The organism is Lonsdalea britannica (assembly GCF_002111595.1).
Lineage (GTDB): Bacteria > Pseudomonadota > Gammaproteobacteria > Enterobacterales > Enterobacteriaceae > Lonsdalea > Lonsdalea britannica.
Map to the genome: position 1 here is coordinate 1 of NZ_LUTN01000016.1, position 57,671 is coordinate 57,671.

The window sequence follows — 57,671 nt, forward strand, 5'->3', positions numbered from 1 at the left end:
TTAAAATTTTGGTGCGCTGATATGGCTCAGTTGGTAGAGCGCACCCTTGGTAAGGGTGAGGTCCCCAGTTCGACTCTGGTATCAGCACCACCTCTTAATTAAAGTAATAAAGTAGAGTTCGGCAAAGATTTTAAAGAATTTGCCTGGCGGCGATAGCGCGGTGGTCCCACCTGACCCCATGCCGAACTCAGCAGTGAAACGCCGTAGCGCCGATGGTAGTGTGGGGTCTCCCCATGTGAGAGTAGGGAACTGCCAGGCATCAAATCAACGGAAAGCCTCTGGTTAACGCCAGAGGCTTTTTCGTATCTGAATACCTCAAGCTACCCATAAATTTAACTTATTTGACCACCGTAATTAACGATAAATCATTAAGTGTATACATTATTCTTTGCCTGCAAACGTGATCCTGTTTTACTGTAGATATGTTGGATAGTTGTGTCCTACGAACAGGAGAGAAAAAACCGTATGACGGGAAATATAAATTCAAAAACATTAACGCCCGGTGAAAATGACTCTCGACAGAGGATCAAGGCAATTGTGGGAGCATCATCAGGGAACTTGGTAGAGTGGTTTGATTTCTACGTATATTCATTTTGTTCTTTATATTTTGCTCACATCTTTTTCCCCTCAGAAAATCCGACTACGCAGCTTCTGCATACCGCGGGTGTGTTCGCCGCTGGTTTCCTGATGCGTCCGATTGGGGGATGGTTGTTTGGATACATTGCTGACAAGTATGGACGCAAGGCGTCGATGCTTATCTCCGTATGTATGATGTGCCTGGGGTCGTTAGTCATCGCCTGCCTACCTGGTTACGAGACCATCGGCACCTGGGCACCGTTGTTGTTGTTGTGTGCTCGTCTCTTTCAGGGGCTGTCCGTTGGTGGGGAATATGGAACCAGCGCTACCTACATGAGCGAAGTTGCAATTGAGGGAAGGAAAGGGTTCTTTGCTTCTTTCCAATATGTCACGTTGATCGGTGGTCAGCTGCTGGCCCTGTTAGTTGTGGTGATATTGCAACACACTATGCCCTCCGAAAGTTTGTATGCCTGGGGATGGCGTATTCCATTTTTTATTGGCGCTATTCTGGCTGTCGTTGCCTTATTCTTGCGTCGTTCGCTGAATGAAACCTCTGATAAAGCTTCTCGCTCACACAAAGACGCGGGCTCTTTGCGTGGATTATGGAATAACCGCAAAGCATTCTTGATGGTCTTGGGCTTCACCGCCGGTGGGTCGCTCGGTTTCTATACCTATACCACTTACATGCAAAAATATCTCGTCAACACCTCGGGGATGGCGCCTGAAGTGGCGAGTGGCCTGATGACGTTGGCCCTGTTCGTTTTCATGCTTTTGCAGCCGCTGTTTGGACATTTATCCGACAAGATTGGACGCCGCAATTCGATGCTATGCTTCGGCGGATTAATGGCGTTGTTAACGGTGCCGATTCTGACGCTTCTTCAAAGCGTTACCAACCCGGTTATCGCTTTTCTACTAGTCCTGCTGTCTTTGATTATTGTGAGTTTTTACACGGCAATCAGCGGGATTTTGAAGGCGGAAATGTTTCCCCCCGAAGTTAGAGCGATGGGCGTTGGCTTGTCATATGCGGTAGCGAACGCATTGTTTGGCGGCTCGGCTGAATACGTTGCGCTCTCACTGAAGTCTCTGGGGTCGGAGAATGCCTTTTTCTGGTACGTATCGGCCATGGGCGCGATCTCATTCCTGGTCTCTTTGGGACTACACCGTAAAGGACAAGGTAAGACCCTTTAACTCAGCATGAGTCAAAGGCTCCACAAGGCCGATTTACGTCATCGGTAGGTCATCGTTTCCCGCGTCACCTCGGCGCGGGAATTAACAAACCTTCTATTCTCAAAGAGAATAAAACCTGTAAACATAACCCACTAATTTTATCTGGCAGATATACCTATGCCTTCCAGGTTAAATTTGAATACTTCATTGTTGAGTGGTTATCAGCCTTAAAATAATACTGTGCGTATTTTTACGGCGTCAGGATGAATTAACCGTTCGCGTTGGGAAGGACTGTCTGAATGACTCGAGACATTATATTACTCAGCGAATCAATTCTTACGAAGATCGGGGGGATGTCGTTAAGTTGATGGGAGAAAATAAAGGAGAACGACCGTTAACCGGCCGTCATCTGTGCTTTCATCGATATATTACAAAATACGACTAATGAGCTTATCGATTCTCACGCGTCGAACACGGCGAATAAGTTTGCGCACTTTAACCGGGTATTGCGCAATGCTTTCCAGCTGCTGATAGCTGCTCAATATATGCGTATTCTCACGGATGCAGGCTAGCTCTTTAATTCGCTGTTCCAGCAACTGTTTTTGAGGATCGTGGATCAAAATAGCATTCTCAAGATCCAGTCTCCAGGCGCGCGGATTGAGATTGTTGCCGGTTAGCATCTGCCATTTATTATCTACCCACAGTCCTTTTAAGTGGAAGCTGTTATCACCGTCTTTCCATAGACGCACCACCAACTGACCATTATCGATATATTTTTGTAATCGACTAAGAAAACGTCGGAGGTTGATTTCATAAAGATAAGGCAATGCGCCTATAATCTTGAAGGGCTCACTCTCAGGAATATAAAAATCATTAGCCGTTTTGTCACCAATGATAATTTCGATCTTTTTACCGCTGCGAAGCAGGTTAATGACGTTTCTGACTAACGGCGCAGGTAAATTAAAATAAGGAGTACACATCACCAAATGTTGTTCAGTACAGCACATCAAATGATGAATGGTTTTATTTAATGGACTCTGTTTACCCAACCCAACCAATGGCGTAATGGCCAGCTGGTTATTATTGTTTGGGAGATTCGGTAAGCGGTAATGAAGGGTGCGTAGCATCTGGCGGAATCGACGGATCGAATTTTTGATTTCAGCGGTCTTCGGTCTATCTTTCATATCCAGTCGCTGTATCGCAGATGACGCCAGTAGCCTCTGTACGTAACCTGCCATCGTATCCGCCAGCGGCTTATTATCGATCATCTGATATCGGTCGTAGCGGTATTTTTCATGCTGCTGCAAGTAGACATCATTCAGACTGGCACCACTGTACAGCACAGTATCATCAATAATGAAACCTTTCAGGTGGAGCACGCCCAAGGCTTCCCGCGTATTAACCGGGACTCCGTAAACAGGAAACTCGATTCCGCCGCTCTGTTCCTTCATCGCCTGATACCAGTCTGCATTGGTATTCGCCGCCGCTGCGCCAATACGGCCGCGCTGCGCGCGATGCCAGTCCACCAATACGCGAACATCCAGCTCAGGACGCTGGCGTTTCGCTTGGTAAAGGGCGGATAAAATTGTCTCGCCGCCGTCATCGTGCTCCAGATATAAAGATACGATGTAGATGCGTTGTTCTGCCTGAAGAATCCGCTCCACAAGCGTGCGACGGAATTCCTCCGGGCGATGGAGGGTTTGCACGGCGTCGGCTGACTGAGGAATTTTGGGCAGTTGTGCAAGGTGTTGTTGGTATTTAGTTCGCTTTAGTTTTGACAACATCACAGTGCGATTCTTCTCTTATCATGGTCTGACCGGGCTGGTCATTGAACGTTAAATATGGCCGAATCGGGCAATAATAACATCACTTTCCCGCTGTTGTGAGCAGGTTTTGTCTTTTAGTACGGACTCTTTACGTTGGCGATGGCTCGATTCGGTATGGTACTCAAAAGGTTATCAAGCACATCCGCCATGTCCGTTCAGCCGAGTCATTTAAGGTATATTGGTTTGTGAGTCACTGTTTTTAAGTCACCCCAGGAGTGAATGTAGGGTGGTGTCCTTATTCCTTGAATACGTTGAAAATCGGTCTATTCTGATCGATAGAACTCATGATGTGTATATTCATAGTGGCTCGGCCATGAGAGTCTGAACGCGTACGTTATCTTCAGTCTTCAGTCTTCAGTCTTCAGTATGGTGAGGTTTTCCCGCCAGATAGCTTTTCCTGAAGTGGTCAAAGTGGTTATTCAGGGTTTGTGCCGCTGAGTGATCCCCGGCTTGTTCTAAAAGCGCCACGGCAATTTCGGCGGTACACTGCTGGCCCGCCAGACTTGCTTCACGCAATTTATAACGAGACAGGGCTTCTATACTGAGCGACAGAATAGGCAAATTATCCAGATATGGGCTTTTACGGAACATTTTGCGGGCTTCTGGCCAAGTGCCATCCAACATAATAAAGAGTGGGGCTTTGCCGGTTTCGGGCAACTGATGAAATACGTCACGTGCCTTATTTTCTTCTTCGGCCAGAAAGACCAGATAAGGTTGATAGTGCGGTGACTGAATTGCCGCGAGTAGCGCCGGGTTGGGAATTGTGCGCGACCATTGAAAGGCCAACGTATTCGGCAGAATATCCGCTATGAGCCGCCCCGTATTACTGGGTTTCATGGGTTCAGTATCAAACATGATTAAGCAGAAGCGGCTTCGTGCTTGCTGTGGCACGATGGTGTGACACAGACAACGGATTGCGGGAAGCAGGCATCGCTGACACCGAACAACGCGGCTGCCGCGGGCGTTAAAAGGACGAGTGGCGAGCGCTAAACGCTTTTCGCGTAGTTGAAGGACTGCGTTTTCAGTCATGGGGCCCCGCAAAAAGACGCCATTCTAATCGAGCTATCGCGGGACCAGAAGCCCCGCAGAATGAAATCGCCTAGCAGCCACGTTAGAGTGATTCTTCCAACCAGCTTTCGAATGGCGCTTTTGGCATCGCGCCGTTCAACATATCTACCATCTGCCCATTCTTGAAAATCATAATCGTAGGAATGGTGCGAATACGGAAACGTTCGCTTAACTCGGGTTCAGCTTCGGTGTTCACTTTCAAAAAGCGGATTTTGCCGCCGTTTTCTTCTGCTACGCTGCTATACACGGGGGCGAAATTAACACACGGCCCGCACCATGGCGCCCAGAAATCAATGACGACGGGAAGATCGTCTTTAAGTAACTTATCAAGCGTTTTGGCCGTGGCATTGATCACTTCTCCTTTGAATAGCGTCTCCCCGCAACGTCCGCAGGTGGCGTTATCTTCAATGCGCGTTTCCGCCAGGCGGTTAGTAGTGTGGCACGATGCACAAACCGTATTCATAACAAGGCCTCAATAATCAAAGGACTAACATGAGTCAGCGAGCTGTTAAACGTTACCGCCGCGTGCGTATAAAAAGGCTAGCTGGCGGCGATGTTGAGTGTGGCTTCAGTATCGTGACCGGAACCTGATGGAACAACGTGGTTTACTCAATGGCTACAATAGTTCCTGACTTTTATGTGTCGTTCGGTAGCTAAGCGATGGGACATAAGGTACTCTTCGCGGCGAGCGCGTAGGTGGAGAAAAAGATGAGCGATTCATTTAGTGGGAAAGGCGGCAAGGTCCGCGTGATGTACGTCCGCAGCAGCGATGAGGACGATAAAAAGGATAAGAATTCACGTTCGTCGGATACGCGACGTCCGAGCGGCGACAGTCGGGATAAAAAACCGCGCGACAAACGTGCGCCCGGATCGCGCGATGGCGGCGGTCGTGACGAAGGTTCGAAATGGCGCGGAGAGAAGCGTCAGGAAGAACGCCCAGCTCGTCGAGAATCGACAGGGGAGTACGATTCTCCCTGGAAAACTGTTTCACGTAGTCCCGATGCTGCGCCTGACCACGGTGGTATTGTAGGTAAAAGTCAGTTAGATCCTGCGCAGTTGCGCCGCCAGCGGGCAGAAGAAACTCGCGTCTATGGTGAAAATGCCTGTCAGGCGCTGTTTAAAAGCCGGCCTGAGTCAATCGTTCGAGCCTGGTTTTTGCAAGAAGTTACTCCGCGTTTTCGCGATGCGCTGCGTTGGATGGCGGCAAACCGTAAGGCGTATCATGTTGTTGATGACGAAGAGCTGACCAAAGCCTCCGGCACCGATCATCATGGCGGCGTTTGTTTCCTGATCAAGAAGCGTCGTGGCACTGAGGTGAAAGATTACCTGAGTAAAGCTGGCGAGAAAGACTGTGTTTTGGCGCTGGAAGAAGTGGGTAATCCGCATAACCTGGGGGGGATTATTCGTAGCTGTGCGCATTTCGGCGTGCGTGGCGTTTTAGTCCGTGATGCAGCGATACTGGAATCCGGTGCGGCAGTGCGTACGGCAGAAGGTGGTGCTGAACATGTGAAAGCCATCAGTACCGAAGGGTTGATAGATGCGTTGGAGGAATTCCGACGTGCCGGGTACACCATCGTCACCACGTCCAGTCACAAAGGCACACCTTTATCGGGGGCCACATTACCTGCCAAAACGGTGATCGTTTTGGGTGAAGAGGGTGATGGTTTGACAGACGGAGCTTGGGAACAAGGCGGCGTGAAGGTGTCTATCGACGGAACCGGTAAGGTCGAGAGCCTGAATATTTCTGTTGCGACCGGTATCCTGCTGGCGGAATGGTGGCGTCAGAATCAAGGCTGAACGGTGACATCCTGTTTTTAAGCGTGATATAGTGAAGGCCAGTCAGTGTCACCTGACTGGCCTTCTTTTTTGGCACCCTCGCCGGGCATGGCTAGGTGCCGGTCAACATTGAAGTGCTGAGTATGGCCCACATGAGTGGGTCATTCTTTACAGCGTTTTCACATCCAGTTCCGGCGGAATGTAGCCGTAATCCAGTTCTTCAACCACGAAGCTACGAGAGCCGATGAATTTGATCTTCACGGTCGGTGCTTCAGTCCCACCAATACGATATTCCATACCGGTCGTTTCCACATCGGTAGGCACGCTGTCGATGAAGGACGTTACCAGGCCGTTAGGCATGACATAGTGTGAATAAGTCTGGTAAGGCTGGCTGGAAGGGTTACCCAGAACCAGACCAGAACCGTTCATCGGCTCATACTGGCCAAACAGCTCGTCGCTCAGGAAGCCGTAAACACCATCCGGACCGGTCAGGCCGTCAGCATAGGTATACGTGTGGCTGATGGTCATCAGGTAGTACTGGTCGTCCTGGAATACGAAGTGAGGACGTTCGGTCTGATCGTTGACGCCAACAGCGGTAACCAGCGGCGGTAACAGTTCCCATTGGTCGCCATCTTCATCCAGCGCAACAGCAATACCGATACAACCCGTCTGGTAGCGTGAGCCACCCACTTCTTCGTAACCCGGCGGTACATCACCCAGTTCGTCATCACCGACGACATGAGAACCACGAACACCAGCAACGTTACCTTCGAACAGCATGTACAGCTTGCCGCTTTTCGGGTCACGGAACGGCCATGGATCGCGGAAGGCCCAGTACTGGTTTTGTTCTTCAGTCTGGTAAATCGCGCCATCGGCGTCGAACAGGCTGAATACTTTGTTGAAGCCGACCATTTCCACGCCGGTGGACGTCGTTACAACACGACCACGTACTTTGGATACGGTTGAACCAGGAGTCACCGCGGTGTAGTAGAATGCGATGTCGCCTTTTTCATTCAGCAGAATGGGAGAACCAGCCCATTCGCGAGTGGTAGGAGAAACGCCTTCAGCCATCATGCGGCCACCGAAGGTCCAATCTTTACTGTTACGTGAGAACCAGTAGCAGATCTTTGCGCGACCGTGGCGGTCGTTCCAGTCAAGAGAGATGTTGTAGTTGCCGTTTTCATCCAGGTAAGCAGGGTTGTCTTCTTGACGATCCGCGGTCAGGGTGAAAATGACTGACCAGCCATCGACTGACACAGTGTGACCGTTAATATCACGCAGCGGCATGGTATCCCAGATGAATACGTCGTCGCTCATGGTTTTAAAGTCGGCACTGACCAAAGGCTGAGTGGTCGTCGGATCGTCGAAGGTGACTTTCAACGCATCGGCACGAGTCCAGATTGTCGGTTTGTAAGCGGGGGTGGCTTTCAGTTCTTTACGAATGGCCATGGTGTATCTCCTGTAAAAGTGAGTGATTTGTTTTACTGTATGTCTGTACAGTGCTGATACTATATACAGTATGTTTCTGGCGTTCAATGCTAATTTGATAATTTTAACTGATTTGGGCTTATTGTTTTAAAATGACGTTTTTGTGGTTTTTTGTTTTTCTTTTTGGCGATTTAATGAGTTCTTTTTGGGGTTTTATTCTGAGGTGGTTTCGTTTTTGCTCATTTTGAGATTGGAGATAACGAAATGCGTCGAGCTGCTATAGATGGGAAGGATGTAGTTGGCCAAGGCGGTTTAGAGGATGAAGTGACGGTAAAATAGAAGGTTAAACGGTGTGGCTAACGCCGGATTGCGAATCGAGTAACGTCTCTCTTAGTCAAAGACAAAAATGCCGTCCCCAAAGAGGACGGCACGGTAATCAGACGCTGCAATTGGCTTAGTGCGCGCCGCCACCCCCTCCGGCACTGCCAAAGGGGGGACGAGCGAACCATACCAACACAATCAGCACGATAAATATTGCCGCTGCGGCCCAAAAGATCTCGTTTGCAGCAATGATTAGGCCTTGCCCGGTAATCTGTTGAGCAAGATAAGAAGAGACCTGCTGCTGTGTAAGCCCTAAAGCCTCCATTTGCTGATAGACCTGCTGTGCAATCGGATTATAAGGCGACACGGATTCCGTCAACTGAGCGTGATGTAGCGCTTCTCGCCGCTCCCAAAGCGTGGTTGTCAGCGATGTTCCGATGGAGCCCGCGAGGGTACGCGAGAAGTTGAACAAACTGGATGCTGCCGCCAATCGCTCTGGCCCGAGCCCTGACAAGGTAATCGTCGTCAAAGGCATAAAGAAGCACGCCACCGCAAATCCCTGTACGAACTGAGGCCAGGCCGAAGCCGCGAAGTCCATGCCCGGTTCAAAGGTATAGGTACGCCAATAGAAGCAGACGGCGTACATCACAAAGCTGAAGCTGACCAGATAGCGCATATCCAGACGCGGCGCGAAGCGACCGATGAGCGGCGACAATAGCACTGGCATCAGCCGACGGGGGCCGATGCCAATCCTGCCCAGGTAGCGGTATAGCCATAAACTTCCTGCAATAGCTGCGGCATAAGAACGATGGCACCGAAATAGAACATAAATGCCAGGCTGGTGCACAGGCAGCCAATGGTGAAGTTACGGGATTTAAAGAGGGAGAGGTCGACGACCGGATTATCATCCGTTAGCTCCCATACTACGAGGAACACCAGAGCTATAACCGCGACGACGCATAGCGTGATGATCTCAGTAGAGTTAAACCAGTCCAGCTCCTTTCCACGATCAAGCATCATTTGCAGGCAGCCCACGCCCAACACCAGCAGCACCAGACCGATAGAGTCTATCGGCCTGATCGTGACCGCTGTCTCACGTCCGCGCAGCAGCTGCAACGTCAGCACCACCACCAGCACGCCCAGCGGAATATTGATAAAGAAAATCCATCCCCAATGGTAGTTGTCGCTGATCCAACCGCCGAGGATCGGACCGAAAATCGGCGCGACGACGACGGTCATCGACCACAGCGCCAGTGCGATACTGCGTTTCGCCGGAGGATAGTTGTTCAATAGCAGGCTTTGCGACAATGGGATGATCGGGCCTGCAACCAGTCCTTGCAGGACACGGAAGAAGATCAACATTTCCAGGCTGTTGGAGATACCGCACAGCCAGGACATCAGCGCAAACAGTCCCGTGGCCCAGACGAAAAGGCGAACTTCGCCAAAGCGTTTCGCCAGCCAACCGGTAATCGGAATAGAAATGGCGTTCGCCACCCCGAAGGAGGTGATCACCCAGGTGCCCTGAGAGTTGGATGACCCCAGATTGCCGGCAATCGTCGGGATCGCTACGTTGGCGATGGTCGAATCCAGTACCTGCATGAAGGTGGCCAACGCGAGCGCGATGGTCAACAAGGCCAGCTGTATTCCCTCTAGCGGTTTCTTCTGCACGTGTTTATCCCTCATGCTCAGCCTGCGTTAGCACGGATAATCTCGTCGATAGTCTGATTGACCGGCGCCATATTCAGCTCCAGCGCATCGCTCTGGTAGGCGGGTTCGCTACGCGGTACGTCAGATAAGACTTTACCGTCCGCATTGGCGGTATCGACATTGACCAGCATCGACAGACCGATGCGCAGAGGGTGATCCGCCAGCTCTTGCGGATCGAGCTCAACCCGGACGGGAAGACGCTGGACGACTTTAATCCAGTTGCCGGTGGCATTCTGCGCTGGCAGAAGAGAAAAGGCGCTGCCGGTGCCCATATCCAGGCCAACAACCTTGCCTTTATAAACCACATCGTCGCCATAAAGATCGCTGACGAGGGTGGCGGGCTGGCCGATACGCATATTGGCTAACTGGGTTTCCTTGAAGTTGGCGTCCACCCACAGGCCTTTGGCGGGAACCACCACCATCAGAGCCGATGTTGAAGCAATCCGGGCGCCGACCTGTACACTGCGGCGTGAAACATAGCCATCTACCGGGCTCACAATGTGCGTCCGCTGCAACGCCAGCCAGGCGTCACGCAAGTCGGCGGCGCTCTGCTGTATCGCCGGCTGCTTTTCCAACGGCGTATTAAGAATCAGCGCCTGATTGGCGGCGAATTGCTGTTTGGCGACATCCAGCGACGCCTGTGCGCTGGCGACGGCATCGCGCGCATGCTGCACATCTTCGCGTCCGATGGCGTTGACTTTACCCAGCGTTTCTCGGCGATTCAAATCGCTGACCGCTTGGTTGAGCGCGGTCTGCCGGAGCGCGATATTCGCCTGATACTGACGATTATTGATAATTAACTGATGAACCTGACGCACGCTATTGGCCAGCGCGGTTTGCGCACGCTCGTATGCCTGTTGGGCGTCGGTTGGGTCGAGTTCGACCAACACATCGCCTTTTCTGACGAAGTCCGTGCTGTCGACGTTGACGCTGGTCACGCTACCGGCGACCTGCGACATAATCTGGATCTGGTTACCCGCGACATACGCATCATCGGTTTCCTGATGATGACGTAAAACCAGGAACCAATAAGCGAGCCACAGGCAGCCCAGGAATAAAAATATAAGTGTTAATAACGTTAAGATGCGTTTCCGACGGGGTTTGTTCTTTTTGACAGGTTGCGGTGCAGATGTTTCCACAGTGGAGCTCATGGTTTCCCCTAATGTACTTCTCATTCTTTAATGGGTAATTGCCATACGGCGATGTGAGGGTGATGTCGCTAACGCTCAGGCTGCGATAAATAGACAGCCCGTGCCGGGACCACACTGAGAACGTCTCGTGATTCCTTGCGCTCAAGGATGTGCACGTCACGAGAATGTCCGCCTGGTGTCGGTAAATGTCAGTGTGGGGCGGCATGGCGCTGACTTATGATGATGGTGAAATACTAAATCGGCATACCTTTTTCGATTTCGTCAAGGCGTCCCAGTAGTTTACGCATCAAGGTTTCCAACTCGAGCTGCTCTTCGTCATCCAAGACAGAGCATAGCTGATGCAGACTAAAGTGTTGCGGCGGGAGTAACTCATTCAAGAAAGCCTTCCCTTTTTCCGTCATGAACAAGTGCAGGCAACGTCGGTCGCTTTCACTCTCCCGGCGCTCAATCCAACCGCGTTTTTCCAGTTCATCCGCAATACGTGTGGCGTTGGTGCGTGATGAACCGAGCGCGGCGCTGAGCTCGGAAGGCTGAATGCTATAAGACTCTTGAGATTCAAGCGTAAGCAATGCCATGAACAGCGTCTCATTGATGTTCTGTTCCTTCAGCATTCGATTACGGTGTTCAAGTATTTTTGTCTGCAAATGTAGAAACAGACGAAGCATCGTAACTTCCTTGTACGGGAAGTCGGGATGGCGAGTGGCGCGCATGCGCAGCATACTTTCTATTGGTGCAAACGAACTTTCCATTTATGTCAACCTCATTAATCACTTTCTGTATAGTAACGCAGGTTATTACTTGGGTAAATGACGGAAAGTACCAAAAGTGGTAAAAAAAGCGGGGGGATGAAAGCACTTAAATAAATATTGTGTTGATTTTTATGTGTTTTATTCCAATTTGTCGCAATTTATTTTTTGATAAAAAAAAGAAAAAATTTCCTAAAGACGGGCATTCGTGGAAATCCCCTACCGGATTAAAAGATCCGATAGGGCTGTCACATTTAAGAAACGTCGTTTCTATTATACCACCAGACCAAGAGGGCGATAAGGCTGGTTAGGAAACCCGCAATGGAAACGCCCAGCCAGCCGAAGTACTGAAACATCGTAGCGGATAACATCGAGCCTAATGCCCCGCCGATGAAATAGGCGGTCATATAACCTGAGGTAATTCGATTACGGGCTTCAGGCATGTCGCGGTAGATGATGCTCTGATTGGTGACATGCACGCCCTGAACCGTCAGATCCAACGCCAAAATCCCGATCAGCAACAGCAGGATGGAGTGAACGCCTGCGGCGATGGGCAGCCACGACAGCGCCAGCACGACAAGGCCGACGGTCGTGACCGTTTTGGCATGGCCGCGGTCTGCCAGACGTCCGGCTCGCGTGGCAGCCAGCGCTCCTGCCGCGCCGACCAATCCAAACAGGCCAATTACGGCCTCGGAGTAACGATACGGCGGCGCGGACAGCAGAAACGCCATCGAGGTCCATAGAATGCTGAAGTTCGCGAACGTCAGGCCGCCTAAAATGGAACGAATGCGCAGCGGCTTGTACGTGATCATGAGATGAAAAATCGAAGACAGCAGCTGCGGATAATTCAGCTGATTGTCTTGTTTATAACGAGGCAAAGCCCGCCACAACAGCAAAGACAGGGCGATCATCAGAACGCTCGCGACCCAGTAAACCAGTCGCCATCCGCCCAGAGACGCCAGCGCGCCCGCCAACGTTCGGGCTAGCAATATCCCGAGCAGCAGGCCGCTCATCACGGTACCGACCACTTTACCTCGGGTTTCCGGCGAGGCCAGCGTCGCGGCTAGCGGCACCAGAAGCTGCGCGGCGACGGAGAACATCCCGGTCAGTGCCGTGCCGAGTATCATGACCCACAGTGATGACGACGATGCGGTAACCAGCATACCGGCGGCGGACAGCAGGCTCATACCGACAATCAGTCCCCGGCGCTCCAGCATATCGCCCAGCGGCACCAACAGCAGCAGGCCCACGGCATAGCCCAATTGGGCTGCGGTGACGATAAAACCCGCCTGATTGGGAGAAAGCATGAACGCGTTGGCGATAGCATCCAATAGCGGTTGTGCGTAGTAATTGCTCGCTACCATCAGCCGGTTGCGGCGGACATCAAGAGGGTTAGCGCAGGGCTTAACGTTTGGGTTCGTGGTATGGCGGTGTTCATGAAATGGTTAACTATTTGTTAAGGCTAAAGGTTGGTAGTATCGGACAGATCCCCCATTGATACCACCCTTTGAGTCAATTTCATGCGTAATCATTCCAGCGTGAGTCATCGCTATCACGATGGCGTATGTGGAAATGATGAGGTCGGCAAGAGGCTGGAAACGGATTGAAAGGGGGGGGGCTAAAAAGCCAGTAGGAACCGTGGGAAAGAAGAGCGCCTGACGGGGCAGGCGCTCCTAAAAACGATTTACTTCGCAGCGGCGCGTGCGGAGTCGACCCATGCGTCAAACTGTTTCTGGTGGGCTTTGATCCAGCCGTTAACGTGACGCTCGATCGCCTCTTCAGACGACTCACCGGCGTGCATACGCTGGTTCTGCGCATTCACATCGGCAACCGGCAACCACATGCTGGAGAACAATTTGGCCGCAGCAGGGTTTTTCTCGGCCCATACCTTGTTGGCGGCGATACGAACGTTGTTAACCGGGAAACCGTAGTCGGCGCCGTTAGGCAGCTTGGTGCTGACGCCTTTCATATCTCCCGGCTGGGAGGAGAAAGGCACCTGCAGCCAGACGACGTCGCGTCCCGGCACCAGCACATTGCTGACCCAGTATGGCGTCCAGGTGTAGTACAGGATCGGTTTACCTTCGTGGAAACGGGTAATGGTGTCGGCGATCATCGCCGCATAGTTACCCTGGTTGTGTTCCACCGTCGGCGTCAGGCCGTAGGCCTTCACGTGATTGTTAATGGCCGCTTCACAGCCCCAGCCCGGATTACAACCGGTCAAATCAGCTTTGCCGTCATCGTTGGTATCGAACAACTTGGCGATTTTAGGATCTTTTAGCTGAGCGATGTTGGTGATCTTGTACTGCTCCGCCGTTTTCTTATCGATCAGATAACCCTGCGCAGCACCGGAAATATAGATGCCCTGACGGAAGAATTTGGCGTCGCCGCCTGCGGATTTATACTGGTCGTTCTGCAGCGGATCCCAGTTGACCGCCATGAAAGTCGCGTCGCCGTTTGCGATAGAGGTGTAAGCGACGTTGTAGTCCACTTCACGCGTCGGCTGGACGTCGTAGCCCAGTTTTTCCAACGCTTTGTTCACCAGCTCAGTCTGGAAGGTTTCTTCCGTCAGCGTGCTCTGAATCGGCTGTACGGTAACGCCTTTTCCCGGAAGTTCGGCGGCCGCGAGAGAGGTACTAAGTACGGCGGTCAGGGCAAACGACATTATGCCTGTTTTACGCATAAGAATTCCTCTTGTTGGTGTCGGGGACACGTGGCGTCCCCTGTCATTATGATTATTTATCTTGATGTGACCGACCGGAGCCGGTCACGAGAGTCAGAGCATCAGGACTTGATGAAAGGACGGGCCAGCAGACCGATAGGACCGCTGTTGAACCAGCGCTGATTGTTGCGGCTGCGTTTGTCACGGCCCAGAGACTGGGTCAGACGGTCAAGGATGATGGCCAGAATGACGATCCCAACGCCGCCGATGGCAGCCTGACCCATATCGAGTCGGCCGATACCGCGCAGTACCATCTGTCCCAGACCGCCGACGGCGATCATGGAGGCGATAACCACCATCGACAGCGCCAGCATTAGCGTTTGGTTGACACCGGCCATAATGGTCGGCATCGCCAGCGGCAGCTGAACTTTAAACAGCATCTGACGCGGGCTGGCGCCGAACGACTCAGCGGCTTCCAGCAGGTCAGCGGGAACCTGTCGAATTCCGAGAATGGTCAGACGGACTATTGGCGGCAGCGCAAAGATAATGGTCACGACCACGCCCGGTACGTTTCCGATCCCGAACAACATGACGATCGGCACCAGATAGACGAACGCAGGCGTTGTCTGCATCGCATCCAGCAGAGGTCGGATAATCTTCGCGGCCCGTTCGCTGCGCGCCAGCCAAATCCCCATGGGAAGGCCGATCAGGACGCAGAAGAACAGGGCGGTCAACACCAGAGACAGCGTCACCATCGCCTGAGACCAAGCGCCGATAGCGCCGATCAAGATTAGGGAAATAAACGCCGCCATCCCCATGCCGAAGCTAGAGACCTGCCAGGCCAGCAGAGAGAACACGATGATGGCGACCGGAGCAGGCATCCCCATCAGCAGCTGCTGGAAAGCGTTGAGGATAATATCGACCGGCACGCGCACGCCCTGAAACACCGGGCGGAAGTGCACCACCAGCCAGTCGATGCCGCGCGTCACCCAGCTATCCAGCGGGATCAGGGTATGCTTGAACGGATCGAGCAGGCTAAAGTGCTCAGGTTCCGGCGCCGGCGCGCTGCTTAGCCAGTCGGTGCTCCCGGCGGGAACGTCGGTGCCACCAGCGGGTGGAGCGGCGTTGCCCCAGGCGTCAGCGCCGCCGCCATCAGTCGGGGCGGGGGCTGCGCCCCAAGGATCGGCCTGCGGCGCAGCGGCCGGTTGCTGCGCGGCTTGTTCAGCGGTTGTGGTGGTTTCCCACGGATTAGTCGCATCAGTCATTCAGAGAGCCCTCTTTATCCAGTGCCTGCAGCAGCATCCCTTTGGAGATGATGCCCATGTACTCATTGTTTTCACCGACGACCGGTATGGCGCAGGGAGCCTGCGCCACGAGGGAAATCAGCTCGTTGAGCGGCATGTCGGCGGGAACCGGAGACGGTTCGGACAGTAACGCCTGGTCAAGCGGCAGTTGCTTCTTGTGGGCCTCTTTCAGCGATTCGATAGAGACGATACCGATGAATTTTTGGCCTCGTTCCAGCACATAGCCGAACTCCCGATCCTCTTCCTGCAAAATGGCCAGCGCAGAACGCGGCCCCACGCCGGGAGATTTACGGATGATGGCGACCGGACGGCGGCGCGCGATATCTTTGGCGCTGAACACCTGACTGATGTCGACGCCGCGGAAGAAGGTGCGCACGTAGTCGTTGGCCGGATTGTTCAGAATTTCATCCGGCGTGCCGACCTGAATCACTTCACCATTGCGCATGATGGCGATACGGTCGCCGATACGCATGGCCTCGTCGAGGTCATGGGAAATGAACACGATGGTGCGCTGTTGGCGAGACTGCAGCTTGACCAGTTCATCCTGCATTTCGGTACGAATCAGGGGGTCGAGTGCCGAGAACGCTTCATCCATTAGCAGGATGTCCGGGTCGTTAGCCAGTGCGCGAGCCAAGCCCACACGTTGACGCATCCCGCCGGACAGCTCGTCAGGGTAGGAGGCCGCATAGGCTTCCAGTCCGACCTGTTGCAGGGCGTCTTGCGCTTTCTGCTCCCGTTCTGCTTTGGGGATACCCGCCAGATCCATACCGAACGCGGTATTGTCGAGGATGTTCAGATGGGGCATCAGCGCGAACGACTGAAACACCATACTGATCTTTTTGCGGCGAACTTCACGCAGGGCGCTGTCCGAGATTCGGGCGATATCTTCGCCGTCGATCAGCACCTGACCGCGCGTGGGTTCTATCAGACGATTGAGAAGGCGTACTAGCGTGGATTTTCCTGACCCGGATAATCCCATGATGACAAATATCTCGCCTTCTTCAATGGCCAGATTGGCGTTTTCGACACCGACCGTGAGTCCGGTCTTTTCAAACACCTGATCTTTATTCAAGCCCTTGTCCATCAGCTTGAATGCACGGTCAGGATGTTCGCCAAATATTTTGTAGAGATTTTTTACTTCAAGTTTAATTGCCATGAAATTGGTTAGTTCCTATAGTGACGATATTGCTTTGATGTTATGCGCTATAGATCTGCCCTGGTAACGATAAAACAGCCGTATACCCTACCATAATAATAATTTGAGACAACCCCTGAGGTCGGATTGAGTAATTTCTCCTCCTTGTTATTTTCGGTTTTTTAGCTGTTTTTATACCGGAAAATATCGTCATTAAATATCTGAAATTCAAAATCATTAACAATATTAAACAAATAAAAATACTATTAAAATCATGGTGTTGAATGGATTCAGTAAAAATTATTGATGATGATTTTAAATATATTTTCTCTTCCTGAATTTTGGTGGTTTCCAATATTTATCCCTGTGCAAATAAATAGGGCGTTGGCGCATGATTTTCGATGAAAAAAAGGGCTGTAAGCTGAAGGCGTTAGTCCTGGTTTTGCTAAAATAACCAGGGGGTATAGGGAGGGGGTCCGCACGGAATGTTGCCTTGCTCCGGCGGACGGTAAATGAGGGGATCTTTCTGGGGTGGATAATATTCCTCAAAAGAAACGGATATATTTCGCATTTTTTCCCGAGATACAAGGCATTATTTTGCCCACGATCCCCTTCCACCGCGATGTATTTTGAGTCCCTGACTGTTGCGCGAAAACCCCGTCTTACGTCAGGGTTTTCATCCCATCACGGCCCCCATGAAAGGCGCATTCAGCGTCAGGAAAAAGACGCCATATTGCCCCCGTTAGCGCGATGCGTGATGACGTTTCGAGACTCCCGGCATGTTCATGACGACAGTTTCAGCGACGATGGTCCTTTGGACATCGCTCTTAACAGCCGTGATTCTCCGCATGCTGTAGGTGGGCTTCTCTTTACTCCGCCTGTGGCGCTTGCATTGTGTCTCTCATCTCTCATCTCTCATCTCTCATATCTCATCTCTCATCTTCCGTTCTCCTCCGTGCCGATCATGGGACCGAATCCTCCCGTTGCGCCACCCCTATGCGGTCTTTGTACGACGTCTTCGATAACCGGGTTTTAACGGGGAGAAACGTTAACGTTCCGGCCGATATATCCAGACGCACGAGAATAATGAGCGGAGTAAAAATGTATAAACAGGTAATAGCAAAATGAATGATGCTAAATAATATTCTTTTTCGATGAATGAAATAGCTCATGAAAAATACTAAATAAGTCATTTTAAATTGAATGCAAATTGAAACAGTAAAATAGAAATTAATATATGAGTATCTATTGAAAAATAAAGTGATGTATACATATTTTCATGATGCTAATCTCTGCACCGCTTTTAATTTAAGAGCGCAAGTATAAGCAATATTTATTGCAGTAACACGTCGGAGAATCAAGGAGAAGGATATGTCCAAACAGAAACTAACGTCGCTTGCGGCTATGAGCCTGAGTATTATTCTATCGAGCAGTTTCAACTTAGCCAAGGCCGAAAATGGTCCAGCACTAGCGACAGTACAGCAATCTGCTGATTATCCTTTATGGTGGAAGGAAGCCGTTTTTTATCAGATATATCCGCGTTCTTTCAAGGACACCAATGGAGATGGTATCGGGGATATTCAAGGTATTATTGACAAGTTGGATTATTTGAAAGGATTGGGTATCAATGCTATTTGGGTTACACCCCATTATGATTCACCCAATACTGATAGCGGTTATGACATTCGTGATTATAAAAACATCATGAGTGAATATGGAACGATGGACGATTTCAACCGCTTAATGGCTGAAATGAAAAAACGCGATATGCGTTTGATGATTGATGTGGTGATTAATCATACCAGCGATCAAAATGAGTGGTTTAAGGAAAGTCGCTCGTCGAAAAATAATCCCTATCGAGATTTTTATATCTGGCAGGACGGTAAAAACGGCGGAGCGCCAAACAATTATCACTCTTTCTTTGGCGGCTCGGCATGGGAAAAAGATGCTAAGACCGATCAATATTATCTCCATTACTTCAGCAAGCATCAGCCTGATCTGAATTGGGACAACCCGAAAGTCCGCCATGAATTGTATGACATCGTCCGGTTTTGGCTGGATAAAGGGGTCGCTGGCCTGCGTTTCGACACGGTCGGCACCTACTCCAAGTTCCCCGGATTCCCCGATCTGACGCCTCAAGAACTCGCCGCCTATGCGGTGACCTACACGCAGGGGCCGAACCTGCATGCCTATATCCATGAGATTTACACTGAGGTCTTGTCTCACTACCCCGATATCGTGACGGCGGGTGAAGTGTTCGGCGTACCACTCAAACAGGTGCCTCTGTATGTCGATCAACGTCGGGAAGAGCTGGACATGGTCTTCACTTTCGACCTGATCCTGCTGTATCGCCACATGGCTGAGAAGTGGCGCTATCGCGATTGGACGCTGAGCGAATTTAAACAGGTGGTGCAAAACATGAATAATGTCGCGGGTGATTATGGATGGAACGCGTTCTTCCTGGGAAATCATGATAACCCTCGCGCGGTGTCTGCCTTTGGCGATGACCGTCCGGAGTGGCGTAGCAAGTCCGCACGGGCTCTGGCGACGCTGCAGATGACGCAGCGCGCGACGCCCTTTATCTATCAGGGGGAAGAGCTGGGCATGACCAACTATCCCTTCAAGTCGATTTCAGAGTATGACGATCTTGAAATCAAGGGTTTCTGGCAAGACTATGTCGAGACTGGCAAGGTCAAGGCCGACTGGTTTTTGGAAAATGCGAAAAAGACGACCCGGGATAATGCCCGGACGCCGTTCCAATGGGATGCGCAGCAAAATGCCGGTTTCACTACGGGTACGCCGTGGCTGAAGGTCAATCCCAACTATAAGGTCATCAATGCGGCAAATGAGGTCGCGCATGATGATTCCATCTATCACTATTACCAACAGTTGATCGCGCTGCGCCATCGAACGCCTGCGCTGACCTACGGCCAATACACGGACCTGGCGCCGAAAAATGAGGATATTTATGCCTACACCCGAATCACCAAAGACGCGAAGTATCTGGTGGTGATCAACTTCAAAGAAAAGGTGATCAATTACCCCTTGCCGCAGTCGCTCACCATTGATAAAGCGCTGATTGAAAGCGGTGCGAAAGCCGCGCCTGCGCACAATGCGTCCTCTCTCACTCTCCAACCGTGGCAGTCTGGGATCTACCAGCTGAACTGATTGAACGATACCTGAGTTCGGAAAATACTTTCCGATGCTGTGCAGATTTTCCCGTGATGTCCTCTGTCGGGTCGCGCAGCGAGCGAAAATGACGTGATGACCCGCTTCTACGCGGTCATCACGTCAGCGGTCGTTCGAGCCTGCCAATCGGCATAGGCGGTACCCCCCGTTATTTTCATCCCTTTTTAACGTCAATCGGGCTATTAAAGCACCGAGAAGAGGAATGATTTTTTGGGGTAAAAAAAGCAGGTATGAATTAACGGTAAATAAGTGTAACGAAATGAACGGAAACGCACGGGTTATTTTAAATGTGGATGTAATGGTGGGTAAATAATATTAACGAAATGTGCTTTTTATCGTATCGATGGTTTTTTTATAGTCGTCGTAAATTCCGTGATTAGTGACATCATTATGTAAATAAAAACGGTAAAAATATTTTTTCACCGTGATCTATTGGTGACGATAAAGTTGCCGTTATGCGTTTTAAACTTCTCATGGTGCGGATTTAAATATGAGCGGCATGACTTTACTGGTTGATTTTGATTGTTTTTGTTTTAACTCTGCAGACCATTTATTTCCAATAATCACCAAAAAGAACATTTTTATATTTAATGATAATACGGCGAGTGATTTTCAAGGGGGAATATGAATATGAGGCTATTACACGTTAAGGAATGTTTTTTGAGGTATTTTTCATGAATTGATTAATTCATGGGTATAGGCTTTTACGGTATTAATTCAATATTAAAGTGATGTGTGCTTATTTTCATGGTGCTATTCTCGACCTCGCTGTTTTTACATGCCCTCTCCCTAAAATCAGAAATAAAAACTGTGTTTTTCTTATTGTTTAAAGCAAGGAAAAAAAGGATATGAATAAACTGAGATTGGCATCGCTGATTGCGATAAGTCTAGGTATTGCCCTGTGCGGGAATGTCCCTCAGGTTCAGGCGGAGCTGCGGAAGCGACGTCTCCTCATGGCCCCGTTATTCAACGTTCTGACGACTACCCGGTCTGGTGGAAGCAGGCGGTCTTTTACGAGGTCTATCTCCGCTCGTTCAACGATGGCAACGGAGATGGTATCGGTGATTTCAACGGCTTGATTGAGAAGCTGGATTATTTGCACAACCTTGGCATCGACGCCATCTGGATCACGCCGCATTACGACTCCCCGAATCAAGACAGCGGCTACGACGTCCGCGACTATAAAAAAGTCATGGCAGACTTCGGTACGATGGAAGATTTCGACCGGCTTGTCGCTGAAATGAAAAAACGCAATATGCGCCTGATGATCGATATTGTGTTTAACCACACCAGTGATGAACACCCGTGGTTCCTGAAAAGCAAAGAATCGACCAATAACCCTTATCGCAGCTACTACTTCTGGCGTGAAGGCAAAAACGGCGGCGCCCCCAATAACTACCCATCGATATTCAGCGGTCCGGCGTGGGAAAAAGAGGCCAAGACCGACGAGTACTATCTTCACTACTTTAGCGTACATCAGCCGGATCTCGACTGGAGCAACCCACAGGTGAGAAAAGAGCTGTATGACGTCATGGAGTTCTGGCTGTCGAAAGGGGTCTCCGGCCTGCGATTCGACTCCATCAACACTATCTCCAAACATCCGGGATTTCCGGATCTGAATCAGCAGCAGCTGGGGCACGCCGCTGCGACTTATGGCGACGGACCGAATGTTCACCGTTATCTCAAAGACATGAACGACCACGTTCTGTCACATCATAAAGATATGGCGTTCGCCGCCGAAGCCTTCGCGGTGCCGCAAGAGTCGCTGAAGGATTACGTCGACCAGCGACGCCACGAAATGGATCTGGCATTCACGTTCGAGTCGGTGTTGTTCTATCGCTATCCGGGCGAAAAATGGCATTACAAAGGTTGGACGTTGCCGCAGTTGAAAGAAGTGGTGAAACATGCAAACGAATCCGGCGGCGAGTACGGCTGGCTGGCGTTCTTCCTTGGGAGTCATGATAACCCGCGCGTCGTTTCCACTATCGGCGACGACCGTCCGGAATGGCGTGAACGCTCCGCGAAAGCGCTGGGTACGCTGCTGCTGACGCAGCATGCCACGCCGTTTATCTACCAGGGCGACGAGCTTGGGATGATCAATGCGCCGTTCAAGTCCATCGACGACTATAACGACATTCAAACCAAAGCGTTCTACAAGAACCTGGTTCTGGGTGGAAAAGTGAAGGAAGACGACTTCCTGAATAACGTCCGCATCACCTCGCGTGAACAAGGCAGAACGCCGATGCAGTGGAGCGCCGAGAAAAACGCGGGCTTCACGACCGGTACGCCTTGGTACACGGTGAACCCGACGTATAAAGAGATCAATGCGGCGAGCGAAGTGGGCAATCCGAACTCGGTCTACAACTACTACCGTGAAATGATCGCGTTGCGTCACCGCATCCCGGCGCTGGTCTACGGTCAATACGCGGATCTGGACTCGCAGAATCCCGACGTCTTCGCGTATACACGCACGATGAAGGGCGATCGTTATCTGGTGGTGATCAACTTCAAAGAACATCCGATCGATTACACGTTGCCGGATCATCTGGCGATAGGCGAAACGTTGCTCGAAAGCGGTGAAAAGGCCAAACCTGCAGACAATGCCACCGTGCTTAATCTGCAACCGTGGCAGACGGGGATCTACAAACTGAAATAACCCACGCTGCTGGCGCACTCGCGCCATTTCACACCTCACATCCCGCTTTGGCCGGGATGTTTTTGTTTGGGGAACAGAAGGCGGGCCCATGTGATGCGACATGTTTATTCCAGTCCGGGCATCGAGAGAGGGCGGAGCGGATAAGCTGGGTTGCGTTCATGACGCGCCAGAAAACGATAACAACCCGCGCCCAGCGCCGCGCCGATAAACCAGTTGAAATTAGCCAGCGCATGCCACGACGGCACAAAACCAATAAAAAGACCGATGGCGACCGCGGGGATCAGCGCCAGAATCGCGTTGGGATTGAAACCGCGGCGATACCAGTAGCGCCCCTGCGGGGTTGCGTTGAACAGATCGTCGACGTGTACCTTCCCGCCTTTGATCAGATAGAAATCCGCCAGCAAGATCCCAAACAGCGGGCCGATGAAGGCCGCCAGGACGTCCAGCGTGTAGTGGATCAGTTCGGGGGATTGAAAGAGGTTCCAGGGCGTCAGCAGGATCGATCCTACGGCGGCGATCATCCCCCCCGCGCGGAAGCTGATCCGCTGTGGCGAACAGTTGGAGAAGTCGAAGGCTGGCGACACGAAGTTCGCCACAATGTTGATACCAATCGTCGCGATAATCATGGTCAGCAGGCCCAGCGCGACGGCAACGCCGCTGCCGATGTGGCTCACGGTTTCGATCGGATCGGTGATCATCTTGCCGAAGAGCGACTGCGTGCCGGAAACGATCACCACCGTCACGATGGAGAACAGCAGGAAGTTGACCGGCAGCCCCCAGAAGTTGCCGCGGCGCACCTCGCGGATGCTTTTGCCGTACCGGGAAAAGTCGCCGAAGTTCAGCAGCGGTCCGGAGAAATAGGACACCACCAGCGCGATGGCGGTGATCATCTGCCACAGCTGCTCGCTCGCGCTCAACGATTGGCTGGACAGCGTGAAGGAAATGCCGTCCCAACCGGTTTGGTAAACAATCCACCCGGCCAGCCCCAGCATCACCGCATAGACCGCGGGACCGGCGAAATCGATAAACCGCTTAATAGCGGACATGCCGTGCCAGAACACCATCGCCTGCAGCAGCCACAGTATGCCGAAGCAGATCCAGCCGAGCGCCGACAGGCCCAGCCAATGACGTTCGGTCAGCGGGATCAGCGAGGGGTAGAACTTCAGCAGCGCCAACATCAGCGCGTTGGCGGCGAGGTAAGTCTGAATGCCATACCACGCGAAGGCGATTAGTCCACGGATCACCGCCGGGATGTTCGCACCGAAAACCCCGAAAGCCTGACGGCAAATCACGGCATAGGGAACACCGCTCATCTGGCTGGGTTTGGCGATCAAATTGGCGCACAGCTGGACGATGCCGATACCGGCCAGCAGACAGATGAGCACCTGCCAGCTGGCCAGCCCCAGCGTAAAGAAACTGGCCGCGACAACGTAGCCGCCCATACTGTGGACGTCGGACATCCAGAAAGAAAAAATGTTATACCAGGACCAGTTCTGCGACCGCACCGGCGCGAGATCCTCGTTGCATAACCTGGGGCTGTAGTCTGTCCGCATAGCGCGGTTTGACGAGGCATTTTGTGGCATGGAATCTGCTCCTTTTGATAACCGAACGTCAACGTCACTCGATGGTGTATACGAAAGGGGTTTTGCAGGATTCAGGCCATGATCTATTTTTTGTATACAATAAATGATGATTGCGGTGTACGATTTAGCGATGACATGTTGATGGGATAACGTGATGAACTATACCTATGGTCTTGAAGAGGCAGCGCTTTCTAAGCAAAAGGACGAAGTGATTTATCACGCGCTGCTGAATGCGATTGTGGAACACCAGCTGCTGCCGGGCACCAAATTACCTGAAGAAGCATTGGCTGAGGTCTTCGGCGTTAGCCGAACGGGGATCCGCAAAGTGCTACAGCGTCTTGCCGCGGTGCAAATGATCACTCTCGCGCCCAAGCGTGGTGCACAGGTCGCCACGCCCTCGGTAGAAGAGGCGCAGCAGATCTTCCGTACCCGCAGTCTGTTGGAGTGCGCCAACCTGCCGCAGGTGGTGGCGCACTGCCAGCCGAGCCACTGCGCAGCGTTGGAAAAGGGCGTGCAGGCGGAAGACAAAGCTCATCAGGATCAGAACGGCGCGGAGGCGATCCGCCTGTCTGCCGCGTTTCATATTCAGCTACAGGCTATCTCCGGCAATGCGGTATTAACCGGCATGGTGTCTCAGCTCACGCTGCGATCGTCGCTGGTGATCGCCGCCTACGGCGCGCCGTGGCAGCAGGGGTGTCGCTGTCACGATCATCAGCGCTTGATTGCTCTGTTGCGCGAGAAAAACACGGCGGCGCTGACGTCCGCCATGCAGCAGCATTTCGACGATATCACCGCCAATCTGCGATTTGATCGCGACGATAGCGTAACGCCGGACTTTTCCCGCCTGTTCGCCCACCTTCATGGACAGGAGCCAGCATGAGCCGCTGTGTGATTCAGGTCATCAACCCGAACACCAGCCGGGAAATGACGGCGACCATCGGTGCCGCGGCCCGGCGAGTGGCGCACGCAGATACCGACATCCGGGCCGTGTGCGCGTCTCACGGCGCGCCGTCGATAGAAGGGCATGTCGATGAAGCCATCGCGGCCCTTGGCGTGCTGGAGCAAATCCAACAAGGAAAATCGCAGGGCGTGCAGGGGCATGTCATCGCCTGTTTTGGCGATCCGGGACTGCTGGCGGCACGCGAGCTGGCCGACGCGCCGGTGGTTGGCATTGCCGAAGCCGCGATGCATATGGCGACGCTGGTGGCGACGCGTTTCTCCATTGTGACGACGCTCCCGCGGACGTTAATCATCGCGCGACACCTACTGCACCAGTATGGCTTTGAACGCCACTGCGCCGCGCTGCATGCGATCGATCTTCCGGTGCTGGCGCTAGAGGACGTACAGGGCGTGGCGCAACAGAAGGTGCGGGAACAGTGTATACAATCGAAGCAACAGGATGGATCCGGCGCGATTGTGCTGGGCTGCGGGGGGATGGCGGATCTGGCCGTTGAATTGACGCGTGAGTTGGGGATCCCGGTGATCGACGGCGTCAGCGCTGCGGTCAAACTGATTGAATCGCTGGTGGGAATGGGACTGACTACCAGCAAACACGGCGATCTCGACTATCCGCTGCCCAAACCGTTGACCGGCCCGTTCAGCCCGCTGCGCTGACATCGGTTGTATCTTCTCAGCAATAAAAAAGAGACACATCATGAAGACGTTAACGCAGACGTTGGGGGAAGGGCGGGACTACCCGCGCGATCTTATCGGTTACGCGGGCCAGCCGCCGCACGCCCAATGGCCGGGACGTGCGCGTATCGCGGTGCAGTTTGTCCTCAACTATGAGGAAGGCGCGGAGAATAACGTGCTGCACGGCGACGCGGGTTCCGAGCAATTTCTGTCTGACATCATCGGCGCGGCCAGTTACCCGGACCGCCATATGTCGATGGACTCGTTATATGAGTACGGCTCACGCGCGGGTTTTTGGCGGATCCATGCAGAGTTCCAGCGTCGCGGCCTGCCGCTGACGGTGTTCGGCGTGGCGATGGCGCTGGCGCGTAACCCGGCCGTCGTGGCGGCGATCACGGCGGCGGACTACGACGTGGTGTGCCACGGTTGGCGCTGGATCCACTATCAGGACACGCCAGTGGCGGTTGAACGCCAGCATATGGCGCAGGCCGTGGAGACGATGACGGCGCTGTTTGGCCGAGCGCCGTTGGGCTGGTATACCGGTCGCGACAGCCCGAATACGCGTCGGCTGGTGGTCGAACTCGGCGGTTTCCAGTATGACAGCGACTATTATGGCGACGACCTACCGTTCTGGATGCCCGTGGTGGGGAAAGAAGGGGTTGCGCAGCCGCACCTGATCATCCCTTATACGCTGGAGGCCAACGACATGCGTTTCGCCTCGCCGCAGGGGTTTAACTGCGGTGACCAGTTCTTTACCTACCTGAAAGACAGTTTTGATGTGTTATACGAAGAAGGGGAAACGGCGCCGAAGATGATGTCGATCGGCATGCACTGTCGGCTGCTGGGACGGCCGGGTCGCTTCCGCGCGTTGCAGCGTTTCCTCGACTACGTACAGCAGCACGACCGGGTGTGGATTTGCCGTCGTCAGGACATCGCCGACCACTGGCGTCAGCACCATCCTTATCCAGGCTGACGCATTCAAGATGAACGAAAAAAGGCCGCCAAGTCGCGGCCTGTCTTCCTCAGACCTATCCGTTACGCCATCAGACTGACGTGGGCGGCCACGATGCGCCACCCCTGTTCGGTTCTGATCCAGGTTTGCATCTGGCGACCAACCTTCTCTGAATGCTCTCGACGAAACTCGGTGCTGGCGACGGCCATGTCCCGGCCGTAGCTGGTGATCACCGTATTCTGCAACTGGCGGTCGAGTCCGGCCGAGGGACGGGCGGCGCGAAACGCCCGGATCTGCTCAATGCCGTATAGGTTCTCGGACGCGCCGTAGCGGACGGTGCGCGCATCGTGCCAGAACAGGGCGTCAAGTGCTTCGACGTCGTTGCCGGTCAACGCTTTTTCGTAGCGGGCGAACGCGGCGGCGACCTCTTCCAGCACGTCGGGCAGATTGATGTCGTTGAGCTGCAACATAGCGGGTTCCTGGCGTATCAGGGCTGTAAGGGGATGACAGAGTGCGTAATGCCTTGCTGCTCCAGGCGTCGGGCAGCGCGTAGCGCAATGTCTTCGCGCCACGGCGCGGCAATCAGTTGGACGCCGATAGGCAGCCCGGAGTCGGTGAGCAGCGGCACGGTCACCACCGGCAGCCCGACGAACGAAATCGGCTGCGTCAGCATGCCCATGCTGGCGCGAATGGGCAGATCCGCGCCGTTAATGCGCATGGTTTCCTGACCAATCGGCGTCGCCGAACAGGGCGTAGCGGGGGCGATCAACAGGTCGGTGTGCTCGAACAGTGACAGGACCTCCTGCCGGAAGTAGTCGCGAAAACGCTGTGCCTGTACGTACCACGCCGCCGGGATCATGGCGCCGGCCAGCAGGCGTTCGCGCGAATGCGGCTCGAACTGCTCCGGCAAGCTCCGCAACGCGGGCAGGTATTGATTCCCGCCTTCGCTGGCGGAGATCAGGAAGGCGGCGGTGCGGGCCAGCGCGGCATCGTCGATCAACACATTCTCATTGGCTCCCAGCGTGCGTGCGACCCGCAGTACGGCGGTTTTCGCGTGTTCGTCGCACCAGTCGGCGAAATAACCTGCCAGAATCTTGGTGCGCAGCGGCGGCGTATCATCATTCAGCGTGGCCGAGCAGTCCAATGACGAGTGCGGCGTTTGAAAACGATCGTGGGCATCGATGCCTTGCAGCAGGTCGAAGACCTGAGCCAGATCCTTCGTGTTGCGCGCCATCGGGCCGATGTGATCGAGGCTGGCGACGAAAGGCTGCGTGCCGCGACGGGACAGGCGGCCAAAGGTCGGTTTGAGGCCGAAAATGCCGCACAGCGACGAAGGGACGCGAATAGAGCCGTTGGTGTCGCTGCCGAGCGCGAAGGTCACCAGCCCGGCCGCAACCGCGGCGGCGGAACCGCCGGAAGAGCCGCCCGCAATCCGCGTCAGGTCATGCGGGTTGCGGGTTGCGCCATAGTGGGTGTTCTCCGTCGTAAAGCCGTAGGCGTAGGCGTCCATATTTACCATCCCCGACAGCAGCGCGCCTTGAGCGCTCAGTCGACCGACGGCGTAGGCATCCTGCGTGGCGGGTGGGCGCTGGCTAAACAGTTTCGCTCCCGCCAGCGTGGTTTCGCCTGCCACATCGAACAGATTTTTGACCGCGTACGGCACGCCGGTCAGCACGGGCAGCGGGCAGCCGTCGCGGCGTTGTCGGTCGAGCTGCGCGGCCTCTTCCAACATGCGCGTCTCGGTGACGCGGGTATAGGCGTTGAGCTGGGGGTTACGCTGCGCAATGCGCGCCAGCGTCTGCTGGGCGATGTCTTGCGCGGACAGTTCGCCGCTTTCTTGCAGCGCCTGAAGTTCATCAATGGAATAGCTGCCGGGGTGACGCATCGTACTCATAGCTGATAGACCCCCGCGACTTCCTGACGCTCGTCCAGTGGAAAGGCCATCAGCGGCTGCGCCATCTCGGCGATGCGGCTGAACTGTCGCTGTAGTTCCTGGCGGCGGGCCGGATCTAACTCCAGCGCCAGCAACGTTTCCATCTGCCGCAGATAGTCGGCCAGCGCGGCGTCATCACGTTTTATCTCGCTCATGTTTCCCTCTGTGATTCTCTTGGTCGCGGTCTTATTGATTTAAAAGCCTAGGGCGCTGCCGTTGCTGCGCGGGTCGAACGCGCCTTCGAGCATACCGTTAGTATGGCGCACGATGGCGCCGGCGTGTCCGACGCTCTCGCTGAAGTCGGGCAGCATCTCCACTTCGTGGCCCAGCCCGCGTAGCGTGTCGACGGTGGCGGCCGTGAAGCGGTCCTCCAGTTTCAGGCTATCGGAGGTTTGTCCCCAGGTGCGACCCAGTAGCCAGCGCGGCGCGGCGATGGCCTGCTGGAGCGGCAGCCCCTGCACGATGTGGCGGATAAACAACGCCGCCTGAGTTTGCGGCTGGCCGTCGCCGCCCATCGATCCGTAGACCATCGTCCGCCCGTCGGACAGCCGTGCGGCGGCGGGATTCAGGGTGTGAAACGGCTGTTTGCCCGGTTCCAGCGCCAATAGATGGTGTGGATCGAGGCTGAACGAGGCTCCCCGGTTCTGCCAGACGATGCCGGTCTCCGGCAGCACGACGCCGCTGCCGAATTCGTGATAGATGCTCTGAATAAAGGAAACCGACAGTCCGTTGCCGTCGCACACGCCCATCCAAACGGTGTCGCCGGGGCCTTTCCCTTCTCCCCACGGCGCGGCGGCATCGATATTCACGCGGGCGCTCAATGCCTCCAGCGCATCGGCGCTGAGCAAAGCGGGGATATCTTGCGTGACGAGTCTGGGATCGGTGATGAAGGCATCGCGCAGTTCGAACGCGAGCTTGGTGGCTTCGACGACGCGATGGATCGTTTGCGCATCGTTAAGATCGGCCATATCGAGGCGGTCGGCGATCCCGAGGATCGCCAATGACACCAGCCCTTGCGTCGGCGGCGCCAGATTGAAGATCTCGCCCTGACTGTGGGCCAGCCTCAGGGGGGCGACGCGTTTAGCGCGATAGTTCGCCAGATCGTCTCGGGTCACCGGCATCCCTACCTGGGTCATGGCCGCCGCCAAGCTATCGGCCAGCGGGCCGCGATAAAAACTGTCCAGACCGTCTTGCGTCAGCTGCCTGAGCGTGCGGGCGAGGTCGGGCTGAGTGAAGCGGCTGCCGGGGGAAGGGGGCGTGCCGTCCGGCAAGAAGACGCGGCGAAATTCGGCCTGGGCGCTGAGAGCCTCAAAGTGCTGCGTGAGCGCGTCCGACTGCGAGGGCGTGACCGGAATACCGCGTTCGGCGTAGCGGATCGCATCGGCCAGCAGCCGCTTCAGCGGCAGCGATTTTCCGCCCAGCTCGGCGGCGTAGCGCAGCGCTTCCTGCCATCCGCCGACGGTGCCCGCCACGGTGATGGCGGCTTTGGGACCGCGATGAGGGATACGCTCCATACCGTCGTACATCGCGCGGTCGGCCAGCGAGCCTGCCGGTCCGCTGGCGTCAATGGCAATAGGGTCGCCCTGCGGCGGCACGATCAGCCAGAAACCGTCGCCGCCCAGACTGTTCATGTGCGGATAGACGACGGCGATGGTAGACGCGGCGGCGACCATTGCTTCGATCGCATTGCCGCCCTCCCGCAGCACCGCCTGCGCGGAGGCGCTGGCGAGGTGGTGAGGCGTCACCGCCATACCGGCTGGCGCAATATTACTGTGCATCATAAAAAAGATTCCCAACGCTAGGGGCAAGACTCCGGCGGGCAACGCTGGCGAGTCATCAATCTAAGGCCAGGCATCGCGCCGTGAAGGGAGCCCACGGACAATCGACTACAGACAAAAGCAAAAAGCATTCCACTCTTTTTCCTCTTGCCGTTCTCGCTGAGAGGTGTGCTAAGGTGCAGCGATACCGTGAAGGGCTGAAACGAAAGTTACAGAGGCAGGCATGAAGCAGATTGATGAACGGCTACGCAGCCATTTTAATGCGCTCTCCCCTCAGGAGCGGCGGGTCGCGGAGTTTATTTTCGATCATCTCGACGACCTGATCAGCTACAACAGCGCGGAGCTGTCGCGCCTGTGCGGCGTCTCTAAAGCGACCGTCAGTCGGTTGTTCCGTCGTCTCGGCTACCCGAGCTACCGGGAAATGCGCGATGAGCTGCGCACGCTACGCCAAAGCGGTATGCCGCTGGCCGACAACCGCGATGCGGTGCAGGGAAATACCCTGCTGGCGCGTCACTATAAGCAGGAGATGGCGAACCTGACCCAGTGGGTCAATCAGATCGATCCGGTGCAGTTCGGCGCGGTGATCGCCGCGCTTCAACAGGCTCAACGTGTCTGCCTGATCGGGCTGCGCAACAGTTATCCGGTGGCGCTGCATCTACGCCAGCAGCTGTTGCAGGTGAGGCCGCAAGTCTGTCTGTTAGCCCAGCCGGGCCAGACGCTGGCGGAAGAGCTGGCTGACCTGAGTCCACAGGATGTCGTTATCGTAGCCGCGTTTCGCCGCCGTCCACGGCTGATCCCGTCTCTGCTTCGCCAATTACAGGAAAAACAGGTGCCGGTGTTGTTGCTGTGCGAGCCGCAGGCCCACAGCCTTCAACCGTTCGCGACCTGGACGCTGAGCGCGCCGCTGGACAGCGTATCCGCCTTTGACAGCTACGCCTCTGCGATGGGGTTGGTTAATCTGTTGAGCAACGCGCTGCTGCATGAAATGTTGCAGGACGGACGTCAGCGTATTCATCATATTGCCGATCTGTATCAGCAGTTGGATGAGTTGGAGCAACGCTAGGCGACACTGAGTCCTTGCATGCAAACACGGCTGACCCTCCCGTCCTGTTCGGCCATTTCACTATACTTTTCAACGGATTAACGATTGCATCCGTTTTCCGGCACATCTGAATCATCGGTTTATTTCACCAGCCCGGATCTTAGGCGTTAGCGCCCTGAACATCGTCGCGAGGGCGATGGCTGTTCAGCTTGATGAGCGTGACGGGCGCTCATGACGTCATGTTGCATCCATGCCGGTAGCGCTCAGCGATGAGCTGATATTCAGCACCAGAATAGTGCTGTTGCTCCTCATTGGTGCAACATGTCGGGGCCACCTTTCCGCTCGATGCTTGCCGTTTTGCGCGATGATTTTCTCCGTTTCATCTGAGAAAAGCCTTATCTCAAGGATTGCCTGCGCTTTTTTCTCACCCGAATTCACCTCTCCCCGCAACCTCATTATTGGCATATATTTTGCTCTCTGATTTGTAACGATAGTTTCACTATCTTTTATTGAAGAATCTTTTGTTTCAAATTGGCGAACCAGGAGCAGAGCGATGAATATCAGAAAAGGTTTCTTGGCCGTGATCAGCGCGGCGCTGTTTTTCGTACAGGCCGGCCATGCCCTGGCTGATCAGCTGCAAGACATTGAAAAACGTGGCGTACTGCGCGTCGCCGTGCCGCAGGACTTCCCGCCGTTTGGCTCTGTCGGCACGGACCTTGAGCCGCAGGGCTACGATATCGACATGGCGCGCTATCTGGCCAGCGAGATGAAACTAAAGTTGCAGCTAGTGCCTGTGAGCAGCGCCAACCGCGTGCCTTATCTGCAAACCAACAAGGTGGATCTGGTGATCTCCAGCCTGGGTAAAAACGCCGAACGCGAAAAGGTGATCGACTTTAGCCGCGCCTACGCGCCGTTCTTCCTGGGCGTGTTCGGACCGAAAGACGGCGATCTGAGCAATCCTCAGGCGCTGGCGGGCAAAAGCGTGGGCGTCACCCGCGGCGCGGTGGAAGATATGGTGCTGACCGATCTTGCGCCGAAAGAAGCGCAGCTGAAACGCTATGAAGACAACAACACCACGCTGTCCGCGTATCTGTCTGGACAGGTGCAGTACATCGCGACTGGTAACCTGGTGGTCGCGGCCATCGCCGCACAGAATCCGACGAAAGCGCCGGTGGCGAAATTCATGCTGAAAGATTCGCCGTGCTTTATCGGCCTGAAAAAAGGCGAACCCGCGTTGAAAGAGAAGGTCAATGCGCTGATCGAAAAGGCGGTAAAAGACAACACGCTGAACGGCCTGTCGCAGAAGTGGCTGAAGGCGCCGCTGCCCGCCAATCTGGGCGCGTGAGGGTAACGCATGACCTATCAGCTTGATTTCGCCGCGCTGTGGCCTTACTGGCCGGACATGCTGGCCGGTCTGTGGGTCACCGTGCAACTGACGGTGCTCGCTACGGTCGGCGGTATTGCCATCGGCATCTGCGGCGCCGCGTTGCGCAGCGGCAAGCCGAACGTGTTGAGCGGGCTGTGGGGCGTTTACGTCGAAGCGATTCGTAATACGCCGTTCGTGGTGCAGCTGTTCTTTATCGTGTTCGGCCTGCCGGGGCTGGGGCTGAAGCTAACCGCAGGCGAGGCGGCGTTGATCGCCATGCTGGTGAATCTCGGGGCATACAGCACCGAGATTATCCGCGCGGGCATTCAGGTGACGCCGAAAGGGCAGTGGGAAGCCTGCCGGGTGCTGGGATTGACGCGCACGCAGACGTTTCTGCGTGTGATTTTACCGCCGGCCCTTCAACGGATTTATCCGGCGCTGGTGAGCCAGTGCATCATCGTCATGCTCGGCTCTTCGGTGGTGTCGCAGGTGTCGTACGAAGAGCTGACCTTCGCCGCCAACCTTATCCAATCTCGCACCTTCTTAAGCTTCGAGGTGTATCTGGTCACTACGCTCCTGTATCTGGCGTTGTCGCTGCTGATGCGCCAACTGCTGATGATGTTGGGGCGACGTTTTCTGGGAACGCAGGGCGCATGATGAACTTTACCGACTGGGATATAGTGCGCAACCTGCTGCTGGCGGGGCGCTGGACGGTGTTGCTGTCGCTGACCGCGTTCTTCGGCGGGGCGCTGGTGACGTTGCCGCTGTTGCTGCTGCGTCTGACCCGCCGTCCCTGGCCGCTGCGGCTGACCCGCGCTTACGCCAACCTGTTTCAGGGCACGCCGCTGCTGATGCAGCTATTCCTCGCTTTTTTTGGTCTGGGTCTGTTCGGCATTGACGTCAGTCCGTGGGTGGCCGCCGCACTGGCGCTGACGCTGTTCACCAGCGCGTTTCTGGTGGATATCTGGCACGGCAGCGTACTGGCGCTGCCGCGCGGACAGTGGGAAGCCTCGCGCTGTCTGGGACTGAGCTTCTGGCAAACCTTGAGCCGGGTCGTCGCGCCGCAGGCGATGCGTATCGCCATCGCCCCGACGGTCGGCTTTTCCGTGCAGGTAATCAAAGGTACGGCGCTGGCGTCCATCATCGGTTTTGTCGAGCTGACCAAAGCCGGAACCATGCTGAACAACGTCACCTACCAGCCCTTCAAGGTGTTTGGGCTGGTGGCGCTTGGCTACTTCCTGCTGTGCTACCCGCTGTCTTACTACAGCCGCTATTTGGAGAAGAAATTCAATGCCGCTCATCACCATTAATCAGGTTCATAAGTTTTACGGTCAAAACCACGTGTTAAAGGGCGTGGACCTGGACGTCGAGATGGGCGAAGTGATCTCTATCATCGGGCGCAGCGGCTCGGGGAAAAGTACGCTGCTCCGCTGCGTCAACGGTCTGGAAGGTTATCAGGAAGGCAGCATCAAGCTGGGCGGAATGACGATTACCGATCGGGAGTCTCAGGCGCGTGAAATCAGCCGTTCCATCGGCATGATTTTCCAAAATTTCAATCTGTTCCCCCACATGACCGCGTTGGAAAACGTGATGCTGGCGCCCCGGTTGGTGCTGGGAAAAAGCGCGGCGGAGTGCCGCAGTCTGGGCGAGCAGATGCTGGACAAAGTCGGGCTGGGCGAACGGCGAAACTACTATCCCGCCAATCTGTCCGGCGGCCAGCAGCAGCGCGTCGCCATCGCCCGCGCGCTGGCGATGAATCCGAAGGTGCTGTTGTGCGATGAAATTACCTCGGCGTTAGACCCGGAGCTGGTGGGCGAAGTGCTCAAAGTGCTGGAGCAGCTGGCGGCGGAAGGCATGACGCTGATTCTGGTCACCCACGAAATGAACTTCGCCCGCGAGGTCGGCGACCGCGTGGTATTCATGCACCAGGGCAAAGTGTGGGAGCAGGGCGAAGGCTCCCGCCTGTTCGCCCAGCCGCAGACCCCGGAACTGAAACAGTTTATTGCCTCCGTGCGCGGGCTGACCGAAGCCTGACGCGCGGCGCAGCCGGTACGCCTACCTCCGTCCGGCGCGTCAACGCACACCATGAATTAAGGACATCAGGAGTTAACCACTATGCAAAGCGAACTGTTCGCCCAAATTAATCCGCCACATCGTCTGCTGATGGGGCCGGGCCCGATTAACGCCGATCCGCGCGTGCTCCGGGCGATGTCCAGTCAGTTGATTGTCAGTACGATCCGGTGATGACCGGCTACATGAATCAGGTTATGGCGCTGTACCGGCAGCTGTTTCGTACTGAAAACCGCTGGACGATGTTGGTGGACGGCACGTCGCGTTCCGGAATTGAAGCCATTCTGGTTTCTGCGATCCGCCCCGGCGATCGCGTACTGGTCCCGGTGTTTGGCCGTTTCGGCCATCTGCTGTGTGAAATTGCCCGTCGCTGCCGCGCCGAGGTGCATACGATTGAAGCGCCGTGGGGCGACGTGTTCACGCCTGACCGCATCGAAGAGGCCGTGAAGCGGGTCAAACCGCGTCTGCTGCTGACCGTTCAGGGAGACACCTCGACGACGATGCTTCAGCCGCTGGACGAACTCGGTGACATCTGCCGACGTCATGGCGTGCTGTTTTACACTGACGCCACCGCCTCATTTGGCGGTAATCCGCTGGAAACCGATGCCTGGGGGTTGGATGGCGTATCCGCCGGACTTCAGAAGTGCCTTGGCGGTCCGTCCGGCAGTTCGCCGGTGACGATCAGCGAGCGCATGGAAGCGGCGATCCGTCAGCGCAAATGCGTGGAGCAGGGGATCCGCACCGACGATCATCAGGATGGCGATGAGGAGATGGTGTACTCCAACTACTTCGATCTGGGCATGATCATGGACTACTGGGGGCCGGAGCGGTTAAACCACCACACCGAAGCGACCAGTATGCTGTTCGCCGCCCGTGAGTGCGCCCGCATTATTCTGGAGGAGGGGCTGGATACCTGCATCGCCCGCCATGCGCTGCACGGTCAGGCGCTGTTGGCCGGGATCGAAGGGATGGGACTGAAGGCTTACGGCGATCCGGCGCATCGCATGAACAACGTATTAGGCGTGACGATCCCCGAAGGCATACACGGTGAAGCCGTGCGTAAGCTGCTGCTGGAGGATTTCGCCATCGAGATCGGCACCTCTTTCGGCCCGCTGCAGGGCAAGATCTGGCGGATCGGCACCATGGGCTACAACGCGCGTAAAGACTGCGTCATGCAGACCCTGACCGCATTGGAAGCCGTGCTTAATCGGCTGGGATTCCGCTCCGTACAGGGCGCCGCGTTGCAGGCCGCTTGGGATGTCTATAGCCGCCAGCAGGCGCAGGCATGAATCCCGTCGCGATGACGGCTGCCGAGGCGCTCAACGCCGCGCGGCAGGTTATGGATCGCTGCGATGCGCTGGCGGAGATTTCGGAAAGCGCAGGCCAACTGACGCGGGTTTACCTGTCGAAAGAGCATCTGCGCGCCAATCAGGTAGTGGGTGAGTGGATGCGGGCGGCGGGAATGCGCGTCTGGCAGGATAGCGTGGGCAATATTTGCGGCCGCTACGAGGGTCAAACGGCCGATGCCCCGGCGCTGCTGCTCGGTTCGCATCTAGACACGGTGCGCAATGCCGGTCGTTACGACGGGATGTTGGGCGTGCTCAGCGCGTTGGAAACCGTTCGCTATCTGCATCAACGTCAAATTCGGCTGCCGGTGGCGCTGGAGATCGTGGGCTTCGGCGACGAGGAAGGCACGCGCTTCGGCATCACCTTGCTGGGCAGCCGCGGACTCACCGGCACCTGGCCCGCAGAATGGCTGGCCTGTCAGGACGCCGATGGCGTTCCCGTGTCGCAAGCGCTGACGCAGGCCGGTTTGTCCGCCGACGCGATCGGAGAGGCGGCGCGGCCGCCGAGCGATATTCTGGCCTATCTGGAGCTGCATATCGAACAGGGGCCGTGTCTGGAACAGGCGGGACTGGCGCTGGGCGTGGTCACGGCAATCAATGGGGCGCGGCGGTTGAATTGTGCGTTTGTCGGTCATGCCGGTCATGCGGGCACGGTGCCGATGGGACAACGACAAGATGCGCTGGCGGCCGCGGCGGCCTGGATGACGCAGGTGGAGGCGCTGACGCAGTCGAGCGATCCGCATTTGGTCGCGACCGTAGGGACGTTGCACTGTTTGCCGGGCGCGGCCAACGTCATTCCCGGCGAAGTCAGGCTGACATTGGATGTCCGGGGACCGGAAGATGCAGCGCTGGAAGCGTTGCTGACCCGATTGCTGGCGGCGGCGAAGGAGATCGCCATGCTGCGCGGATGTCAGTTCAGCGCGGAGGAGTACTATCGTATTCCCGCGACGCGCTGCGATGACAGGCTACAGACGACGTTATCTGACGCTGTGACGGTGGTGCAGGGAACGAGTTTGTCGCTGCCGAGCGGCGCGGGCCACGACGCCATTGCCATCGCCGAACGTTGGCCGGTAGGCATGCTGTTCGTGCGCTGTCGAGGCGGCGTGAGCCATCACCCTGATGAGTTAGTGCTTACTGACGACGTGGCGCAAGCGTTGCAGGCGTTACTGCTGACGGTGGTGAACGTTGGCGCAACGCGTAAGGGGTGAATCGCGGAGCAGCTGAAGCGCCTCAACAGGCGGAGCGCGGGGCGGACATACGCCGGGTGGCGAGGGCTTTTTGCTGCATCAGTGTAAGCACTGACTTACATCGTGAGCAGCAAGAAGCGTCGCGCTGACTAGAGGGTGAACGCGTCCGCGTCGCGCCAGGCGGGGAAAGCTTGCCGATAGGCTTGCAGCGCTTCCAGCGACAGTTCCGCATCCAGCCGTGCGGGCTGATTTTCCGGGGCGCTGGCCAGCGTCTGACCGAGCGGATCGAGGATCACGCTGTCGCCCTGATAGCTGTGGCCGTTGGCATCGATACCGACGCGATTACAGCCCGCCACATAGCTTTGGTTTTCAATCGCGCGGGCCGTCAGCAGCGTCTTCCAGTGATGAGCGCGCGGCGTCGGCCAGTTGGCGACATACAGCAGCAGGTCGTAATCCTGCTGGTTGCGCGCCCAGACCGGGAAGCGCAGGTCGTAGCAGACCAGCGGCATGATGCGCCAGCCGCGCCACTCCACCACCAGTTTCTTCTTTCCTGCCTGATAATACTGATGTTCGTCCGCCATGCGGAACAGATGCCGCTTATCGTAGCGATACAGCGTGCCGTGCGGATCGGCGAACAGAAAACGGTTCGCCGCTCCTTTCGACGTTTGCACCGCCACGCTGCCGCCGATGAGCGCGTTGGTGCGCTGCGCCCACTGGCAGAGCCAGGCTTCCACCACCGACTGCTCCAGGCTGTGTCCGGCGGCTTCCATCGCGAATCCGGTGGTGAACATTTCCGGCAGCAGAATCAGATCGCGGCCGGTGATGTTTTCCAATAACGCGTCGAAGTGGCTCAGGTTGGCGGGACCATCCATCCACGCCAGCGGTTGTTGCAGTAGGGTGATTTTTAAAGTCGACATAGGCGCTCCGCAGCGGCATCCAACGTTGATTCCTGCTTGGCAAAACATAGCCGAATCAAGGTGTGGGGGAAAGTGTCTGCGCAGAAAACCGACAGCGGAATGGCGGCGACGCCAACGTGTTCGGTCATCCAGCGGCAGAAGGTCACGTCATCCTGCGTCGAAATCGCTTTGTAGTCCGCCAGCAGGAAGTAGGTGCCCTGACACGGCAACAGCTCAAAGCGGCTGGCCGACAGCGCATTGACGAAACGATCGCGTCGCGCCCGATAAAAATCAGGCAGCTCGCGCCAGTGTTCCGGGTGTTGCCGCAGCATATCGGCAATCGCCAGCTGTGCTGGCGTGTTGACGGCGAACGTCAGATATTGATGGATTTTGCGCAGTTCGGCGCTGATAGGCGCGGGAGCTACGCAGTAACCCACTTTCCAGCCGGTCATATGGAACGTTTTACCGAAGGACGAGACGGCGACCGCGCGCTGACGCAGCTCGGGATGCGCCAGGACGCTGGCATGACCTTCCGGATCGAAGCAGATGTGCTCGTACACTTCATCGCTCAGCACGTAAATTTCGCGTTCGGCAATCGCCTGCCACAGGACGTCGAAATCCGATTTTTGCCAGACGGTGGCCGACGGGTTGTGCGGCGTGTTGAGGATCACCAGCCGGGTTTTATCGCTGAGAAGCGCGGCGAACTCCGCCCAGTCCACCCGAAAGGCGGGGGGCTGCAGCGCCAGACGCTTCACGACGCCGCCAGCCAATTCGATGGCTGGCGCATAGCAGTCATAGCTCGGATCGAAGCAGATCACTTCATCACCCTGACGCACCAGCGCGCTGATGGCGGCGAACAGGGCTTCCGTCGCGCCAGCCGTGACCGTAATTTCCTGGTCGACATCCGGTTCCCAACCATACAGCTGCCCGGTTTTTTCAGCGATAGCCTGTCGCAGCGGCGCGACGCCGGTCATCGGCGCGTACTGATTCGCCCCCTGGCTAACGTGATAGGCCAGACGTTCTTGCAGATACTGAGGACCGTCGAAATCAGGGAAGCCCTGCGACAAGTTGATCGCCTGATGCTTCTGCGCCAGCGCGCTCATCTGGGTGAAGATGGTCGTGCCGAGAGAAGGGAGTTTACTGTGGGGGATTAGCGCCGCGCTCATGACTGAATACAACTCCTGCAAACGTGTATAGCTAGCCAATATATCACGCTGTCGATAATTGGCAATTGAGACGTTTGGGTGTCTATATGGCTAAAAAACATGACGCGTGAATGGGTAGAAAACGGACTTATCGTATTGTTATTCAAGATAAATGTTGTTGAAGTTCTTTTTTAAACCAGAGAGCGATAAAGGACGGTAATAAACAGGCATAAACAATCCTGAGGAACAGGAAACCCAGTGTGAATGCTGGATATTGGGCACATTGAAACAACATAAGGACATCGTTTGTTTATGAATAACGTAATGAAAAACGTCGAGATTATCGATTTTGGAAGCGGTCAATCTATTCCAAACCCCAAAGCATCATGTGGCGCAGTGACGCCGTATGAAAAGTTGATTTTCAGCGTGAAGCGGTTACCCGAAACGCTGTCGTCTTATTTCCCTCTCAATGGTTATTCGACGCCCTGCCGGGCCGTCAACAATTTGTCGTCAACGATAGAGGTTTGTTTGCGCGCGATGATAGCGGCGACGCTTCCGCGGAACTTTCTTCATTCAACGTTACAGATGACGGGACAGACGTATGGAGCCGCAACGACGGAACCGACCACCTGTGCCTGTCACCGTGATATTACGCTCGCCGAGTTACGAAAAATCGCGCCGGAGGCCGATGAAGACAAGCTGACGACGTACCTGCAGGCTTTTAATGAGGGATTCGCTAAATACAGGATGACCACATGCAGGGAAAAAGCGCATTTTCTTGCACAGTGTTGTCACGAAAGCATGGGCCTGGTCTACACCGCGGAAATCGGCGGGAGTCAAAAGAGCTATGCGCCTTGGTACGGTCGGGGCTTGATTCAATTGACCTTCGAGATGAACTATCGCGCGTACGGGAGCGCGGTGGGCGAGGATGTGTATTCCAGTGAAGACAACCGGAATAAACTGACTACCTCGCCTCACTGTGTGACCTCGGCCTTTTGGTTTTACATGGATTATGGCAACCAGAATCTGAATCGTTACGCCAAAAAAGATGACTTCAATATCATTACGGCCAGAATTAACGGCGGTTTTAATGGTTATGACGACAGGTTGCGCTATTTCGATAAGGCCGTTGAGGTGCTGAAGTGTGAGCACCTCAATCAATTAAGGAAGGCGAATGGATTCACGTTCGAGGAGAGCGCCATTTATAACAATAAAGTTTATGCGTACAGCTGGGCGCGTTATCACGATCCGTTAAGCAAAGAACAAGGCACTCGCAAAGATAAGGCTGAGGCGCTGGTGGCTTATAAGAGGGCGCTGGCGTTATATCAAGCGGCGAAAGATACCACCAAAGCCAACGCGATTCAGACGCGAATAAATCGCCTAAGTTGAACCATGGGGGGCTGATTCAGCCCCCTTTTTTATCCGAAGATCGCACAAGCGCACCCGATGAACGCCGTGATTTGTGCATCGAAGTGAACAGCGGCGGATTATTTTGCCAGCGCCGACCGTTCATTGACGTCCTCGCCAAACGAACAGAGCACATCAGACAGTCAGTTTATATCGATAGAGTCAGAGAAAAACTGACCGGCTGCGCCGGTGTGCGTCGCGAGCGTTTTGGCTAATTTCCTGCACGGTTTCTTCTAACACATTGCTTTTGCCGTTCCAGGTCAATATCAACTTCCCCTCCCGTTTTGCCGGTGTGATGTTATCGTCTGTCGGACAAGAAAACAGCAGCGTGTCGTCAGGCGACGGGGCGGTCTGAGCTGGCGGTCAGAAAACAAAAAACAGTATAAAAAAAGGGGGATTACCCACCCTCTTTTCGCGGTATTCTCCTTGGCCGGAAGGGCCGATGATCTTCTTGAGATCCCCGATTTCTCCGGGTAATCTCACGCGTTAATGTGATACTTATCATCAGGCGAAGGCGCCGAGAGTATATGCCAGCGCGCGAATCAGAGGGTTCAGACGCGGGGGAAAGAAACCGGCGTATTTCTCTCTGATGTTTATAAAAATTCATGCTCACTGAGCGGCAATAACAACACTGAACGCCGACGGTTGCGTCGGAACGTTTGGGGATTCACCTGCACTGGGAATAGACCATGAGCGATAACGTATTTTTGACCGACCTGCTGGCGGCCTGCCACTGGATCGGGGAAAGAGGCTTGTGTCCCGCCACCGGCGGCAACATGTCCGTCCGTCTCGATGAGGCGCGCAGCCTGATCACGGCATCGGGCAAAGACAAGGGCAATCTAAAGCCGGATGACTTTCTACAGGTCGATATTGCTACCAACCATGTGCCTAGCGGCCGTACGCCGTCCGCGGAAACCGGTTTGCACACCTTGCTGTATCGTCTCGACGCGCACATCGGCGCCGTGCTGCATACGCACTCGGTCAACGCCACGGTGTTGTCCCGTGTAGAGAAAAGCGATGCCTTGATTCTGGAAGGCTACGAGATGCAGAAGTCGCTGGCTGGCCAGCGCTCGCATCTCGACCAAGTGAACATCCCTATTTTCGATAACGATCAGGACATTCCGGCGCTGGCCGAGCGCGTGGCGGCTCGCCATGCGTCCACGCCGCTGCGTTACGGTTTTCTGGTGCGGGGCCACGGCCTCTACTGTTGGGGACAGAGCGTGCAGGAAGCGCGACGTCATCTCGAGGGGCTGGAGTTTCTGTTCCAGTGCGAACTGCAACGACGTTTGCTGGAGGCGCAATGATTAAGGCCATCGTCACCGACATTGAAGGCACCACCAGCGACATTCGCTTCGTACACGACGTTCTGTTTCCCTACGCGCGCGCGCGTTTGGCGGACATCGTGGCTCAGGCCGGCGAGCAGCGGGAAGTCGCCGATGCGCTGGCGGCGCTGCGGATCGAGCTTGCGCGTCCGGAAGCCAGCGAAACGGAGCTGGTGGACGCACTGGCGCAGTTTATGGATCAGGATCGCAAGTCGACGGCGCTGAAAACGTTGCAGGGCATTATCTGGCGTACAGGCTATCGGCAGGGCGACTTCCATGGCCACGTCTACGCCGACGTGACGCCGCAACTGCATGCGTGGCTTGAGCAGGGCATCAAGCTGTACGTTTACTCTTCCGGCTCGGTCGAGGCGCAGCAATTGCTGTTCGGCCACAGCGACGTCGGTGACTTACGACCGCTGTTCAGCGGCTATTTTGATACGCGCGTTGGCGCCAAACGTGAAGTCGCATCCTATCGGAATATCGCCGAAGCCATTGCGCTCCCGGCGGCTGAAATTCTGTTCCTTTCCGATATTCATCAGGAGCTGGACGCGGCGCGAAGCGCCGGTTGGCATACCTGTCAGCTGCTGCGCGGCGAGGCAGACCCCCAGAGCGATCACCCGCAGGTGAGCCGCTTCGATCATATCGACGTACAGGAGATTTCCTCATGAGCGCACTCACTATTTTCAGCGACCAAGACGCATCACAACCGGTGTGGCAGAGCCAGGACGCCGAGGCGATCCGTCAGCGTTTGACGGCTATCGGCGTCCGTTTCGAACGCTGGCAGGCGGATCGCGCATTGAGCGCAGAGCCTGACGCGGAAGAGGTGCTGGCGGCCTATCAGCATGAAATCAACAAACTGGTGGCGGAAAAAGGCTATCAGAGCTGGGATGTGATCAGCATGCGCGCCGACCATCCTCAGAAGGAAGCGCTGCGCGGCAAGTTTCTGTCTGAGCATACGCACGGGGAAGATGAAGTGCGTTTCTTTGTGGAGGGCGCGGGGCTGTTCTGCCTGCATGTCGAAGGGCAGATCTTCCAGATCTTGTGTGAGAAGAACGATCTGTTGTCCGTCCCGGCGGGAACGCCGCACTGGTTCGATATGGGGTCGTCCCCGAACTTTACGGCCATTCGTCTGTTCGACAATCCGGAAGGATGGATCGCCCACTTCACCGGCGACGACATCGCCACGGCGTATCCGAAGCTGGCCTGATTTCCTGTCGTTAAGCGTCTCCCCACCCGAGCGGCGGGGAGACGTTTCCTACGGTATTAACGCGACAGCGTCTGCTGAAAAATACCGGCGCGCGCCTGCTCTGGCGTAATTACACCGCTGTCCAGCACCCAACCGCTAATCAAGGCGGCCGGGGTGACGTCAAACGCCGGGTTATACACTCGCGCGTCCTGCGGGGCCCACTGGGTATGGCCAAAGCTTCCTGATACGCCGGTGACTTCGGCGGCCGCGCGCTGTTCGATGGGGATCGCGTGTCCATCCGGGCAGTGCGGATCGTGCGTCGTATGAGGCGCGGCGACGTAGAACGGAATACAGTGATACCGCGCCAGTACCGCCAGGCTGTAGGTGCCGATTTTGTTGGCGACGTCGCCGTTGGCGGCGATGCGGTCCGCACCCACCCACACGGCATCAACCTGACCCTGCGCCATCAGCGATGCCGCCATGGCGTCGCAGATCAGATGATAGGGAATGCCCAATTCCCCCAGCTCCCAGGCGGTCAGGCGTCCGCCTTGCAGCAATGGCCGGGTTTCATCCACCCAGACATTTTCTATCTTGCCTTGCTGATGCGCGCGCAGCAGTACGCCGATCGCCGTGCCGACGCCCGCCGTCGCCAGTCCGCCGGTGTTGCAGTGCGTCAGCAGCCGACTGCCGGGGGTGACCAGCGCTGCGCCGTAATCCGCGATGCGATCGCACAGGGCGCGATCTTCCTCAATCAGCCGCAGGGCTTCCTGTCCCAGCGCCGGGATCCACTCCGGCGCCGCCAGCGCCTGCTTCATGCGATCGAGGTTGTTCATCAGGTTCACGGCGGTCGGGCGGGCCGCGCGCAGCGTCTCCAGCGCGGTCGCCAGCGCAGGACGAGAGAGACCGTGTTCCGCCAGCAAAGCCAGCAGCAGACTGGCCGATAGCCCGATCACGGGCGCGCCGCGTACGCGCAACGCTTTGATGTGTTCCACCAGCGCATTGACGTCTGGGCAGGGATGCCAAACCTTCTCCTGCGGCAGCGCTTGCTGATCGAGGATCCAGAGCTGGTTATCAATAACCTTTAAACTTGTAGTGTTAATGTTTTGCATTTGGAGTTAAATCCGTGTTGCGCTATTGCATCAATTTTTTAATTCTGCCAGTATGCTTTGCGGATGTATAGACGTCCAAACGCTTTTATGTCTAAAACAACAAGAAAATGGCACAGATACCACCTACCAGGGGATTCGCAATGTCACAATACCGTACTTTTCATGCAGACGATGCCGTAGCATACGCCCGCCAATACGGCGGCGTGGCAGAGGCGCACACGTTGGTCGCCGCCGAGGAAATTGGCGACGGCAACCTGAATCTGGTCTTTAAAATTCGCGATACGCAGGGCGTCAGCCGTGTGATCGTCAAACAGGCATTGCCCTATGTACGCTGCGTCGGCGAGTCGTGGCCGCTGACGCTGGATCGATCGCGCATCGAAGCGGAAACCTTGCTGACACATGCGCAGTTTTGCCCGCAGCATACCGTCTCGGTGCTGCATTACGATCCTGAACTGGCGGTGATGGTGCAGGAAGATCTGTCCGATCACCGCATCTGGCGTAACGAGCTGGTCGCCGGGCGTCATTACCCGCAAGCGGCCGCGCAATTGGGCGAATATTTGGCGCAGACGCTGTTCCATACCTCGGATTTCTATCAGCCGCCGCACGAGAAGAAAGCGGCGGTCAGTCGTTTCACCAACCCGGAGCTGTGCCAGATTACGGAAGACCTGTTCTTTACCGATCCGTATATCGACCATGAGCGCAATCAGTTCGAGCCAGAACTCCTGCCGAACGTACTGGCGCTGCGGGAAGATCGCGAGGTGAAACGCGCGGTGGCGGCCTTGAAACATGGCTTTCTCGCCAAAGCGGAAGCGCTGTTGCACGGCGATGTGCATAGCGGATCGATTTTCGTCGCGGAAGACAAGCTCAAGGTGATTGACGCCGAGTTCGGTTTCTACGGCCCTATCGGTTTTGACGTGGGGTCTGCGTTGGGGAACCTGCTGTTGAATTACTGCGGCGCGGCCGGGCTGTTGGGTGATGAAGCCGCAAAGGTGGCTCGATCTCAGCGTCTCGACGAGTGTGCCGCGCTGTGGCGGACGTTTGCTGAACGTTTCGCGGCGCTGTGCGCTGATCAAGGGCGTGAACCGGCGCTGGCGGCTGAGGGCTATGCCGAACTGTTTTTACGTCAGGTGTGGCAAGACGCTATTGGCTACTGTGGCACCGAATTGATTCGTCGCACTATCGGTTTGGCTCATGTGGCGGATCTGGACAGTATTGCGGACACTCAGGCGCGATTGACCGCCAAACAGCATGCGCTGGCGCTGGGCCGGGCGCTGATCGTCGACGCGCAGACGATCGGCGACATCGGCGCGCTTTTGACGCGGATCCGTCAGTTCGACGTCTGATCAACACCGTATGGCCGCCGTCACGACAGGAAAAGAGAATCCGTGGCGGTGGTCGAAGCACCGGATATCGCGTTCATTTGTTATGGCGGCGCGCCAGCGCTTTAACGCTGCGCGCAATTTTACTCCTCGTTGTTCCTCCTCGTTCCTTCCCCACATATTGCTAAATCAAGGGTTCTTTCAGGCAAGTGCTGTCGTGATGAACCGCCCGAATGTGTCACTGTTTTGAATGAGGGCTTTGCGACGTTGATGCTCCGTGGGCGTTGTTCATCTTTTCATAAAACACCAAAGGTTAAAGTCGGTGGATTGTGGCTATTTTCACCTATCATTTTCATGAGCAGGGTGGCATTAACCATCATGAACGCTTGGCTTTCGGCATCAACGCGCTGATAGAGGGGAGAAGATGAAAAAACGTGCTTGTCATCAACATGACGGCAGTCTGCTACTGTCGGCGGGTAGCGCTCACGCGGCCAGCGCGGACCCGTATATTGAACGTGAAACGCAGGCTTTGTTGACTGCGCTGAACCGCGGGGGCAGCCAACCGATTGAACAGCTTTCTCCGGCAGAGGCGCGAAAGATGCTGGCCGAACTGCAGGCGAGCGTCGACGTGGATATGTCCGGCGTCGTCATCTCGCATAAAACGATTAATGTGGACGGACACCCGCTGGCATTGACCATCGTACGGCCTGACAACGCCGGGGACATGCCGCCCGCATTTATGTTTTTTCATGGCGGCGGCTGGGTGCTGGGTGATTTCCCGGCCCACCAACGCATGGTCAGAGATCTGGTGCGTTCTTCCGGCGCTGCGGCCGTCTTCGTGGACTACACCCTCAGCCCGGAAGCGCATTATCCCGTGGCGATCCATCAGGCTTATGCCGCGACCCTGTGGGTGTCTGAGCACGGCGCGGAAATCAACGTCGATGGACAGCGTCTGGCCGTCGTTGGCAACAGCGCTGGCGGTAACATGGCGACGGTGGTCTGCCTGATGGCGAAAGAAAAGGGCTCGCCGACGCTTCGCTATCAGGTGCTTTTCTGCCCGGTCACGGATGCCAGATTCGACACGGAATCTTACCAACGTTTTGCTGAGGGCCGCTTTCTGACGCGCGCCATGATGACCTGGTTCTGGGACCACTATACGACCCGCGACGCCGAGCGCGCCGAGATTTACGCATCGCCGCTGAGGGCGAGCGAAGCGCAGTTGAAAGGGTTACCGCCAGCTCTGATCCAGACCGCAGAAAACGATGTGCTGCGAGACGAAGGAGAAGCCTATGCTCGCCATCTGAATGCGGCAGGCGTCGACGTCGTGCAGGTGCGTTACAACGGTATGATCCACGACTTTGGTTTTCACAACGCCTTGGTGAAGGTGCCGGAAGCTCAGGCCGCGTTGGACCAGGCTGGCAGGCTGCTGAAAAAGCATCTGCGTTAAGCATCGAATTCTGATGTTGCGTTTGCATGCCGCCTGGCGCCGTTTCGTCGGTATGTTTTGATACCGGTGGAGCCTTGTGGCGTCCTTCTGTATGAGCGGGAGCGCCCCATTGCGCGCAAATTAACCGCTCCGGCGTGACCGCTGCCGCGAATCATGACAATCGTCAATTGTGCGCTTCTCCGGGTTTGGGCGATCCGTTACACTGCACGGCAGACCATCGTGATATCACCTAATGAGAGGGTTCCATGTATCAGGACTTAATCCGTAAAGAGCTAACCGAAGCGGCGGATACGCTGAATACCTTTTTAAGCGACGATGCCAATATTCAGTCGATTCAAGCCGCAGCGGTACTGCTGGCGGACGCCTTCAAAGCGGGCGGAAAGGTTATCTCCTGTGGGAACGGCGGTTCTCATTGTGATGCCATGCATTTCGCCGAAGAGCTGACCGGCCGTTACCGTGAAAACCGTGCGGGACTGCCGGCGATTGCCATTTCCGATCCGAGTCATATTTCCTGCGTCGGCAATGATTTTGGCTACGACTTCGTGTTCTCGCGCTACATCGAATCGCTGGGACGAGAAGGGGATGTGCTGCTTGGGATTTCTACCTCGGGTAACTCCGGCAACATCATCCGGGCCATTGCGGCCGCGCGCGCCAAGCGTATGAAAGTCATTACGCTGACCGGTAAAGACGGCGGCAAAATGGCGGGTTCGGCTGACGTTGAAATCCGCGTGCCGCATTTTGGCTACGCCGACCGGATTCAGGAAATCCATATCAAAGCGATCCATATCCTGATCCAGCTGATCGAAAAGGAAATGGCGGAGAACTAATCGTGCATTAGGCCGCATCCCGCTGCGTGCGGGTGCGGTCGTTGCCGTCAGATCGCTTCATCAAGGCGCGGACCGGCGCTCGGCAGAAGACGGTCTTCAGACGTTGGCCCCGAAGGAACCGGGCGGCGTCGCTCGTCGTCGATTGGGCCATCCACACCGCACGGCTCGCGCCTTGAGACGCAGCCTAATCACCGCCAGCGGCTCTCACGTTCTAATGGCGGGTCACAAAGGTAAGGAACCAACCATGTGTGAACTGCTTGGGATGAGCGCCAATGTCCCAACTGATATCTGTTTTAGTTTTTCCGGGCTGATGCAACGCGGTGGTCGTACCGGGCCGCATCGTGACGGCTGGGGCATTACTTTTTACGAGGGGAACGGTTGCCGGACGTTCAAAGATCCCCTGCCCAGCGCCACGTCCCCTATCGCGCAGCTGGTGCAGAAGTATCCCATCAAATCCTGCGCGGTGGTGTCGCATATCCGTCAGGCTAACCGCGGTGCCGTGGCGCTGGAGAATACCCATCCGTTCACCCGCGAGCTGTGGGGGAGAAACTGGACGTTCGCCCATAACGGCCAACTGAAAGGCTATCGCAGCCTGAAAACCGGCACCTACCGCCCGGTAGGCCAAACGGACAGCGAATACGCATTCTGCTGGTTGCTTCATCATCTCTCATTACGTTATCCCCGCACGCCATCGCACTGGTCCTCGGTGTTTCGCTACATCGCTTCGCTGGCGGAAACGCTGAGCAAAAAAGGGGTGTTCAATATGCTGTTGTCCGACGGGCATTTCGTGATGGGCTATTGCTCCACGCGGCTGTGCTGGATTACGCGTCGCGCGCCTTTCGGCAAGGCGACGTTGCTGGATGATGATGTGGAAATCGATTTTCAGCAGCAGACCACGCCGGATGACGTGGTGACCGTGCTGGCGACGCAGCCGCTGACAGGGAATGAAACCTGGCATCAGATTGAGCCAGGCGAGTTCGTGTTATTCCACTTTGGTGAGCGCGTAGTTTGAAAACGGGTTCTTGTTCGGGGTCGCCTGGTTCACCATATACTGGCCGTTGAACACGGCGACGGCCGGCGGCTGGTGATGTTGGTTAAAGTAAGCGTAACCCGGCTGCAATTGCTGCCAGAAATTGGCGTAAGTCGAGTTGCGATGCCGCTGCAGGTTTTTGTCCGTCATGCGGAAGGGGTAGATCGCCAGTTCAACCTTTGCCTGCCCGTTCAATAGCGCCCTTTCGACGTAGGTGTAGATCTCATCGATGTACTGATTGGTCATGGCATAACAGCCGACCGACACGCATTCGCCGTGGATCATCAGATAGCGTCCGGAATAGCCCTGAGAGAGGTCATATTCGTTGGGGAAACCGACGTTGATGGCGCGGTGAAAGTGGCTATCCGGTTTAAGCTGATGCAAATCGACCTGATAAAATCCTTCCGGACTCTTCATATCGCCTTCCACCCGTTTGGGACCGAGTCCGCCCGAGTATTTGCAGATGGGATAGCTTTGCACCAGACGATAATCGGTGCCGACTTTGGCATACAGCTCCAATAACCGCTCTTCTTTGAATATCTGAATATAGACCGGCGAGCCTAACGCTTGCTGCTTAAATGAGGTCGTTACCGGAATGACTTCGCTGGCATAGCTGGTAACGAAAACGGAAGGCAAAAAAAACAGCGTCGCAAATGACAGTGCGATTTTTTGCATTGATGGATCCTGATAACTGAAGCTGTGTCACATACGGTATTTTTGTGGTGTCGTCCCGTATTCCGGTGCCTATGGCGGTGTAGCGCTGTCACATTAGCACTGCTTTTATTTTATTCAAGTTGGAAATGATGTCGGGAAACGACGGTTCTGACACGCCGGGCAGAGTGTGAGCGTCATGCGTGCGAGAAGGAGCGTTTAGGACGATGTTGACTCGGCGTGGTGAGGTCATCGCGAAGACGTGCTAACACAAAGATATTATTAGGAAACTTGTTGGCTGTCATGCCGCTCGCGGCGTTCGGCGAGTCGCGGCTATCGCTGTGACGGGCCGGGGGCGGGCGGTTTTTTTATTTTGCCTCTGTTTTGGGAAAATAGGGCGGATGAGCACGCGCTAAGGGCATTTGACTTGCCGTGTATCACTGGCGCGGCGTTGTGGCGATGGTCGGCCAGCTTGCATCACCCTGTGTGGGTACTGTATTTTTATACAGATACCGGAGGGGATATGCGCAAGATCATTCATGTCGATATGGATTGCTTTTACGCCGCAATTGAAATGCGGGACAACCCGCGCCTGCGCGATATTCCTCTGGCTATCGGCGGCAGCGCGCTGCGGCGCGGGGTGATTAGCACCGCCAATTATCCGGCTCGTCGTTACGGCGTTCACAGCGCGATGGCGACCGCGACCGCTTTGCGACTGTGTCCACATCTGACCCTGCTGCCGGGGCGTATGGAAGTCTATAAAGCCGCCTCCCTCCAGATTCGACAGATCTTTGCCCGCTATACCGAACTGATTGAGCCGTTATCCCTCGACGAAGCCTATCTCGACGTCACCGAGAGCCCTCATTGCAACGGTTCCGCGACGCTCATGGCGCAGGAGATTCGTCAGGCTATTTTTGATGAGCTACATCTGACCGCCTCCGCGGGCGTTGCCCCTATCAAATTTCTGGCGAAGGTGGCCTCTGAACAGAACAAACCCAACGGCCAGTACGTCATTACGCCGGCTCAGGTGGATGAGTTCATTCTGGCGCTGCCGCTGGCGAAGATCCCCGGCGTCGGCAAAGTGACGGCCAGTCGATTGGCTGAACGAGGATTGCAGACCTGCGCCGACGTGCGGCGCTACGATTTGTCTGCGCTCTTGAAGTCGTTCGGCAAGTTCGGGCGGGTGCTATGGGAGCGCTGTCACGGCATTGATGAGCGTCAGGTGTCGCCTGACCGGCTGCGTAAATCCGTCGGCGTCGAGAAAACGCTGGCGCAAGATATTCACGACTGGTCTCAATGCGAAGCGCTGATCGATACGCTGTATGACGAGCTGGAAGTGCGTCTGCGCCGGGTGAAGCCGGATCTGCATATCGCGCGTCAGGGAGTGAAGCTGAAGTTTGATGATTTTCGGCAAACCACGCAGGAGCATGTCTGGCCGGTGCTGAATAAAGAGGATCTCATTCAGTTGGCGAAGCAGACCTGGGAGCAGCGGCGCGAAGCGCGCGGCGTTCGGCTGGTGGGGTTACACGTGACGCTATTAGACCCGCAGTTGGAGCGGCAGTTGGTGTTCAACTGGGAACATTAATGGCGAAGGATTTGGCTCCGCATCCGGCGTTGTGACCAGCCGGATGCGGGAGGGGTCAGGCGACGGACGCCTTAGCTTTTCTCAGGGATGGCTTTCAGGACCGCGGTCAGCAGTTTCCAATACAGGCCAACGCTGGCGATATTCACCTGTTCATCCGGCGAGTGCGGTCCGGTGATGGTCGGACCGATGGAAACCATATCCATCTCCGGATACGGCTTCTTGAACAGGCCGCATTCCAGACCGGCGTGGATCACCTGCACGCTCGGCATTTTGTTGAACAGCTGCTGATACGTTTCCCGCACCAACTGCATGACCGGCGAATGCGCATCCGGCTGCCAGCCTGGGTAGCCGCCTTTGGGGCGAGTTTCCGCACCAGCCAACTGCCCCAGCGACGTCAGCACGCTCACCACATAATCCTTGCCGCTGTCGATCAGCGAACGGATCAGGCAGTGCACTTCTGCCTGGGTTTCCGTCATGGTGATCACGCCGACGTTCAGTGAGGTTTCCACCACGCCTTTCACTTCGTCGCTCATGCGGATCACGCCGTTGGGGATCGCGTTGAGTAAGGCCACCAGCCGATCGCGGCTATCGGCGGTCAGCGCCGCCGCGTCATTCGACGTGGATTCGACCAGGACGGCGATGTTTTTTTCCACCGCGGCCAGCTCATGTTTCAGTACGGCCACATAGTCCTGCGCCGCGGCTTTCAGCGCGGCGACCTTATCTTCAGCGACGGCCAGCGTGACCGCGCTTTCGCGAGGGATGGCATTGCGCAGCGTTCCGCCGTTCAGATCGAGGATTCGCAGGTCCAGCGTTCCCGCCTGTTCCGCCAGAAAACGGCCCAGCAGTTTATTGGCGTTGCCCAGTCCCAGGTGAATATCACAGCCGGAGTGTCCGCCTTTCAGTCCTTTAATGACCAGCTTTAGCACCTGATAGCCCGCAGGAACTGCTTCCCGTTGCAGCGGCAGGCGCGTCAGGAAATCGATGCCGCCCGCGCAGCCCATGTAGACCTCGCCTTCCTCTTCCGAGTCGGTGTTGATCAGGATCTCACCCTGTAGCCAGTTCGGTTGCAGGCCGAAAGCGCCGTCCATACCAGACTCTTCCGTCATGGTGAGCAGCACTTCCAACGGGCCGTGTTCAACGCTGTCGTCGGACAGAACGGCTAGCGTGGATGCCATGCCGATACCGTTGTCCGCGCCCAGCGTGGTGCCGCGCGCTTTCACCCATTCGCCGTCAATATAGGGTTGAATCGGATCTTTCGTGAAATCGTGCGCCGTATCGTTGTTTTTCTGCGGCACCATATCCAGATGCGCTTGCAGTACGACCGGTTTACGATTTTCCATACCCGGCGTCGCGGGTTTGCGCAGCAGAATGTTGCCGACGCTATCGCGCTCGGAATGCAGGCCGCGCGCCTGCGCCCATGACAAGATGTGCGCCGCCAGCGCCTCTTCATGATAGGAGGGATGCGGAATGGAACAGATCGTGGCAAAAATATCCCACAGGGGCTGTGGGGAAAGCTGAGACAATTCAGACACTATTCACGTCTCCTTTTCAGCAGCCTAAGTCCGCGTCTGGCGCGTGAGGCGCTACAGGTTAAAAAACAATCGCCTTTGAGCATGGCGATCGGGCATCATGAAACAGAGTATCACTTTCCCGCCGCTGGGGAGAGTCTGTCAATCCGGGTCGCGTTGAACGGGCTGAGGCAGGCGATAGCCGCGGGATAACAGACGATGATGGCGGGGATTTTGTCGCCATAAACAAAACTCAATCGGATTAAGGCTGGTTTTTATGGGGTTGCCTATCTATAATCTCGCGCAACCTTTTTCCCCCTCCGACTATGATAAAGCCGACTCCACCGTTGGCCGGGATATATTATATGAGTGAAAAATACGTCGTAACCTGGGATATGTTGCAGATTCATGCCCGCAAACTGGCCGAGCGTTTACTGCCGGCGGACCAATGGAAAGGCATCATCGCCGTCAGCCGTGGCGGTCTGGTCCCGGGTTCTCTGCTGGCCCGTGAACTGGGCATCCGTCATGTGGACACCGTATGCATCTCCAGCTACGACCATGACAATCAGCGCGAGCTGAAGGTGCTGAAACGCGCCGAAGGCGATGGCGAGGGCTTCATCGTGGTGGACGATCTGGTCGATACTGGCGGCACCGCCAAAGCGATTCGCGATATGTATCCGAAAGCGCACTTCATCACCATTTTTGCGAAGCCGGCTGGGAAACCGCTTGTGGACGATTATCAGGTCGATATCCCGCAGGATACCTGGATTGAGCAGCCTTGGGACATGGGCGTGGTGTTCGTACCGCCGTTGTCTGACCGCTAATCGCTCCCTGATTTGTCGCCTATAACGCCCGGTTCTGCCGGGCGTTGTCATTTCTGATTCTTTTCCCTCTCCCGTACTGCTTTTCCTCGTGGTGTTGAGTACACTTTAGCGAAACGCTCTCTCTCTGCTGCTTGACCTTTATGGAGGCTGCTGTGGTTCAGGCCAACCTGTCCGAAAAGCTGTTTAAACCATCCTTCAAACATCCGGAAACCTCTACCTTAATCCCGCGCGCCCACCACTCCACCAGCGGGATGCACTCCGCCCTGGAAGGCAGCAACAACAATGCCTGGTATCGGATGATTAACCGCCTGATGTGGATTTGGCGCGGCGTCGCCCCGCTGGAAATTGAAGAGGTCTTGTCACGTATCGCCGCCAGTACGGCCCAGCGCAGCGACGATGCCTTGCTGGATACGGTCATCGGTTATCGCGGCGGAAACTGGATTTATGAATGGGTTGTGCAGGGGATGCGCTGGCAGCAGCAGGCGGCGGAGAGCGAAAGCGAGCAGGATGACGAAACAAAAGGGCAGTGCTGGCTTAAAGCCGCCATGCTCTACAGCATCGCCGCCTATCCGCACCTGAAAGGCGATGAGCTTGCCGAGCAGGCGCAGACGATGGCGAATCGCGCCTATGAAGAGGCCGCCACTCTCCTGAGCTACGAGCTGAAAACGCTGTCTATTCCAATCGAAGGCGGCGGAACGCTGACCGGTTTTCTGCATCTGCCTTCCCAAGGCAGCGCGCCGTTTCCCACCGTATTGGTGTGCGGCAGCCTGGACCTGTTGCAAAGCGACTATCACCGCTTATTCCATGACTATCTGGCGCCGGCGGGCATGGCGATGTTGACCATCGATATGCCGTCGGTCGGTTTCTCGTCGCGCTGGAAGTTGGATCAGGACTCTAGTTTTCTGCATCAGCAGGTGTTGAAAGCCTTGCCGGACGTGCCGTGGGTGGATCATACCCGTGTCGGGGCTTTTGGGTTTCGCTTCGGCGCCAATATCGCCGTTCGGCTTGCGTATCTGGAATCGCCGCGGCTGAAGGGCGTCGCCTGTCTGGGCCCCGTGGTGCACTCGCTGCTGGCCGACGCCGTGCGTCAGCAGGACGTGCCGGATATGTACATGGATATTCTCGCCAGCCGACTCGGTATGCCGTCGTCCACCGACGCCGCCTTAAAGGCTGAAATGGGACGCTACTCTCTGAAAACACAGGGGTTGCTGGGGCGCCGCTGTCCAACGCCGATGCTCTCCGCCTACTGGAAGGATGACGTGCTCAGTCCGAAGGAGGAGTCCGAACTCATTGTTAACTCATCGTCTCAGGGGAAGCTGATGGCGGTGAATACCTCACCGGTCTACGAAAGTTTCCACCTCTGTTTACAGCAAATCAGCCATTGGTTACGGCATCAGCTTCAGTAGTGATGTCTTTATCTGCCGCATAATCGTCCCTTTTATCGTCCCATTACCTTGGGTGGGATGGTGATAACGTATCCGTTAGCTATGCTATTTAAAAAACGAAATAGCGACGAAGGTAAGCCGCCGCGCGTGCGGCTTTACAGCGCGTGCAAAAAAACATTCCTTCCCAATTGGATGATAAGCAGCTGGATAACGTTATTATGGAGAGAAGGTGGATCTTACTTGTTCTGATATTTTTGATGTTACCCCTTATGTTAGCCAGGGCCGAGGCGTCCAATCTTAAAACAGAGATGAGTCAAGTTTCGGCTGCCGACCTCCGCCGAACTGTCTCCGGCATTGTCAGCTACACCCGGTGGCCAACCACCCAAACGGTTCCTACGCTTTGCGTATTCTCTTCAGCGCATTTTGCTGCCGTGCTCACCGATACTCGTAATGAACAAGATATCCCCACGTTCAATACAATATTAATAGATGATGTCGATGATTTTTCGTCCTCGCACTGCGATGCGGTATACTTCGGCAGGGAATCCATTCAAGAGCAGGTCGGAATTTCAAGCCTGGACCCGGCGCATCCATTACTGACCATTTCGGAACAAAACCCCGAATGTGTCGATGGCAGCGCATTTTGTCTTATCTTCGCGGATAAAAAGGTCAGTTTCTCTGTAAATTTGGACTCGTTGTTTCGTACCGGGGTGAAAGTCAGTCCCGAAGTGTTAATGCTTGGTCGTCCGCGGAATGCTAAACATGGATAAGCCAGCCTCTACGTCCAGTACAGTCACCGGCAGAATCACGTTCAGAAATGCCCTGGCTCGTATCAGTACCTTAAGTATCGTCATCACAATGACGGTGTCATGGATGTTGATCACCACGGCGTCGTTGATTTCATTCAAACAGTATTCTGAGAAGAATCTGCAGTTGCTCGCCAGTACCCTGAGTCAGAGCATCGAGGCCGCTGTCGTGTTCCGCGACGGCGTGGCGGCCCGTGAAACGCTGAGCACCCTCGGTCAGCAAGGCCAGTTCAGTCAGGCTATCGTCACGGATGCGAACGGCCGAAAAATCACGTTCTGGCAGGCCGCGGGCAGTGAGCACGCTGACCCCATGAGCCGGGTGATCGCTAAGTGGCTGTTTCCCAGCTCGGTGCTGCAACCTATCTATCATCGGGGCAATCTCGTCGGTCATATTGAGATTTCGGGCAGCGACGCCCCGGTAAAAAGCTTCGTCTACTTCTCCTTGCTGGTGCTCACGCTGTGCCTGGTTTTCGCCTCGATATTGTCCGTTATCATCACCCGTCACCTGCACCATGGCCTGATTATGGCGCTGCAAAATATAGCTGAGGTGGTGCACGACATTCGCGAAAACCGTAACTTCGCCCGGCGAGTACCGTCGGAAAAAATTGTCGAACTGGACATCTTTAGTCAGGATTTCAACAGCCTGCTGGAAGAAATTGAAAGCTGGCAGGAGCAGATCCTGAAAGAGAACGATTCCTTGCTGAAACGCTCTCTGCACGATGCATTGACGGGGTTGGCTAACCGCACGGCTTTTTGCAGCGCGCTGGAAAACGTGCTGGAAGATGAAGAGAGCCACAGCCATACGGCTGTACTGTTTATGGATGGCAACCAGTTCAAATACATCAATGATACCTATGGCCACGCGGCTGGCGACAAGGTGTTGATAACCATTGCTAAGCGATTGAAATATTGCGCAGGGAAAAAAGACCTTCCGGCGCGATTGGGCGGCGATGAGTTCGCTTTGATCCTGTCTGACGTCCAGGATATGGATGACGTCATGCCCATCGTGAACAAGATCCGGCGCCGTGTAAGCCAGCCGATCGAACTTCAAAATGGCGCGGAAGTTGTGATGTCGCTAAGCATTGGCGTAGCGATTGCCGATCAGTACTCCACTATAGAGGACCTCCTGGAGCAGGCTGACAAAAACATGTACCTGGAAAAACAAAAATACAGGCGACATGCGTTAACGAGGTAGTGGTTGTATGAAATTCAGTCTGCAGTTTGTACTCATTGCTGTCATGGCGCTGGGTTTGGTGGCCTGCCAGTCTCACAAAGGTCCGTTCACGCCTGCGCAGGTTGCCGCATTGCAATCGTCCGGATTTAAGGCGAGCGAAGAGGGGTGGACGCTGGGACTCTCGGAAAAGGTCTTGTTCGGGCTCGATCAATCCGGGCTGACTCCTCAAAGTCGGGCGGCAATCAAAAGAGTCGCCAACACGTTGTCCGCCGTAGGACTGAGTCATGCCCGCATGGATGGTCATACGGATAATACCGGTGATGACCGTTATAACGAGGCGCTCTCCTTGCGCCGAGCGGAAGTCGTCGCGGATGTGTATGCCGCCAGCGCCAATATCCCGCGTAGCCATATCCAGACGCGTGGTTTAGGTAAGGATTACCCTATTGCGAGCA

46 protein-coding genes, 1 tRNA gene, 1 rRNA gene and 3 pseudogenes (1 of these 51 running past the window's edge) are annotated in these 57,671 nt (G+C 55.5%); 30 read left to right on the forward strand and 21 right to left on the reverse strand.

The genetic code is table 11. The features are described 5' to 3' along the window. Positions 1-15: 15 nt before the first annotated feature. From AU509_RS13200 to AU509_RS13210, 3 genes are all read left to right on the forward strand, one after another. A tRNA-Thr gene (locus AU509_RS13200) sits at positions 16-90 on the forward strand. Between the two features lie 52 nt (positions 91-142). Next, positions 143-258 (forward strand): 5S ribosomal RNA (rrf, locus tag AU509_RS13205). 207 nt (positions 259-465) lie between these two features. Beyond that, entirely contained in the window at positions 466-1,764 is a 1,299-nt protein-coding gene (locus AU509_RS13210) for an MFS family transporter (protein ID WP_085653433.1), read from the forward strand. A 407-nt stretch (positions 1,765-2,171) separates the two neighbouring features. Here AU509_RS13210 and pssA read toward each other — a convergent pair whose 3' ends face one another. The 3 genes from pssA to trxC form a co-directional block, all read right to left on the reverse strand. Continuing rightward, positions 2,172-3,527 carry a CDP-diacylglycerol--serine O-phosphatidyltransferase gene (gene pssA, locus AU509_RS13215; RefSeq protein ID WP_085653432.1) on the reverse strand — a complete coding sequence of 452 codons (1,356 nt, stop codon included), beginning with the start codon at positions 3,525-3,527 and terminating at the stop codon, positions 2,172-2,174. Between the two features lie 396 nt (positions 3,528-3,923). Continuing rightward, positions 3,924-4,598 carry a tRNA-uridine aminocarboxypropyltransferase gene (locus tag AU509_RS13220; RefSeq protein ID WP_094118551.1) on the reverse strand — a complete coding sequence of 225 codons (675 nt, stop codon included), beginning with the start codon at positions 4,596-4,598 and terminating at the stop codon, positions 3,924-3,926. An 82-nt stretch (positions 4,599-4,680) separates the two neighbouring features. After that, on the reverse strand, positions 4,681-5,100 hold the full coding sequence (gene trxC, locus AU509_RS13225) for a thioredoxin TrxC (protein ID WP_094118552.1): 420 nt from the start codon (positions 5,098-5,100) through the stop codon (positions 4,681-4,683). Between the two features lie 245 nt (positions 5,101-5,345). On the opposite strand from trxC, the gene AU509_RS13230 reads away from it, so the two are divergent. After that, on the forward strand, positions 5,346-6,434 hold the full coding sequence (locus AU509_RS13230; RefSeq protein ID WP_085653430.1) for a tRNA/rRNA methyltransferase: 1,089 nt from the start codon (positions 5,346-5,348) through the stop codon (positions 6,432-6,434). A 147-nt stretch (positions 6,435-6,581) separates the two neighbouring features. Here the strand turns inward: AU509_RS13230 and AU509_RS13235 are convergent, their stop codons facing one another. The 8 genes and pseudogenes from AU509_RS13235 to proV form a co-directional block, all read right to left on the reverse strand. After that, positions 6,582-7,862 (reverse strand): glycoside hydrolase family 68 protein, encoded by a 1,281-nt coding sequence (locus tag AU509_RS13235; protein WP_085653429.1) that lies wholly within the window; start codon positions 7,860-7,862, stop codon positions 6,582-6,584. Between the two features lie 433 nt (positions 7,863-8,295). Then, positions 8,296-9,845 (reverse strand): annotated as a pseudogene (gene emrB, locus AU509_RS13240) (multidrug efflux MFS transporter permease subunit EmrB). Positions 9,846-9,847: 2 nt separating this feature from the next. Then, positions 9,848-11,020, reverse strand: a complete 1,173-nt coding sequence (gene emrA / locus AU509_RS13245; RefSeq protein ID WP_085653428.1) for a multidrug efflux MFS transporter periplasmic adaptor subunit EmrA — start codon at positions 11,018-11,020, stop codon at positions 9,848-9,850. A gap of 233 nt (positions 11,021-11,253) precedes the next feature. Beyond that, on the reverse strand, positions 11,254-11,769 hold the full coding sequence (mprA, locus tag AU509_RS13250) for a transcriptional repressor MprA (protein WP_085653427.1): 516 nt from the start codon (positions 11,767-11,769) through the stop codon (positions 11,254-11,256). Positions 11,770-12,020: 251 nt separating this feature from the next. After that, positions 12,021-13,204: pseudogene (locus tag AU509_RS13255) on the reverse strand (MFS transporter). 246 nt (positions 13,205-13,450) lie between these two features. Further along, the gene (gene proX, locus AU509_RS13260) at positions 13,451-14,446 is read right to left on the reverse strand and encodes a glycine betaine/L-proline ABC transporter substrate-binding protein ProX (protein ID WP_085653425.1); all 996 of its coding nucleotides are present in this window, start codon (positions 14,444-14,446) and stop codon (positions 13,451-13,453) included. 101 nt (positions 14,447-14,547) lie between these two features. Continuing rightward, on the reverse strand, positions 14,548-15,690 hold the full coding sequence (gene proW, locus AU509_RS13265) for a glycine betaine/L-proline ABC transporter permease ProW (protein ID WP_085653424.1): 1,143 nt from the start codon (positions 15,688-15,690) through the stop codon (positions 14,548-14,550). Beyond that, entirely contained in the window at positions 15,683-16,885 is a 1,203-nt protein-coding gene (proV, locus tag AU509_RS13270; protein ID WP_085653423.1) for a glycine betaine/L-proline ABC transporter ATP-binding protein ProV, read from the reverse strand. Before proV ends, proW begins: the two co-directional genes overlap by 8 nt. A 1,350-nt stretch (positions 16,886-18,235) precedes the next feature. Here proV and AU509_RS13275 point away from each other — a divergent pair. Together AU509_RS13275 and AU509_RS13280 are read left to right on the forward strand one after the other, a co-directional pair. Then, positions 18,236-20,032 (forward strand): glycoside hydrolase family 13 protein, encoded by a 1,797-nt coding sequence (locus AU509_RS13275; protein ID WP_094118553.1) that lies wholly within the window; start codon positions 18,236-18,238, stop codon positions 20,030-20,032. A 922-nt stretch (positions 20,033-20,954) separates the two neighbouring features. After that, complete coding sequence (locus tag AU509_RS13280; protein ID WP_254901585.1) at positions 20,955-22,709, forward strand: glycoside hydrolase family 13 protein; 1,755 nt, start codon at positions 20,955-20,957, stop codon at positions 22,707-22,709. A gap of 104 nt (positions 22,710-22,813) precedes the next feature. Here AU509_RS13280 and AU509_RS13285 read toward each other — a convergent pair whose 3' ends face one another. Continuing rightward, positions 22,814-24,292 carry an NCS1 family nucleobase:cation symporter-1 gene (locus tag AU509_RS13285; RefSeq protein WP_085653047.1) on the reverse strand — a complete coding sequence of 493 codons (1,479 nt, stop codon included), beginning with the start codon at positions 24,290-24,292 and terminating at the stop codon, positions 22,814-22,816. A 154-nt stretch (positions 24,293-24,446) separates the two neighbouring features. Between AU509_RS13285 and AU509_RS13290 the strand changes: the two genes are divergently transcribed. From AU509_RS13290 to puuE, 3 genes are read left to right on the forward strand one after another with little or no spacing between them, the layout of a single operon-like run. Beyond that, positions 24,447-25,172: a GntR family transcriptional regulator gene (locus tag AU509_RS13290; RefSeq protein WP_094118555.1), complete on the forward strand. Its 726-nt coding sequence runs from the start codon at positions 24,447-24,449 to the stop codon at positions 25,170-25,172. Further along, positions 25,169-25,906 (forward strand): aspartate/glutamate racemase family protein, encoded by a 738-nt coding sequence (locus AU509_RS13295; RefSeq protein WP_094118556.1) that lies wholly within the window; start codon positions 25,169-25,171, stop codon positions 25,904-25,906. Before AU509_RS13290 ends, AU509_RS13295 begins: the two co-directional genes overlap by 4 nt. A gap of 40 nt (positions 25,907-25,946) precedes the next feature. Next, on the forward strand, positions 25,947-26,897 hold the full coding sequence (gene puuE / locus AU509_RS13300) for an allantoinase PuuE (protein ID WP_094118557.1): 951 nt from the start codon (positions 25,947-25,949) through the stop codon (positions 26,895-26,897). A 62-nt stretch (positions 26,898-26,959) separates the two neighbouring features. Here the strand turns inward: puuE and hpxZ are convergent, their stop codons facing one another. The 4 genes from hpxZ to AU509_RS13320 are packed head-to-tail and all read right to left on the reverse strand — an operon-like array spanning position 26,960 to position 30,590. Beyond that, positions 26,960-27,346 (reverse strand): oxalurate catabolism protein HpxZ, encoded by a 387-nt coding sequence (hpxZ, locus tag AU509_RS13305; RefSeq protein ID WP_094118558.1) that lies wholly within the window; start codon positions 27,344-27,346, stop codon positions 26,960-26,962. A gap of 17 nt (positions 27,347-27,363) precedes the next feature. Next, positions 27,364-28,770 (reverse strand): AtzE family amidohydrolase, encoded by a 1,407-nt coding sequence (locus AU509_RS13310; protein ID WP_100053531.1) that lies wholly within the window; start codon positions 28,768-28,770, stop codon positions 27,364-27,366. Further along, positions 28,767-28,964, reverse strand: a complete 198-nt coding sequence (hpxX, locus tag AU509_RS13315) for an oxalurate catabolism protein HpxX (protein ID WP_094118559.1) — start codon at positions 28,962-28,964, stop codon at positions 28,767-28,769. Before hpxX ends, AU509_RS13310 begins: the two co-directional genes overlap by 4 nt. Before the next feature lie 39 nt (positions 28,965-29,003). Further along, positions 29,004-30,590: a gamma-glutamyltransferase family protein gene (locus AU509_RS13320; protein WP_094118560.1), complete on the reverse strand. Its 1,587-nt coding sequence runs from the start codon at positions 30,588-30,590 to the stop codon at positions 29,004-29,006. Between the two features lie 220 nt (positions 30,591-30,810). Here AU509_RS13320 and AU509_RS13325 point away from each other — a divergent pair, with 220 nt between their 5' ends. The 7 genes and pseudogenes from AU509_RS13325 to hpxK all read left to right on the forward strand — a co-directional run bounded on the left by AU509_RS13325 (position 30,811) and on the right by hpxK (position 37,619). After that, positions 30,811-31,650: a MurR/RpiR family transcriptional regulator gene (locus AU509_RS13325; RefSeq protein WP_085653040.1), complete on the forward strand. Its 840-nt coding sequence runs from the start codon at positions 30,811-30,813 to the stop codon at positions 31,648-31,650. A gap of 532 nt (positions 31,651-32,182) precedes the next feature. Further along, complete coding sequence (locus tag AU509_RS13335; protein ID WP_409359767.1) at positions 32,183-32,974, forward strand: transporter substrate-binding domain-containing protein; 792 nt, start codon at positions 32,183-32,185, stop codon at positions 32,972-32,974. Positions 32,975-32,983: 9 nt separating this feature from the next. After that, positions 32,984-33,652, forward strand: coding sequence for an amino acid ABC transporter permease (locus AU509_RS13340; RefSeq protein WP_085653039.1), 669 nt, complete (start codon positions 32,984-32,986; stop codon positions 33,650-33,652). Further along, positions 33,652-34,305, forward strand: coding sequence for an amino acid ABC transporter permease (locus AU509_RS13345; protein ID WP_304163060.1), 654 nt, complete (start codon positions 33,652-33,654; stop codon positions 34,303-34,305). The genes AU509_RS13340 and AU509_RS13345 overlap by 1 nt, the downstream gene beginning before the upstream one ends. Continuing rightward, positions 34,286-35,029, forward strand: coding sequence for an amino acid ABC transporter ATP-binding protein (locus AU509_RS13350; protein WP_085653038.1), 744 nt, complete (start codon positions 34,286-34,288; stop codon positions 35,027-35,029). Before AU509_RS13345 ends, AU509_RS13350 begins: the two co-directional genes overlap by 20 nt. A gap of 81 nt (positions 35,030-35,110) precedes the next feature. After that, positions 35,111-36,354 (forward strand): annotated as a pseudogene (locus AU509_RS13355) (pyridoxal-phosphate-dependent aminotransferase family protein). After that, on the forward strand, positions 36,351-37,619 hold the full coding sequence (gene hpxK / locus AU509_RS13360; protein WP_094118562.1) for an allantoate amidohydrolase: 1,269 nt from the start codon (positions 36,351-36,353) through the stop codon (positions 37,617-37,619). The pseudogene AU509_RS13355 and the gene hpxK overlap by 4 nt, the downstream one beginning before the upstream one ends. A gap of 128 nt (positions 37,620-37,747) precedes the next feature. Here hpxK and AU509_RS13365 read toward each other — a convergent pair whose 3' ends face one another. Both AU509_RS13365 and AU509_RS13370 read right to left on the reverse strand, forming a co-directional pair. Beyond that, entirely contained in the window at positions 37,748-38,515 is a 768-nt protein-coding gene (locus tag AU509_RS13365) for an amidohydrolase (RefSeq protein ID WP_094118563.1), read from the reverse strand. Continuing rightward, positions 38,503-39,660 carry a pyridoxal phosphate-dependent aminotransferase gene (locus AU509_RS13370; protein WP_094118564.1) on the reverse strand — a complete coding sequence of 386 codons (1,158 nt, stop codon included), beginning with the start codon at positions 39,658-39,660 and terminating at the stop codon, positions 38,503-38,505. The genes AU509_RS13365 and AU509_RS13370 overlap by 13 nt, the downstream gene beginning before the upstream one ends. A gap of 291 nt (positions 39,661-39,951) precedes the next feature. Between AU509_RS13370 and AU509_RS13375 the strand changes: the two genes are divergently transcribed. The 4 genes from AU509_RS13375 (at position 39,952) to AU509_RS13390 (ending at position 43,575) form a co-directional block, all read left to right on the forward strand. Further along, positions 39,952-41,028, forward strand: coding sequence for a glycoside hydrolase family 19 protein (locus AU509_RS13375; RefSeq protein ID WP_094118565.1), 1,077 nt, complete (start codon positions 39,952-39,954; stop codon positions 41,026-41,028). 707 nt (positions 41,029-41,735) lie between these two features. After that, complete coding sequence (locus tag AU509_RS13380; RefSeq protein WP_085653032.1) at positions 41,736-42,350, forward strand: methylthioribulose 1-phosphate dehydratase; 615 nt, start codon at positions 41,736-41,738, stop codon at positions 42,348-42,350. Beyond that, the gene (mtnC, locus tag AU509_RS13385; protein WP_085653031.1) at positions 42,347-43,036 is read left to right on the forward strand and encodes an acireductone synthase; all 690 of its coding nucleotides are present in this window, start codon (positions 42,347-42,349) and stop codon (positions 43,034-43,036) included. Before AU509_RS13380 ends, mtnC begins: the two co-directional genes overlap by 4 nt. Beyond that, on the forward strand, positions 43,033-43,575 hold the full coding sequence (locus AU509_RS13390; protein WP_085653030.1) for a 1,2-dihydroxy-3-keto-5-methylthiopentene dioxygenase: 543 nt from the start codon (positions 43,033-43,035) through the stop codon (positions 43,573-43,575). Before mtnC ends, AU509_RS13390 begins: the two co-directional genes overlap by 4 nt. 56 nt (positions 43,576-43,631) lie before the next feature. Here AU509_RS13390 and mtnA read toward each other — a convergent pair whose 3' ends face one another. After that, positions 43,632-44,663, reverse strand: a complete 1,032-nt coding sequence (gene mtnA, locus AU509_RS13395; RefSeq protein ID WP_094118566.1) for an S-methyl-5-thioribose-1-phosphate isomerase — start codon at positions 44,661-44,663, stop codon at positions 43,632-43,634. A gap of 140 nt (positions 44,664-44,803) precedes the next feature. Between mtnA and mtnK the strand changes: the two genes are divergently transcribed. From mtnK to AU509_RS13415, 4 genes are all read left to right on the forward strand, one after another. Further along, positions 44,804-46,006: an S-methyl-5-thioribose kinase gene (gene mtnK / locus AU509_RS13400; protein ID WP_094118567.1), complete on the forward strand. Its 1,203-nt coding sequence runs from the start codon at positions 44,804-44,806 to the stop codon at positions 46,004-46,006. Between the two features lie 400 nt (positions 46,007-46,406). Continuing rightward, on the forward strand, positions 46,407-47,429 hold the full coding sequence (locus AU509_RS13405) for an alpha/beta hydrolase (RefSeq protein WP_094118568.1): 1,023 nt from the start codon (positions 46,407-46,409) through the stop codon (positions 47,427-47,429). Positions 47,430-47,674: 245 nt separating this feature from the next. Beyond that, positions 47,675-48,256 carry a D-sedoheptulose 7-phosphate isomerase gene (gene lpcA, locus AU509_RS13410; RefSeq protein ID WP_094118569.1) on the forward strand — a complete coding sequence of 194 codons (582 nt, stop codon included), beginning with the start codon at positions 47,675-47,677 and terminating at the stop codon, positions 48,254-48,256. A gap of 244 nt (positions 48,257-48,500) precedes the next feature. Continuing rightward, entirely contained in the window at positions 48,501-49,268 is a 768-nt protein-coding gene (locus tag AU509_RS13415; RefSeq protein WP_094118570.1) for a class II glutamine amidotransferase, read from the forward strand. On the opposite strand, the gene dpaA is transcribed toward AU509_RS13415, so the two are convergent. Next, positions 49,239-49,961, reverse strand: a complete 723-nt coding sequence (gene dpaA / locus AU509_RS13420) for a peptidoglycan meso-diaminopimelic acid protein amidase (RefSeq protein ID WP_094118571.1) — start codon at positions 49,959-49,961, stop codon at positions 49,239-49,241. The genes AU509_RS13415 and dpaA overlap by 30 nt on opposite strands. A gap of 499 nt (positions 49,962-50,460) precedes the next feature. On the opposite strand from dpaA, the gene dinB reads away from it, so the two are divergent. Further along, positions 50,461-51,522, forward strand: coding sequence for a DNA polymerase IV (gene dinB / locus AU509_RS13425; RefSeq protein WP_094118572.1), 1,062 nt, complete (start codon positions 50,461-50,463; stop codon positions 51,520-51,522). Between the two features lie 71 nt (positions 51,523-51,593). Here dinB and pepD read toward each other — a convergent pair whose 3' ends face one another. Beyond that, positions 51,594-53,054 (reverse strand): beta-Ala-His dipeptidase, encoded by a 1,461-nt coding sequence (gene pepD, locus AU509_RS13430; protein ID WP_094118573.1) that lies wholly within the window; start codon positions 53,052-53,054, stop codon positions 51,594-51,596. 341 nt (positions 53,055-53,395) lie between these two features. Here pepD and gpt point away from each other — a divergent pair, with 341 nt between their 5' ends. The 5 genes from gpt to AU509_RS13455 form a co-directional block, all read left to right on the forward strand. After that, positions 53,396-53,854, forward strand: coding sequence for a xanthine phosphoribosyltransferase (gpt, locus tag AU509_RS13435; protein ID WP_026739764.1), 459 nt, complete (start codon positions 53,396-53,398; stop codon positions 53,852-53,854). Between the two features lie 152 nt (positions 53,855-54,006). Further along, on the forward strand, positions 54,007-55,260 hold the full coding sequence (gene frsA, locus AU509_RS13440) for an esterase FrsA (RefSeq protein ID WP_094118574.1): 1,254 nt from the start codon (positions 54,007-54,009) through the stop codon (positions 55,258-55,260). 143 nt (positions 55,261-55,403) lie between these two features. Continuing rightward, complete coding sequence (locus AU509_RS13445) at positions 55,404-56,009, forward strand: YfiR family protein (RefSeq protein ID WP_100053532.1); 606 nt, start codon at positions 55,404-55,406, stop codon at positions 56,007-56,009. Next, the gene (gene dgcN, locus AU509_RS13450; protein ID WP_085653209.1) at positions 56,002-57,240 is read left to right on the forward strand and encodes a diguanylate cyclase DgcN; all 1,239 of its coding nucleotides are present in this window, start codon (positions 56,002-56,004) and stop codon (positions 57,238-57,240) included. The genes AU509_RS13445 and dgcN overlap by 8 nt, the downstream gene beginning before the upstream one ends. Before the next feature lie 7 nt (positions 57,241-57,247). Then, positions 57,248-57,671, forward strand: the 5' portion of a protein-coding gene (locus AU509_RS13455) for an OmpA family protein (protein WP_085653210.1). It continues 62 nt past the right edge of the window; only the first 424 of its 486 coding nucleotides appear in the window; the start codon lies at positions 57,248-57,250; the stop codon falls past the right edge of the window.

Coding starts and splice junctions, on each gene's coding strand:
- mtnK (WP_094118567.1), top strand. CDS start 44,804: ATGTCACAATACCGTACTTTTCATGCAGACGATGCCGTAGCATACGCC.
- proX (WP_085653425.1), bottom strand. CDS start 14,446: ATGCGTAAAACAGGCATAATGTCGTTTGCCCTGACCGCCGTACTTAGT.
- hpxK (WP_094118562.1), top strand. CDS start 36,351: ATGAATCCCGTCGCGATGACGGCTGCCGAGGCGCTCAACGCCGCGCGG.
- AU509_RS13210 (WP_085653433.1), top strand. CDS start 466: ATGACGGGAAATATAAATTCAAAAACATTAACGCCCGGTGAAAATGAC.
- AU509_RS13335 (WP_409359767.1), top strand. CDS start 32,183: ATGAATATCAGAAAAGGTTTCTTGGCCGTGATCAGCGCGGCGCTGTTT.
- AU509_RS13345 (WP_304163060.1), top strand. CDS start 33,652: ATGAACTTTACCGACTGGGATATAGTGCGCAACCTGCTGCTGGCGGGG.
- gpt (WP_026739764.1), top strand. CDS start 53,396: ATGAGTGAAAAATACGTCGTAACCTGGGATATGTTGCAGATTCATGCC.
- AU509_RS13375 (WP_094118565.1), top strand. CDS start 39,952: ATGAATAACGTAATGAAAAACGTCGAGATTATCGATTTTGGAAGCGGT.
- mprA (WP_085653427.1), bottom strand. CDS start 11,769: ATGGAAAGTTCGTTTGCACCAATAGAAAGTATGCTGCGCATGCGCGCC.
- AU509_RS13405 (WP_094118568.1), top strand. CDS start 46,407: ATGAAAAAACGTGCTTGTCATCAACATGACGGCAGTCTGCTACTGTCG.
- pssA (WP_085653432.1), bottom strand. CDS start 3,527: ATGTTGTCAAAACTAAAGCGAACTAAATACCAACAACACCTTGCACAA.
- AU509_RS13295 (WP_094118556.1), top strand. CDS start 25,169: ATGAGCCGCTGTGTGATTCAGGTCATCAACCCGAACACCAGCCGGGAA.
- lpcA (WP_094118569.1), top strand. CDS start 47,675: ATGTATCAGGACTTAATCCGTAAAGAGCTAACCGAAGCGGCGGATACG.
- trxC (WP_094118552.1), bottom strand. CDS start 5,100: ATGAATACGGTTTGTGCATCGTGCCACACTACTAACCGCCTGGCGGAA.
- hpxZ (WP_094118558.1), bottom strand. CDS start 27,346: ATGTTGCAGCTCAACGACATCAATCTGCCCGACGTGCTGGAAGAGGTC.
- AU509_RS13325 (WP_085653040.1), top strand. CDS start 30,811: ATGAAGCAGATTGATGAACGGCTACGCAGCCATTTTAATGCGCTCTCC.
- hpxX (WP_094118559.1), bottom strand. CDS start 28,964: ATGAGCGAGATAAAACGTGATGACGCCGCGCTGGCCGACTATCTGCGG.
- mtnC (WP_085653031.1), top strand. CDS start 42,347: ATGATTAAGGCCATCGTCACCGACATTGAAGGCACCACCAGCGACATT.
- AU509_RS13235 (WP_085653429.1), bottom strand. CDS start 7,862: ATGGCCATTCGTAAAGAACTGAAAGCCACCCCCGCTTACAAACCGACA.
- AU509_RS13365 (WP_094118563.1), bottom strand. CDS start 38,515: ATGTCGACTTTAAAAATCACCCTACTGCAACAACCGCTGGCGTGGATG.
- AU509_RS13290 (WP_094118555.1), top strand. CDS start 24,447: ATGAACTATACCTATGGTCTTGAAGAGGCAGCGCTTTCTAAGCAAAAG.
- AU509_RS13370 (WP_094118564.1), bottom strand. CDS start 39,660: ATGAGCGCGGCGCTAATCCCCCACAGTAAACTCCCTTCTCTCGGCACG.
- AU509_RS13220 (WP_094118551.1), bottom strand. CDS start 4,598: ATGACTGAAAACGCAGTCCTTCAACTACGCGAAAAGCGTTTAGCGCTC.
- AU509_RS13415 (WP_094118570.1), top strand. CDS start 48,501: ATGTGTGAACTGCTTGGGATGAGCGCCAATGTCCCAACTGATATCTGT.
- AU509_RS13320 (WP_094118560.1), bottom strand. CDS start 30,590: ATGATGCACAGTAATATTGCGCCAGCCGGTATGGCGGTGACGCCTCAC.
- AU509_RS13380 (WP_085653032.1), top strand. CDS start 41,736: ATGAGCGATAACGTATTTTTGACCGACCTGCTGGCGGCCTGCCACTGG.
- AU509_RS13285 (WP_085653047.1), bottom strand. CDS start 24,292: ATGCCACAAAATGCCTCGTCAAACCGCGCTATGCGGACAGACTACAGC.
- proW (WP_085653424.1), bottom strand. CDS start 15,690: ATGACTGATGCGACTAATCCGTGGGAAACCACCACAACCGCTGAACAA.
- AU509_RS13350 (WP_085653038.1), top strand. CDS start 34,286: ATGCCGCTCATCACCATTAATCAGGTTCATAAGTTTTACGGTCAAAAC.
- emrA (WP_085653428.1), bottom strand. CDS start 11,020: ATGAGCTCCACTGTGGAAACATCTGCACCGCAACCTGTCAAAAAGAAC.
- dpaA (WP_094118571.1), bottom strand. CDS start 49,961: ATGCAAAAAATCGCACTGTCATTTGCGACGCTGTTTTTTTTGCCTTCC.
- mtnA (WP_094118566.1), bottom strand. CDS start 44,663: ATGCAAAACATTAACACTACAAGTTTAAAGGTTATTGATAACCAGCTC.
- AU509_RS13340 (WP_085653039.1), top strand. CDS start 32,984: ATGACCTATCAGCTTGATTTCGCCGCGCTGTGGCCTTACTGGCCGGAC.
- proV (WP_085653423.1), bottom strand. CDS start 16,885: ATGGCAATTAAACTTGAAGTAAAAAATCTCTACAAAATATTTGGCGAA.
- AU509_RS13310 (WP_100053531.1), bottom strand. CDS start 28,770: ATGAGTACGATGCGTCACCCCGGCAGCTATTCCATTGATGAACTTCAG.
- dgcN (WP_085653209.1), top strand. CDS start 56,002: ATGGATAAGCCAGCCTCTACGTCCAGTACAGTCACCGGCAGAATCACG.
- AU509_RS13390 (WP_085653030.1), top strand. CDS start 43,033: ATGAGCGCACTCACTATTTTCAGCGACCAAGACGCATCACAACCGGTG.
- AU509_RS13275 (WP_094118553.1), top strand. CDS start 18,236: ATGTCCAAACAGAAACTAACGTCGCTTGCGGCTATGAGCCTGAGTATT.
- AU509_RS13230 (WP_085653430.1), top strand. CDS start 5,346: ATGAGCGATTCATTTAGTGGGAAAGGCGGCAAGGTCCGCGTGATGTAC.
- dinB (WP_094118572.1), top strand. CDS start 50,461: ATGCGCAAGATCATTCATGTCGATATGGATTGCTTTTACGCCGCAATT.
- puuE (WP_094118557.1), top strand. CDS start 25,947: ATGAAGACGTTAACGCAGACGTTGGGGGAAGGGCGGGACTACCCGCGC.